Genomic DNA, 56729 nt, shown 5'->3' on the forward strand with positions numbered 1-56729 from the left:
CACTGCTGGACGCGGTGCGGTTGGGCGACGTACGGGCGGCCGACACGCTCGCCCGGCTCGACGTGGGATGTGTGTTCGGCGGGCTCACCCTCGAGTACGCGAAAGCTCTGAATGCAGGGGACCATTCGGCGCTGAACGCCGTCGCCGAGCGTTTCGATGCGGTCGGGATGCGCGGCGCCGCGCGCGATGCCCGACGGCAGGCGGCTGATTCCCGCCCGGCCTAGTCCCGGCCGCCGTCGGAATTTGGTGCACAGGGCGCACACAGCGCCCGCTTAAGCTCGATACACCAGCCGATCCGGGAGGTGTGTCGTGTTCAGTGAGCCGTTGTCCGTGGAAACCGGCGTCCTGCGCGCGTTTTCGCGTACGCACGCCGACGTCGCGTCCGACATCACACAACTGGCCCGGCGCGCCCCCGACGGGGCCGAGGTCGCGTCGACGCACGGCACCATCGGGTTCGGCATGCAGGCCGCGCTGAAGGAACTGCTCGGAGCGCGTCTGGGAAGCCTGCAGACGACGGCGGGCAGCGGCGACGGCATCGCCGAGATGCTTCAGACGGCGGCGCGCCAATACGCCGGCGTGGACGACCACGGGGCGCAGCGCATCGAAGGCGCCTGGGGTGGCGGCATGGACTTCCCGTTCCCCGACATCACCACCACACCCCCGGCCGACGCGCCCGCTCCCCTGCCGATCCCGGGTGGTCGCCCCACCTGACGTCACATCGGTGCGAGGAGCAGCGGCCGCGCGGCTTTAAGATTGCTGCACGTCGCCGTCGAACCGAAAGAGTGGCACATGTCAGGGTCGCTGTCCGTCCAACCCGGGAGCCTGCGGACGTACTCCCAGCAGCATGGGGACGTCGCCAGTGCCGTCACGCAGGTCTCTGCCAACACACCCGACGTCTCCGCGGTCTCCACGACCTACGGGAACATCGCCTCGGGTGTCTCCACGGCACTGGGCGATCTGCTCGGTGCCCGGGGCGGCGCACTGACCTCGACGGCGTCCACGGCCCGGCAGCTGGCGGATGGTCTGATGAATTCGGCGGGCCTGTACGAGCAGAGCGACCAGCAGGGCGCCGAGGCGATCAACGCCGCATCGACCGGTTCCACGGGATCGCCGTCGACCGCGAACAGCGCCTCGTCGGGGGCGGGCCAGATGCTGAGTCAACTCGGACAGCAGGCCGGCCAGCAGGTCGGTCAGCTCGCGCAGACGGCCGGTCAGGCCGTCGCCGGCATCGGCCAGATTCCGGCGCAGGTGCTGCAGGGCGTGCAGGGCATCGTCGAGGCCGCCACGGGCGCAGGCGCGGACACCGCCGCGGCGGCCACCGGCCCGGCCGGCGGCGACACCCCGGCGGCGCCCGCCGATCCGGCCGGCGGTGGCCCGGCCGGTGCGGACGACCGGCAGCCCGGCGACGAGAAGGCCGACGAGAAGGCCGACGCGGACGACCGGCAGCGCGGCGAGCAGGAACCCGCGCCGGAGAAGAAGCCCGAGGACGAGCGGCCTGCGCCCGCGCCGACACGTCCCCCGGTTGCCGGCGCGACACTCACCTAGCCACCAGCACCCCGTCGGCGAGATGCAGTCGGCGCTGCACCGCGATCTCGTCCAGGAAGCGGTCGTCGTGACTCACCACCACGAACGCGCCCTGGTAGGCGTTCAGCGCCGCCTCCAGCTGCCCGATGCTCACCAGGTCGAGGTTGTTGGTCGGCTCGTCGAGCAGAAGCAGCTGCGGCGCCGGCTCGGCGAACAGCACGCACGCCAGGGTGGCGCGCAGTCGCTCGCCGCCGGACAGCGCCCCGACCGGCAGGTGGATGCGGTCACCGCGGAAGAGGAACTGCGCCAGCAGGTGCATCCGGCGGGTGTGCGACAGGCTCGGTGCGAACGCCGCCAGGTTCTCGGCGACCGAGCGCTGCGTGTCGAGCAGGTCCAGTCGCTGCGACAGGTACGCGACCCTGCCCTCGGCCCGTTTCACGCTGCCCGCGTCGGGCGGCAGATCACCGGAGATCAGGCGTAGCAGAGTCGACTTCCCCGCCCCGTTCGGACCGGTCAGCGCGATGCGTTCCGGACCCTGGACGCTCAGCCCGACACCGTTGTCCGCGAACAAATTCCGGTCACCACGAGTGACCTGCAGCCCCTCGGCCGCCAGTACGGTGCGTCCGGCGGGCACGGCGGTGGCGGGCAGGTCGAGCACGATGGCGTCGTCGTCGCGCAGCGCCCGCTCGGCATCGTCGAGTCGTGAGCGTGCGTCGTCGACGCGCTTTTCGTGCACGTCGTCGGCCCGGCCCGCCGACTCCTGCGCCCTGCGTTTCATCGCTCCGGCGATGATCTTCGGCAGGCCGGCGTCCTTGACGTTGCGCGCGGCGGTGCCCGAGCGGCGGGCCGCACGTTCGCGAGCCTGCTGCATCTGCCGCTTCTCCCGTTTGAGCTGCTGCCCGGCGTTTCGCAGGTTGCTCTCGGCGAGTTCCTGGTCCGCCGCGACGGTCTCCTGGTAGGCGGTGAATCCCCCGCCGTAGAAGCGCATCTCGCCGCGGTAGAGCTCGGCGATCTGGTCCATCCGGTCGAGCAGCACCCGGTCGTGACTCACCACCACCAGACACCCCGCGAAGTCGTCCAGAGCGGCGTACAGCGCGTGCCGGGCGTCGGCGTCCAGATTGTTCGTCGGCTCGTCGAGCAGCAACACGTCGGGCCGCTCGAGCAGTTGCGCGGCCAGACCCAGGGTGACCACCTCACCACCGGACAGCGTGCCCAGGGTGCGGCCCAGCGCGACGTGCCCGAGTCCGAGGCGGTCGAGTTGCGCGCGGGTGCGCTCCTCGACATCCCAGTCGTCACCGATTGCGGTGAAGACCTCCTCGCGTGCGTCGCCGGCAGCGAGGGCGGCCAAAGCGTCGAGCGCACCGGTGATTCCGAGCACATCGGCGACGCCGCGCTCGGCGGTGAAGGGCAGCGCCTGCGGCAGGTAGCCCAATACCCCGTCGACGGTGACCGCGCCGGAGGTCGGCTCGTGTTCGCCGGCGATCAGTCTGAGCAGAGTGGTCTTGCCTGCACCGTTGGGCGCGACCAGGCCGGTGCGCCCGGCACCGAGCGCGAAGGACAGGTCGGCGAACTGGAGCGAGCCGTCGGGCCACGCGAAGGACAGATTCGTAGCGATGATCGAAGACATGAGGAGGCTTTCGTGGGGTCGCGGACAGACCCGTGCCGCGACAAGGACGATGGACGACTGCGATCTCTCCGGATCATCCGGAGATGTCGTCGTCTCCCCACATGTCTTCAGCCCACCTCGATCGGGAACATTCGTCCGCGTCCCACTGTAGGAGTGCCGTCAAGCGGATATCCGGGCCGTCAGCCCAGCGAGGCGGCCAGCCCGACGAAACTGACGCACACCGCGACCGCGGCGAACACGACCGCGGCGAAGGCCCCTTCGGCCACCTCGAGCAGTCGGCGACACCGGGGCAGGAGGGACAGCAGGCTGCACAGTCCGGCCAGCATCAGCGGCGCCAGCCAGGCGTACAGCCAGAAGTACAGGAAGATGTTGCTGGACGCCGCCAGGACTCCGAGCCCGAACCCGACGAGCATCAGTGGCGACCCCGGTGACCGGTCGAGCGAAGGACGCTTCGCCGCCTCCGATTCGTAGGACACCGCGCTCAGATCCCACTGACTTGTACGGCAGCCCAGCCGATCACCAGCCAACCGCTGAGCACGGCCACCGCGACACCGACTCCCGCGCTGCGTCGACCGATCGAATCCCCGCGCAGCACCAGCGTCGCGGCCACCGTCAGCGCCAGCACCGTCGCGATGGCCGCCGCGAACCACCACCCGCCGCCGAATTCGCGGTGTCTGCCGGGGCTGTCGGCACCGAACCCGACGAACAGCGTGGTGAGCACACCCCACAGCACTCCGCCCCCCGCGGCGCCGGAGTACAACGCCTGACGCCAGTTCACGCTCCGCATCGGCCCACACCCCCGTCTCCTGCCTCGAGGCTAATCGCGGTACCGGGGTGGGCGTGACGCTGATTTCGGGAGTCGTCAGGCCGTCAGGTACGCCCGCAGAATGTCCGTCGTGTCGGTGATGCGGCCGATCTGCACGCGTTCGTCGGCGCGATGGGCGAGGTTGGGGTCGCCGGGCCCGTAGTTCACCGCCGGGATGCCCAGCGCCGCGAACCGTGCCACGTCGGTCCACCCGTACTTGGCCCGCACCTGCCCGCCTGCGGCCTCGACCAGCTTCGCCGCCGCCGGTTGGGTGAGCCCGGGCAACGCACCCGGCGCGGCGTCGGTCTGGTCGATCCGGACGTCGAGGCCGTCGAGGACCCCGTGCACGTGGGTGAGGGCCTGTTCGACGCTGCGATCCGGCGCGAAGCGGAAGTTCACCGTCACCGACGCGGCGTCCGGGATGACGTTGCCTGCCACCCCGCCGTCGATCCGCACCGCGGACAGCCCCTCGCGGTAGACGCAGCCGTCGATGTCGACACTGCGCGCCTCGTATCCCGACAGCCGGTCGAGGACCGCACCGAGCTTGTGAATCGCATTGTCGCCCAGCCATGATCGCGCGGAATGCGCCCTGGTGCCCGTCGCGCTGACCACCACCCGCAGCGTGCCCTGGCAGCCCGCCTCGATGTAGCCCCCGGACGGCTCCCCGAGAATCGCGACGTCGGCCTGCAGCCAGTCCGGCAGCTCCCGCTCGATGCGGCCGAGGCCGTTGGCCCTGGCCTCGATCTCCTCGCAGTCGTACATCACGAGGGTGAGGTCGTGGCTGGGCTCGGCGATGGTGGCGGCCAGGTGGAGGAAGACCGCATCGCCGGACTTCATGTCCGATGTGCCGCAGCCGTGCAGTTCGTCACCGTCCATCCGGCTCGGCACGTTGTCGACGGCGGGCACGGTGTCGATGTGCCCGGCCAGCAGCACCCGCGACGGCAGGCCGAGGTTGGTGCGCGCCAGCACCGCGTCACCGTTGCGGACGATCTCGAAGCCCCGGGTCTGTGCCCGCAGCGCGGCCTCGATCTCGTCGGCGATGCGCTGCTCGTGCCGCGATTCGCTCGGGATGTCGACCAGCGCGGCGGTCAGCGCGACCGGGTCGGCATGCAGGTCCAGGGCCACAGCACTAGACCCTATTCCAGTAGCCTGGGGCACCGTGACTTCTGCTGTAGGAATCGGCCTGGCGACGCTGGCGGCCGACGGGACGGTGCTCGACACCTGGTTCCCGGCCCCCGAACTGGACATCGACGGCGATCCGGGCACGGTGCGGCTCTCGGTGGCCGAGGTGCCCGAGGAACTGGCGGTGCTGGCCGGGCGTGATGAGGAGCGCGACGTCGAGACCATCGCGGTGCGCACGGTGATCGGTTCGCTGGGCGACAAGCCGGTCGACGGCTACGACGCCTACCTGCGCCTGCATCTGCTGTCCCACCGGTTGATCAAGCCGCACGAGGCGAACATGGACGGTCTGTTCGGCGTGCTGGCCAACGTGGTGTGGACGAACTTCGGCCCGTGCGCGGTCCCCGGCTTCGAGACCGTGCGGGCCCGGTTGCGCCGACGCGGGCCGGTGACGGTCTACGGCATCGACAAGTTCCCGCGGATGGTCGACTATGTCGTCCCGACGGGCGTGCGGATCGCCGATGCCGACCGCGTGCGGTTGGGCGCCCACCTCGCGACGGGCACCACGGTGATGCACGAGGGCTTCGTCAACTTCAACGCCGGGACGCTGGGCAATTCGATGGTCGAGGGCCGGATCTCGGCGGGTGTCGTCGTCGACGACGGATCGGATGTCGGCGGCGGCGCGTCGATCATGGGCACCCTGTCCGGTGGCGGCAAGAACGTGATCTCGGTCGGGAAACGCTGCCTGCTGGGCGCCAACGCCGGGCTGGGCATCTCGCTGGGCGACGACTGTGTGGTGGAGGCGGGCCTGTACGTCACCGCGGGCACCAAGGTGCAGACCGCCGACGGGCAGACGGTCAAGGCGCGCGACCTGTCCGGCTCGAACAACCTGCTGTTCCGCCGCAATTCGCTGTCCGGGGCGGTCGAGGTGGTCAAGCGCGACGGCACCGGCATCACGCTCAACGAGGCGCTGCACGCCAACTGATCGACGGGCCGGTCTAGGAGGCGGCGAGGATGCAGAACTCGTTGCCCTCGGGATCGGCCAGCACCACCCAGCTCCGGTCGCCCTGCCCGATGTCGACGTGGCGCGCCCCGAGGCCGATCAGCCGGTCGACCTCGGCCTGCTGGTCGGCTGGGGTGAAGTCGAAGTGGATCCGGTTCTTGACGATCTTGTCGTCGGGGACCGCCAGGAACAGCCAGTCCGGGCCCGCACCGTCGGGGGCGCGCAGCAGTACGTCGCCGTCGTCGTCCACCTCGTGCGGCCAGCCGAGCACCCGGGCCCACCAGGCGCCGAGAGCGCGGGGGTCGGCCGCGTCGACGCACACCTCGGTGAACCTCAATCCCATTGTGTGAGTTCCTTCTTGAGCACCTTGCCCATCGCGTTGCGGGGAAGCTCGGCGACCACCCGGACCTCCCGCGGCCGCTTGTGCACCGACAACTGGTCGGCGACATAGGCGATCAGCGTGTCGGGATCCGCCGTGCCGACGACGTAGGCGACAATCCGCTGCCCGAGGTCGGTGTCGGGCACGCCGACGACCGCGGCCTCCGCGACGCCGGGATGTCCGAGCAGTGCGGCCTCCACCTCGCCGGCCCCCACCCGGTAGCCGCCCGACTTGATCAGGTCCACCGACTCCCGGCCGACGATGCGGTGCATGCCGTCCCCGTCCACCACCGCGACGTCGCCGGTGCGGAACCAGCCGTCGCCGTCGAACGCCGCGGCCGTCGCGTCGGGCAGGTTCAGATAGCCGTCGAACATCGTGGGGCTCGACACCAGCAGCCGGCCGATGGTCTCGCCGTCGTGCGCGATCTCGGCCCCGGCCTCGTCGACCAGCCGCGTCCGGACACCGGACACCGGGAGCCCGACCCAGCCGGCCCGGCGCTCGCCGTCGACCGTGGTGCTCACGGTGATCAGGGTCTCGGTGCTGCCGTACCGCTCCACCGGCGCCCGGCCGGTGAGCTCGGTGAGCCGCTCGAACACCGGTACCGGCAGCGCCGCGCTGCCCGAGACCAGCAGGCGCGCCGACGACAGTGCGCGTGCGGCGTCGGCGTCGGCGGCGATGCGCGACCACACCGTCGGCACACCGAAGTACAGCGATCCGCGCGCCTCGGCGTAGCCGGCCGGGCTGGGCCGCCCGGTGTGCACGAAGCGGTTCCCGATGCGCAGCGACCCGAGCAGGCCCAGCACCAGGCCGTGCACGTGGAACAGCGGGAGGCCGTGCACCAGGGTGTCGCCGGCGGTCCACTGCCACGCCGAGGCCAGCGCGTCGACGTCGGCGGCGACCGCCCGCCGGCTCAGGATCACGCCCTTGGGTGGGCCGGTGGTGCCGGAGGTGTACATGATCAGCGCCGGCGCCTCGGGCGGCGGTTCGGCGTAGCGGTGCCACGACCGCGCGTGCATCCGCACGGGCACCACCGGCAGCCCGCCGTCGTCGGCGGGCGGTGTGCCGAGCCACGCCTGCGCGCCCGAGTCGGTGAGGATGTGGCGGCGTTCGGCGGCGCCGACGTCCGCGGGCACCGGCACGACGGGGACACCGGCGATCAGGCAGCCGGTGATGGCCAGCACCGTCGTCGCGGTCGGCGTGGCCAGCACCGCGACCCGTTGCGCGCCGCCGACACGTTCGGCCACCGAGGTCGCGGCGCCGACGAGATCGCTGCGGCTGAGCACTGCGCCGTCGATGCGGACCGCGTCGGCGATGTCGGCTCCCCCGGCGACCGCGGCGGGATTCAGCGAGGCCAGCAACACGCCAGCGAGGCTACTCGCCGCGGCTCGGCGATACTGTGCCGGTGAGTTCCATCGAGCGCGTCGGGTCGCGAGAGGTGTACCGCAATCCGTGGTTGACGCTGCGTGAGGACGACATCCGCCGCCCCGACGGCAGCCCCGGCACCTACGCGGTGATCGACAAGCCCACCTACGCGCTGGTGATCCCGCGCGACGGCGACCGGTTCACCCTCGTGGAGCAGTACCGGTATCCGCTCGGCCTGCGGCGGTGGGAGTTCCCGCAGGGCACCGCGCCCGGGATGGCGGCGATGGACGCCGAGCCGCTGGCCGCCCGCGAACTGCGCGAGGAGACCGGGCTGCGCGCGGCGACGCTGACACTGCTGGGCCGGCTCGACGTCGCGCCCGGGATGAGCAGCCAGCGCGGTTGGGTGTTCCTGGCCACCGGCGTCACGCAGGGCGACCACGACCGCGAGCACGAGGAGCAGGACATGCGCAGCGCCTGGTTCTCCCGCGCCGAGGTCGAGACGATGATGCGCGACGGCGACATCACCGATGCCCAGTCCATGGCCGCGTGGACCCTGCTGTCGCTCAGCGAGCACGCCTGACGGCCGATGACTCGGGCGGCCGGGTGAGGTCAGCACTCAGGACGAAAGGAAATCCATGAGTACCGACGACACCGAGATCCGCGACGTCATCACCCGATGGGCCGCCGCCATCCGCGACTGCGACCAGGACGGGGTGCTGGTCGACCACGACCGCGACATCGTCATGTTCGACGTCCCACCGCCGTTCCGCGGCGTGCGCGGCATCGACGAGTACCGGGCGTCGTGGCCGCCGTTCTTCGAATACATCCGCCAGGGAGCGCAATTCGAGATCGAGGAGCTCGACGTCACCGCAGGCGATGATGTCGCCTTCGCGTGGGGCCTGCTGCGGTGCGGGAAGCCTGCGGAGTTCGAGACGAACCCCGACAATCGCCTGCGGATCACGATCGGCCTGCGCAGGGTCGACGGCCGCTGGCGGGTGACCCACGAGCACCATTCCTTCCCGATGCTCGACTGAGCGGAGTAATACAACGGTCATCGGCGCGGAAAAGCCGCGAAACACCGCCACCTCAAGATGGGTGCACCATGGCCACGTTGACCAGAACGCTCATCGACGGCACGGCGAACGGCCGCCCGGTCGACGAGATCCCGCCGCTGCGCCGGCTCGTCCCGTTGGCGTTGCAACACGTGCTCGCGATGTATGCCGGCGCTGTCGCGGTGCCCCTGATCGTCGGTGGGGCAATGGTCGCGGCCGGCCGGCTCGAGCAGTCCGACATCGTGCACCTGATCATGGCCGACCTGTTGGTGGCAGGCATCGCGACGATCGTGCAGGCGGTCGGCTTCTGGCGGTTCGGTGTCCGGCTGCCGCTGATGCAGGGCGTCACCTTCGCCGCCGTCGGGCCGATGATCACCATCGGCACGAACCACGGCATCACGACGATCTACGGGTCCGTCATCGCGTGCGGGCTGTTCATGATGGTGCTCGCGCCGGTGTTCGGGAAGCTGATCCGGTTCTTCCCGCCGCTGGTGACGGGCACGATCATCCTCATCATCGGGGTGTCGCTGATGCGGGTGGCCGCCGGCTGGTTCGGCGGCGGAACGGGCCCCGACTTCGGTGACCCGAAGGCCGTCGGCATGGGTTTCTTCACCCTCGCCGTCATCATCGCCCTCGAACGCTTCGCCCCCGAGAGCGTGCGGCGGGTGTCGATCCTGCTCGGCCTGGTCGTCGGCACTTTGGTGGCGATTCCGCTCGGGATGACCGACTGGAGCCACATGGGCGAGTACGGCTGGGTGGGCGTGGTGACACCGTTCCAGTTCGGGCTGCCGACCTTCGAGATCAGCTCGATCATCGCGCTGCTCATCGTGGCGATCGTGATCATGACCGAGACCACCGGCGACATCGTGGCGGTGGGTGAGATCGTCGACGAGAAGATCACGCCCCGGCGGCTGGCCGACGGGTTGCGTGCCGACGGGCTCGGCACGGTGCTCGGCGGGGTCTTCAACACGTTCCCGTACACGGCGTTCGCGCAGAACGTCGGCCTGGTCGCGATCACCGGCGTGCGCAGCCGCCATGTCGCGACGGCAGCGGGGGTGATCCTGGTGCTGCTGGGCCTGTTGCCGAAGATGGCCGCCGTGGTGGAGGGTATTCCGCTGCCGGTGCTCGGCGGCGCCGGGTTGGCGCTGTTCGGGATGGTCGCCGCGAGCGGGGTGCGCACCCTGGCGAAGGTGCGGTTCGACAACACCAACGTGCTGGTGGTGGCCATCTCGGTGGGTGTCGCGATGCTCACCGAGGCCAAGTTGTACTACACCGACCGCGCCCTTGCGGACAGTCCGGTCAACGTCTCACTCGACCTCTACCACCAGTTCCCGGACTGGTTCCAGACCATCTTCCACTCCGGCATCTCGGCGGGGGCCGTGACGGCGATCGCGCTCAACCTGCTGCTCAACCGCCACCGGGCCGCCCCGGACGAGGACGACAGCCCGGCGGCTTACGACGCGCCGCGCGGCGCGCTGCCGGATCCGCTCGACGCGCTGCGTGCGGCCGACCCGTCGACCTCGCCGCAGCAGTTGCGCGAGCTCGCCAAGGAACGGCCCGAACTGCACACCATCATCGTCACGAACCCGTCCACCGACGTCGCGACCTGCGAATGGATCAGGCAGCAGGGCGACCCCCGGGTCGAGGCGGTGTGCCAGAAGTGGGACGAGGTCACCGACGGCCGGTTCTCCCGGCGCAGCCGCGAGTAGGGCGTGGCGTAACCGGCTGCTCGGCGTTCACCGTCATACGGTGGGTCAATGCACATTCGCCGCCTCGGCACGGTCCTGCTGGCCGCCGTGTCCGTGGCCGCGTTCGTGATCCCCTCGACCGCCCAGGCGGCGGGACAGGTGTGGTCCGGCCGGTACTCGCTGGTGCGCTACGCCGCCGAGAAGACCGGGACGAGTCTGGCCGCCCAGCAGTGGGAGCCCACCTTCAGCGACGTGTACCTCTTCAGCACCGACTGCTCGACGGGACGGTGCATCGCCACGGTGATCGGCGGACCCAAGCCGCAGAACCCGACCCTGCCCCAGCCGCCCCGCTACACCTGGGATGGCGAGAAGTGGGTGCACGTCTACGACTGGCAGTGGGACTGCTATCAGGGCCCGGGCGTGCAGAAGGTGTGGGCGCCGGCCCGATCGGTGGCGTGGTACGCGCCGAGCGCCGACGGCGTCCTGCGGGGCAATTGGCGCACCGACATCCAGGGCGGGCCGTGCAACGGCTCGGTCGAGATGGCCGTCGACGCCTCCCCCGTCTTCTGACGACCGATTTGCGTCGAGACTGCGGACAGATCGAGTTTCCGGGCTGTGCCGCGATCTGTCCGCAGTTTCGACGACCACGAGGCTCTGCCTCCAGGCATTTTCGCTGCTGAATCTGGTTCAGGTAGCGGACTACGCGTGCGCTGTTGTGTTGGTTCACGCGACCATCACGGAGTCACCTGCCCCGCCGATGCCGCGAAGGACTTTCATGACCGATGGGAGCCGAGCGCAACTAGACCAGCGCACAGCGATCGGAGCCGGCACTTCCATCGCGGCGGCCGTCGCCGCCGGCGTCCTCTGCGCACGCGCGCAGATACCCGCCGACATCACGGCAACACTGGTTGCAGGAGCTGGTGGGCTTCCCGCGGCGATCGAATACAGCCTGAGAAGCAGGCGGCGCAACACTGCCGAAGACATTGCGCGGCTTAAGCGCGGAGAACTCCGCCGACCGGTTTGGCTGGTGACCATCATGCTCAGCGCGGCGCTGTTGCTTTCTTATGCCGCGGTGATGCTCTTCCTCCCCATACCCGCCCTTAGGGGCCTGCGGAGCATCGTCATCCTGAGTGGGGCGGAAAGTTCGCTCTTGGCAATGCCGATTGCCTGGTACGCATCTCATTACCTGGGTCAGCATCCGTACCGATGGACTGCGCTGGCGTGCTGCATCACCGTAAGTCCTTTCGTTGCAACATTACTGGTCCCGCCAGATATCGACGGTCTGGTCCATTTCATGCTTCCCCACCTCGGGTTCCTGCTCGGGTCGACCTTCGTTGGAGTCCTCGTCGGTAGATACCGTCATGCGGGGTTCGTTGCTTGGAAGCTCAAACGTGCGGAACGCAGTGCAGCACAGAGTGCGTCGAAGCCCCAGGCTTTGGACGCGAGAACGTCATCATCGTCAGCGGATCTCTTGAGGCAATTGCAGACCCTGGCGGAGCTGCGCGATGCGGGAATTGTCACGGCCGACGAGTTCATGGCCAAGAAGGCCGAGATACTGGCTCGTATCTAGCGGCGTTCGGCGAGTGCGCGCAGGAAGAACGTCAGGTTGGCGGGGCGCTCGGCCAGCCGGCGCACGAAGTAGCCGTACCACTGGGTGCCGAACGGCACGTACACCCGCACCGGGTCACCGCGTTCGGCCAGCCGGATCTGCTCGGGGTCCCGGACGCCGTAGAGCATCTGGTATTCGAATTCGTCGGCGCCGCGGCCGGATTCGCGCACCAGGGCGGGCACCGCGTCGATGATCGCTGGATCGTGGGACGCCACCATCGGGTAGCCCGATCCGTTCATCAGCACCCGCAGACAGCGCAGGTACGAGGCGGTGACGTCGTCGGCGTCGCGGTAGGCCACCGTCGCCGGTTCGTCGTAGGCGCCCTTGCACAACCGGATCCGTGCGCCGGCCGCCGCGAAGTCCTGACAGTCGCCGTGCGTCCGGCGCAGATAGGCCTGCAGCACCGTGCCCAGCCAGTCGAAGTCGGCGCGCAGTTCCCGCACGATCGACAGTGTCGAGTCGGTGGTGGTGTGGTCCTCGGCGTCGACTGTCACCCACGCCCCGAGCTGCTGGGCCCGCCCGCAGATCGTGTGCGCGTTCTCCAGTGCGATCTTCTCGCCGTCGCGCGGCAGCGCCTGCCCCAGCGCCGACAGCTTCAGCGACACCTCCAGTGGCCGCACCGCCGTACCGGTGTCACCGCGCCGGCCCAGCGCGTCCAGCAGACCGAGGTAGGCGTCGACGTTGGCGGTGGCGGCCTCGGCGTCGGCGACGTCCTCGCCGAGGTGGTCGATGCTGACCATCCGGCCCGAGTCGCGCAGCGCCGCAACGGAGGTGAGCGCATCGTCGACCGTCTCCCCCGGGACGAACCGGTGCACCACGCTGCGGGTCAACGGGATTCGCTCGGCGGTGCGTCGCAACCGCTTCGACCGGCCTGCCGCGAGGATCGCCGGCCGGGCCACCCGCTGGAAGGCGCCCATGTCAGGCGCCCATGTGGGGGTAGCGGTGATCGGTGGCCGGGACGAACGTCTCCTTGATCGACCGGGCCGACGTCCAGCGCAGCAGGTTCTGCATCGACCCGGCCTTGTCGTTGGTGCCCGACCCGCGGGAACCGCCGAACGGCTGCTGGCCGACGACGGCCCCGGTCGGCTTGTCGTTGACGTAGAAGTTGCCTGCCGCGTGGCGCAATCGGCGCTGGGCGGCCAGCACCGCCGTGCGGTCGGTGGCGATCACCGCGCCGGTGAGCGCGTAGGCGGCGCCGGTGTCGATGGTCTCGAGGATCTGCTCGTAATCGCCGTCGGGGTAGACGTGCACGCTCAGGATCGGACCGAAGTACTCGGTGCGGAAGGACTCGTCGCCGGGATCGTCGGACAGCAGCACGGTCGGCCGCACGAAATAGCCCTCAGTGTCGTCGTATTCACCGCCGACGGCGATCGTCACGTTCGGCGCGCTCTTGGCCCGCTCGATCGCGGCGACGTTCTTGGCGAATGCGCGGTCGTCGATCAGCGCGCCGCCGAAGTTCTCCAGGTCGGCGACGTCGCCGTAGCGCAGGGTCTCGGTGGCGCCGAGGAAGTCGTCACCCATCCGCTGCCACACCGACCGCGGCACGAATGCCCGCGAGGCCGCCGAACACTTCTGTCCCTGGTAGTCGAACGCGCCACGGATGAGCGCGGTCCGCAGTGCGTCGGGGTCGGCGCTGGCGTGCGCGAGCACGAAGTCCTTGCCACCGGTCTCCCCCACCAGCCGCGGATAGGTGCGGTAGCGGTCGATGTTTCCGCCGACCTCGCGCCACAGATGCTGGAACGTCGCCGTCGAGCCGGTGAAGTGGATGCCCGCCAGCCGCGGATCGGACAGTGCCACCTCGGAGACGGCCTGACCGTCGCCGGCGAGCAGGTTGATCACCCCCGGCGGCAGGCCCGCGGCCTCGAGCAGCTGCATGGTCAGGTAGGCGGCGAACGTCTGGGTCGGTGACGGCTTCCACACCACGGTGTTGCCGAGCAGGGCCGGGGCGGTCGGAAGGTTGCCCGCGATCGCGGTGAAGTTGAACGGGGTGATCGCGTAGACGAACCCCTCGAGCGGTCGGTAGTCGGTGCGGTTCCACACGCCGCGGGTGCTCAGCGGCTGCTGTTCGAGGATCTGCCGGGCGAACGCCACGTTGAACCGCCAGAAGTCGATCAGCTCGCACGCCGCGTCGATCTCGGCCTGGTAGGCGGACTTCGACTGCCCGAGCATCGTTGCCGCACAGAGTTTCTCCCGCCACGGCCCGGCCAGCAGGTCGGCGGCACGCAGGAACGCCGCGGCGCGTTCGTCGAACGGGGTGTCCTCCCAGCCGGCCTTGGCGGCGAGGGCCGCGTCGATGGCGGCGGTGGCGTCGGCGTGTTCGGCGTTGGTCAGCGTGCCGAGCCGCGCGCCGTGGCGGTGCGGCTGCACCACGTCGATGCGCGTCCCGCCACCCATCCGGTGTTCACCGCCGATGACGTGCGGAAGGTCGAGGGGGTCGGCGGCCAGCGCCGCGAGCGCGTCGGTGAGGCGGGTGCGTTCACCCGAGCCGGGGGCGTAGTCGTGCACCGGTTCATTCGCCGGCAACGGCACATCGGTGATGGCGTCCATGGAATGAGGATCCCCGAACCGGGCCTCCAGCAGACTGGCCGATCGGCCAAGAGATAGTGGCGTCGGCTATAGAATCGGACAGTATGGCGTCGGCTCGCGTACCGCTCGGTGAGCTGCTGTTGGCCCTGGACCGCACCATGGTCGGCCTCGAGCACGCCCCGCGCGGCCTCGACGTCCCGGTCGGTTCGGTGGCGCTGGTCGATGCCGACGACGTCCGGCTGGGGCTGGCGCTGGGCGCGGGCAGTGCCGATCTGTTCTTCCTGCTCGGTGTGCCCGACGACGCGGCGGCACGCTGGCTGGCCGGCCAGTCCCGGCCACCGGTCGCGATCTTCGTCAAGGCGCCGGCGCCGCGACTCGTCGAGCACGCCGGCGCGGCGGGTGTGGCCGTGGTGGCGGTGGACCCGCAGGCCAGGTGGGAGCGGCTCTACCGGCTGGTGAACCACATCTTCGACCACCGCAACGACCTCGCGGACACGCAATTGCCCGGCGGCACCGATCTTTTCGCGCTGGCCCAGTCGATCGCCGACCGCACCCGAGGCCTGGTCAGCATCGAGGACGCGAGCTCTCACGTGCTGGCGTACTCCTCGTCCAACGCCGAAGCCGACGAGTTGCGGCGGCTGTCGATCCTCGGTCGCGCCGGGCCGCCCGAGCACCTCGAGTGGATCGGCCAGTGGGGCATCTTCGACTCCCTGCGGGCCGGCGGCGACGTGGTGCGTGTCGCCGAGCGCCCGGAACTGGGCCTGCGGCCCCGGCTCGCCGTCGGCGTCCACCTGCCGTCGGCCGGTGATCGTCGCCCGCCGGGGTTCGCAGGCACGATCTGGCTGCAGCAGGGCGCCGGGCCGCTGGCCGACGACGCCGAGGACGTGCTGCGCGGTGGGGCGGTGCTCGCCGCACGGGTGCTGTCGCGGCTGGCCACCGCGCCGTCGTCGCACAGCCGCCTGGTGCAGCAGTTGCTCGGCCTCGCAGGCGACGATCCCGGGGACGTGCTGACGACCGCGCGCGAACTCGGCATCGACGCCGCCGGCCGTGCCGCGCTGATCGGTTTCCACGGCATCGGGGCAGCTGTGCCGCCGGAGGTCATCGCGTTGAGCGCGGGCGCATTTCGCGGCGACGCGCAGGTGGCCTCGTCGGGCGACCGGGTGTACGTGCTGATCCCGCGGGCAGGCGCCGCGTCGACCATCGGTTCGTGGGCCCGCGGCGTGGTGGCCGCGCTGCGCCGCGAACTCGGTCTGAGCGTGCGCGCGGTGGTCGCCCACTCACCGGAGGGGCTGGCCGGGATCGCCGCCGCGCGCGCCGAGGTGGATCGGGTGCTGGACAGCGCCGCACGCCATCCCGGCGCCATCGCCGAGGTCACCACGGTCGACGAGGCCCGCACCACCGTGTTGCTCGACGAGATCGTGTCCCAGGTCGCCGCCCAGCCCCGGCTGGTGGATCCGCGCGTGCGGGCGCTGCGCGAGAAGGACCCGATGCTGGCCCAGACACTGCGTGCGTATCTCGACGGGTTCGGTGACATCGCCGCGGTGGCGCAGTGGCTGCACGTGCACCCCAACACCGTGCGCTACCGCGTCCGGCGCATCGAGACACTGCTGGCGACGTCGCTCGCCGACCCCGACGACCGGCTGGTGCTGGCGCTCGGCCTGCGTGCGACCGACCCCACCTAGCGCGAGAGAACTAGACGCGCAGCGCGCCGGCGGCCAGCTCGTCGAACCGTTCGATCGCCTCGTCGCCGTCGGCGTCGATCCCCCGCAGCGGGCCGTGGTCGGCGAGGTGTCGCTGCGCATACAGCCGCGCCACCAACGCTTTCCGTTCGCCGCGACCCTCGGCCCGCTCCCAGGCCGCCTGTTCGGTCAACAGGGCGCCGCCATAGACGTCGCCCATGAATTGGGTCAACGGGAACAACCGCGCCTCGGCGACCGCGCCGTCGAGCTTGGTCCACGCGGTGATGGCGGCCTCGAGGTCGCCGATGCGCTGCGCCACGAGCCCCGTCACATCGTCGCCGTCGGACACCGAGACCGCGTCGTGCATGCGGGACAGCAGCGGTTCGTGGGCCTGCGCGCGTTCGATGCCGCGGCGCACGTCGAGGCACAGGATGTTGTCCGGTCCCTCCCAGATCGTGTTCACCTGGGCGTCGCGCAGCAGCCGAGCCACCGGCCAGCTCTCGATGTAGCCGTTGCCGCCGTGGATCTCGATCGCGTCCGAGGCGATGGTGATGCCGAGCCGGCACACCTTGAGCTTGGTGACGGGCACCGCGATGCGCTGCCGGATCCGGCGGGGCTGACGGTGGTTGGCCGCGCCGGTGCCGTCGAACACCATGGCCTGGGCAGCCTCGACGTCGACGATCATCTCGGCGAGTTTGCGCCGCATCAGCGGCTTGTCGATCAGCGCGCCGCCGAACGCCTGCCTGCGCCGGGCGTAGCACAGCGACTCGACCAGACCCCGGCGCGCGTTGCCGAGCGCGAACAGCGCGATGCCCAGCCGTGCGGAGTTGGTCAGCTCCATCATCCGGCCCAGGCCCTTGCCGTCGGACGGGCCCGCATCGTCGCTGGGCTCACCGGAGAGCAGAAAGGCTTCCGCGTCGACGAACTCGATCTCGCCCGAGGCCACCGACTTCGTGCCGAGTTTGTCCTTCAGCCGACGGATCCGCACGCCGTTGCGGGCACCGTCGCGGCGGGTGCGCAGCACAAGGAAGGTGGCCACGCCGCGCGAGGAGTCCGGCGCCCCTTCGGGTTTGGCGAGCACGACGAACGCCTCGCCGTTGCAGTTGGAGGCGAACCACTTGAAGCCGTTGAGCAGCCAGGCGTCGCCGCGGCGGGTGGCCGTGGTCTCCAGGGCGCCCAGATCGGACCCGCCCGTGCGCTCGGTGAGCAGTTGGGCCGTCTCGCCGGCCCACTCACCGGAGCCGAACTTGGCCAGCACGTGCTCCCGCACGTCGGCGGGCGCGTACGCCGCGACGAGCGACTGCACCATGCCGCCGCCGGTGCCCAGCGCGCATCCCATCCCGATGTCCGCCTGGTCGAGGAGATAGTTCGACGCGAACAGCATCAGACCCGAACTGTGCCCGGCCGCACGCGCATCGGCGCGTAGCGACTGCTGGGCGTCGAGCACCGCACGCTTGGCCGCGGTGAACGATGCCGGCATGACGACCCGGCCGACGTCGTGTCCCCAGCGGTCGTAGCGTTCGAGCCGCGGCGGGTTCCGGTCGGTCTCCTCGGCCCAGCGCGCCACCGGGCCGCCCATCAGCTCGCCCATCCGGGTGAGGTGCGGTTCGGCGAACGAGAGTTCGTCGGGCTGCAGGTAGTAGGCCATGGTGGCCTGCAGCGTGGGATCGCATGCGTACCAGTTCAGCCCGACGGCGCCGCCGAAGTCCTCGGTGCGATACCGGTCGGCCTTCTCGTCGGTGCTGAACGGAAGCCGGTCGACGGCCTCGACGTCGTAGTCGCGCATGCGACGACCGTATTACGGCGCGGGCCTCCACCGCGGCAGGTCAGGCCGATCGCCGGGTGAGCACCAGGGCGCCCGCCCCGATCACGGCGCTGCCCGTCATCGCGACCGCCATCGGCACCGCCGTGTGGTCGCCGCCGATCCCGACCAGCGGTGAGACCACCGCGGCGAGACCGAACTGCAGCGCGCCGAGCACCGCCGATCCGGTGCCCGCCGTGGCGCGCACCTCGTCGAGGGCGAGCGACGTCGCGTTGGCCATCACCAGGCCCAGCGAGGTGACCGTGCCCCACAGCAGCACGAGCGTCGCCCACAGCACGGGGCCGAGCACGGCGTCGACGAGCAGCAGCGCGGCGAACACGACCAGCAGCGAGGTGCCCAGCGCGAGCAGCCGGCGCTGACCGAAGCGGCCGACGATCCTGGCATTGAGCGCGTTCATCAGTACCAGGCCGACGGCGTTGGCGGCGAACGCGATCGCATAGGTGATCTCGGAGAGCCCGAGGACGTTCTGCAACACGAACGGCGAGGCCGCGATGTAGGCGAACATCACCGCGAAGCTGAACGCGAAGGCGGCGGTGTATCCGATGTAGTGCCGGTTGGACAGCACCGACCGGGCGTCGCGCAGCATGGCCGTCACCCCGCCGGTCATCCGGCGTTCCCTGGGATGGGTCTCGCCGAGCACCGCGACGACGCCGACGAACATCGCCGCCGCCAGCCCGGTGATTGATCCAGAAGACGCCGCGCCACCCGATGTGACTCATCAGCGATCCGCCGAGCAACGGCGCCACCACTGGGGCGACGCCGTTGATGATCATCATCAGGCTGAACACCCGGGCCGCAGCGGCGCCGTGCGCCCGGTCGGACACCACGGCGCGGCTGAGCACCACGCCGGCCGCCCCGCTGAAACCCTGCAGGAAGCGGAAGGCCGTGAGCAGTTCGATCGTGGGCGCCAGCGCGCATGCCGCGCCGGCCAGCACGCACACCAGCGTTCCCGCCAGCATCAACGGGCGCCGGCCGAACCGGTCGGAGAGCGGGCCGATGACGAGCTGACCGAGGGCGAGCCCGATCATGAAGGTGGTCAGCGTCAGCTGGATCGCCGACGCCGTGGTGCCGAACTCCTCGGCCATCGCCGGGAAGGCCGGCAGGTACATGTCGGTGGCCAGCGGAGCGACGGCGGTCAGCAGCGCGAGCACGCCGAGCCAGTCCAGGGGCAGCGGGCGGGTAGCGGCGTGCGTCGCGGGAGCGTCGACGCCGACGGCGGTCTGGGAACTCATCACACTCGATTCACTATGTATAGATTTATAGCTATTTCTAGAGCTAATATAGCGGCATGGCTCCCGTCCGAGAAGACGTCAGTGCGCGTGATGTTCGCGACATCGCCGTGGCCGTGCGGACCGTGGTGTGGTCGCTGCGCCGGTTCGGCGAGCGCCAGGCCGGGCTGGAACCGCTGCCGCACTCCGAGTTCGAGGTGTTGCGCACCGTCTCCGACCACCCGGACATCAGCGTGTCCGACGTGGCGCGCATGGTGGCCGTCCAGCCGAGCAACGTCAGCACCACAGTCCGCCGGCTGGTCGACCGCGGACTGGTCGAGCGTGCAGTCGACGCCAACGACCGTCGGTCGATCCGGCTCCGGCTGACTTCGAAGGCCGCCGGACACAAGAAGATGATCGACGCGGTCTGGTCGGACGCCGTGCGGGATCAGCTGGCGGAGATGACCGACGAGGAGGCCGACCTGCTGATCAAGGCCGCCCCGGTGTTCCAGCGGCTTGCGGCGATGGGCTGACGCCCGGTCAGCTCAGCCGGTCGACCGCCGCCGCGATGGCGTCGTCGGTGGCGGTCAGCGCGATGCGGACGTGCTCGCCGCCGCGCGGCCCGTAGAACTCCCCGGGCGCGACCAGGATCCCGAGCCGGGCGAACCAGGTGACGGTGTCGCGACACGGCTCGCCGCGCGTGGCCCAGATGTAGAGCCCGGCTTCGGAGTCGTCGACGCGCAGGCCGGCCGCGCGGACCGCGGGCAGCAGGGCGTCCCGCCGGCGGGCGTAGCGCTCCCGCTGCAGGCGTTCGTGCTCGTCGTCGTCGAGCGCGGTGACCATCGCGACCTGCACCGGCGTCGGCACCATCATGCCCGCGTGCTTGCGGACCGCCAGCAGCTCGGCGACCACCGCCGGATCACCCGCGACGAAACCGGCGCGGTATCCCGCCAGCGACGACGTCTTCGACAGCGAGTGGATGGCGAGCAGTCCGCTGTGGTCGCCGTCGCAGACGGTCGGGTGCAGCACAGAGACCGGTCGCTGGTCCCAGCCGAGGCCGAGGTAGCACTCGTCGGAGGCGACGAGTACGCCGCGCTCGCGTGCCCAGCCGACCACCTTGCGCAGGTGGTCCACCCCGAGCACCTTGCCGGTCGGATTGCTGGGCGAGTTGAGGTAGATCAGCGCGGGCGTCTGCGGGCCGAGCTGAGTCAGGGAGTCTGCGCGGACCACCTGGGCGCCTGCCAGTCGCGCACCGACGTCGTAGGTCGGGTACGCCAGCTCCGGTACCACCACCACGTCGTCCGCGCCGATGCCGAGCAGCGTCGGCAGCCACGCGATCAATTCCTTCGTGCCGATCGTCGGCAGCACGGCGTCGGGCGTCAGGCCGGTGACGCCGTAACGGCGACGCAGTGCGTGCTCGGCGGCGGCGCGCAGTTCCGGAGTGCCGGCGGTGGTCGGATATCCGGGCGCGGCACTGCCTGCGACCAGCGCGTCACGGATGACGGGCGCCACCGGGTCGACGGGTGTGCCGACCGAGAGGTCGACCAGGCCCCCGGCGTGCGAGCGCGCCTGGGCGGTCGCCGCCGAAAGGGTGTCCCACGGGAAGGTCGGCAGCTTCTCCGACACCCGATGCCGGGCCCGTTCGCGGGCCGGGTCAGGCGACGTGATCAGCCCTCACCCTGCGGCGGCATCTCCTTGACCGCCGCCGGGTCGTTGTCGGTCTGGCCGACCTTCGAGGCGCCGCCCGGAGAGCCGAGCTCGGTGAAGAAGTCGGAGTTGATCTGGGTGTACTGGCTCCACTGGTCGGGGACGTCGTCCTCGTAGTAGATGGCCTCCACGGGGCAGACCGGCTCGCAGGCGCCGCAGTCGACGCACTCGTCCGGGTGGATGTACAGCATGCGTGCGCCCTCGTAGATGCAGTCGACAGGGCATTCCTCGATGCACGCCTTGTCTTTGATGTCGACGCAGGGTTCGGCAATCGTGTACGTCACCGGGGTTCTCCTCAGTCTTCCTGTCTGAATGTCCAGTTGGGCTGCGGTATGTGGCGGGCCCTGAGAGTTCGCCGCAAGTATGAAGGAGCGATACCTGGACGTTCGTCTCAGTGTGCCCTAACTTCACGCGCCGCCCTTACGGGTGGCGCGTGGTTACTGATACTAGACGTCGCACATACAAGTGCCTAGTCGCCACACCACCTCGATGCCCGACTGCTGGACGATCGCTCAGCAACGCCATGCGCGCATGCCGCACGACATGTCGGCCGGTGCTCAGGCAGCCGCCTACGGATCGGGCGTCGTCACCAACCGATACCGGCATAGCCGGCGGTGCCGCGGCGCCGGTCGGCGTCGGGCAGGCGGACGAGGTCGATGATCACCTGATCGGGCTTGGCCCGGTCGACGGCCTTGACCACCTCGCCGGATCTCGAGCCCGCGATGAGGACTTCGCCGTGTGCGAGCACGGCGTCGACGTCGTCGGTGAGCAGCTCCGCGATGTGCGGCATTCTTCTTTTCAGGTAGGCCATGTCGGCGTCGAGCGGCCGGGACAGCCTGGCGCTCGGCTCGTAGATCTTCACGTCGAAGCCCTTACCGATGAGACGGTCAGCCAGTTCGACCATGGGGTTGTCACACAGGTCGCCCGCGCCCGGCTTCGCGAAGAGTCCGAAGACGCCGATGTTGCGCCGCCCGCGCGCGATCACCATGTCGACGGCGCGGCGCAGGTGCGTCTCGTTCGATGCCAGCAGGTTCGCCAACAGGGGGGTGTCGACGTCGTTGCGGCGGGCGGTGTGGGTGAGCGCGCGGACGTCCTTCGGCAGGCATGACCCGCCGAAGGCGAAGCCGGGTCGCAGATACGCGGCGCTCACGTTGAGCGTGGTGTCGGCGAGGAACACGTCCATCACCGCATGCGAGTCGAGGTCCACGGCGGCACAGATCGCCCCGATCTCGTTCGCGAATCCCACCTTGAGCGCGTGGAAAGAGTTGTCGACGCACTTGGCCATCTCGGCGACCGCTACGGGCACCCGCAGGCGGGGCCCCGGCAGGCCGCGGTAGAGCTCCATGATCATGTCGCCACTGCGGGTGTCGCTCGACCCGACGACGGTCTTCGGAGGGGCCATGAAATCGCGCACCCCGGTCCCGTCGCGGAGGAAGTCCGGGTTGACGCAGACACCGAAATCGATGCCTGCGCGCTTGCCCGACGCCGCCTCCAGCCGTGGCACGAGGTGCTTCTCGCAGGTGCCGGGCACCATCGTGCTGCGGTACACGACGACGTGCCAACCGTCCTTGGCGGCCAGCGCGGAGCCCACCTCGTCGGTGACGGTCTCCAGGTTCGCGGTCGACGGTTCGCCGTCGGTGCCCGACCGCGTCCCCACACAGATCAGCGAGATGTCCGTGGCAGCGACGGCCGATCGGGCGTCCGTGGTGGCGGTGAGCCTGCCGCTGTCGACCACGCTGGCCGCCATCTCAGGGAGCAGTTGCTCGCCGACGGCCGCCGCACCGCTGGCGAGGGTCGCCACCTTGGCCGCGTCGACGTCCACGCCGACCACCCGGTGGCCACGACTGGCGAGGCAGACGGCGCTCACCCAGCCGACGTACCCCAGCCCGAAGACGCTGACCGGCGCTTCGGTGCCACCGTCGGATCGCTCGTAGAGCGACGTCACGATATCTCGGACCAAAGGCCCTTTTGGCGCGCTTTGCGTGGAGGTCGTCGGCATTGGCAAAGCGTAAAGGAGTACGAACCATCTGCCAATGCCTACCTATACAGGCTGTTGAGTGGCGTAGCCGTGTGACCTACTGCACACAGGAATGCAGATCTGGCGAAGTCAGCAAACTCGTCGTAGTTGCCACGATGTGAACGCTGATTCGGCACGATATGCACATGGTTGCTGTGCACTCAGTTGCATATGGCCGTCGGGCGTTCTACCGTGCGCACGTGGCACTTCCCCACGCGATCCTGGTGTCGCTGTGCGAGCAGAGCGGTTCCGGCTACGAGCTGGCCCGCCGCTTCGACCGCTCCATCGGCTACTTCTGGTCCGCGACCCACCAGCAGATCTACCGCACACTGCACACCCTCGAGGACAACGGCTGGGTACAGGTCACCCCCGTCGTGCAGCAGGGCAGGCCGGACAAGAAGGTCTACACCGTGTCCGCGGAGGGCCGCGCCGAACTCGCCCGCTGGATCGCCGCGCCGCTGACCGGGCGCGGCGGCTCGGTCGCCGACAACCGCACCCGCGACCTCGCCGTGAAAGTTCGCGCAGCGACCTACGGCGACGTGGCGGCGCTGCGGGCCCAGGTCGCCGCGCTGCGCACTGAACGCGCGGCACTGCTGGACACCTTCCGCGTCTTCGAGAAGCGGCAGTTCCCCGACCCCACCCGACTCACCGGCAGTGCACTGCACCAGTACCTCGTGCTGCGCGGCGGCATCCGCGCCGAGGAGAGCGCCGTCGACTGGCTCGACGAGGTGGGCGCAGCCCTGGCGCGCGGAACCGAGGAGACGCGATGAACCCGTATCCGACACTGTTGTCGCCGCTGGACCTCGGCTTCACCACATTGCGCAACCGCGTGGTGATGGGGTCGATGCACACCGGCCTCGAGGACCGGGCCCGCGACACCGACAGACTCGCCGGCTACTTCGCCGAACGTGCCCGCGGCGGCGTCGGCCTGATCATCACCGGCGGATACGCGCCCAACCGCACCGGGTGGCTACTGCCGTTCGCGTCGCAGCTGACCTCCTCGTCCGAGGCACGCAGGCACCGCACCGTCACCGGGGCGGTGCACGATCACGGCGGCAAGATACTGCTGCAGATCCTGCACGCGGGACGCTATGCGTATCACCCGTTCTCGGTGAGCGCATCGGCCGTCAAGGCGCCGATCAATCCGTTCCGCCCGCGGGCGCTGCGCGACGTGGACGGCACGATCGACGACTTCGTCCGCTGTGCGCTGCGCGCAAGGGAAGCCGGCTACGACGGTGTCGAGATCATGGGCAGCGAGGGATACCTGCTCAACCAGTTCCTGGCGCCTCGCACCAACAGGCGCTCCGACGCCTGGGGCGGCAGCCCGGAGAAGCGTCGCCGATTCCCGGTGGAGATCGTCCGGCGCACCCGGCGCGCGGTCGGCGACGACTTCATCATCTGTTATCGGATGTCGATGGCCGACTACGTCGAGAACGGTCAGAGCTGGGACGAGATCGTCGCGCTCGCCACCGAGGTGCAGACCGCGGGCGCCACCATCATCAACTCTGGATTCGGCTGGCACGAGGCGCGGGTGCCCACCATCGTCACCTCGGTGCCCAGCGGTGCCTTCGTCGACATCAGCAGCGCACTGGCCGACCACGTGCGCATCCCGGTCGTCGCGTCGAACCGGATCAACATGCCGCAGGCCGCCGAGCAGATTCTCGCCGACACCCACGTCCAGTTGGTGTCCATGGCGCGCCCGCTGCTGTCGGACCCCGACTGGGTGAACAAGGCCGCCGGGGACGCCGCCGCCGAGATCAACACCTGCATCGCCTGCAACCAGGCGTGCCTGGACCACGCGTTCGTGCACAAGAAGGTGTCCTGCCTGCTCAACCCCGTGGCCGGCCGAGAGACCGAACTGGTGCTGAGCCCGACGCGGCGCGCAAGGCGGGTGGCCGTGGTCGGCGCCGGACCGGCGGGCATGGCCACCGCCGTGGCGGCCGCCCAACGCGGCCACCGGGTCACGCTGTTGGAGGCGGGCGACGCAGTCGGCGGCCAGTTCGACCTGGCCCGGCGGATCCCGGGCAAGGAGGAGTTCACCGAGACGCTGCGCTACTACGCCACGATGCTCGCCAAGCACGGCGTCGACGTGCGGCTGCGCACCCGGGCAGGCGTCGACGATCTCGCGTCGTTCGACGACGTCGTGCTGGCCACCGGCGTGACGCCGCGCATTCCCGCGATCCCGGGCATCGACCACCCGAAGGTGCTGTCCTACGTCGAGGCGATCACCGGCGCCCGGCCGATCGGCAGGTCGGTCGCGGTGATCGGCGCAGGCGGCATCGGGTTCGACGTGAGCGAGTTCCTGGTGACCGACGAGTCGGCCACGCTCAACCTCAAGGAATGGAAGGCCGAGTGGGGCGCGGCCGACCCGCAAGAGGCCCGCGGTGCGCTGGTGACACCGATCCCCGCACCCGCGGTGCGCGAGGTGTACCTACTGCAACGCACCGCGGGCGCCCAGGGCCGCCGGCTCGGCAAGACCAGCGGCTGGGTGCATCGCGCATCGCTGAAAGCCAAAGGGGTGCAGCAGTTGTCGGGAGTCAACTACGAGCGGATCGACGACGAGGGGCTGCACATCACCTTCGGACCCAAGCGACTCGACGCCCGGCTGCTCGCCGTCGAGACCGTGGTGATCTGCGCGGGTCAGGAGTCGGTGCGCGATCTCGAGGACGGCCTGCGCGGCCGCGGCGTCGAACCACACGTGATCGGTGGCGCCGCACTCGCCGCAGAACTGGACGCCAAGCGGGCGATCCGTCAGGGCACCGAACTGGCCGCCCGCCTCTAGCCGACGAGCGGACAACTTAAGCGAAAAGTGTAAATCGCCCGAATGCCGCGGCCCGCCTGCCAAACTGGCGGGGGTTCCACTTCGGCACCGCTGGTCGGCGTGTGGAACCCGCAGGGAAAGGCGGGATCTCGTGTCAGTCAGCACCGAGGACGGCGTCCGGGACGGGGCCCCGTCGGACATCCACTACGACCCGTACGATGTGGCGCTCAACCTCGATCCGTACCCGATGTTCGCCCGGATCCGCGAGGAGATGCCGCTCTACCGCAACGACCGGCACGACTTCTACGCGCTCAGCCGCTTCGACGACGTCGACGCCGCACTGATCGATCACGACACCTTCAGCTCGGCCCGCGGCGCGGTGCTCGAGATCATCCAGTCCGGGATGGAGATCCCGCCCGGCACCCTGATCTTCGAGGACCCGCCGATCCACAACGTCCACCGCAAGCTGCTGTCGCGGATCTTCACCCCCCGCAAGGTCAGCGCGCTGGAGCCGAAGATCCGTGAGTTCACCGCAGGCTGCCTCGACCCGCTGGTCGGCACGGGCCGCTTCGACTTCGTCAAGGACCTCGGCGCGCAGATGCCGATGCGGGTGATCGGCATGCTGCTGGGCATCCCGGAGGCCGACCAGCAGCACGTCGTCGACCACGGCGACTCCACGCTGCGGACCGAACGCGGCGGCAAGATGACCGAGAACCCGGACGGCGCCATCGCCACCGGCGAGGTGTTCGCCTCCTTCATCGACTGGCGCGCCGAGCACCCGTCCGACGACATCATGACCGAACTGCTCACCGCCGAGTTCGCCGACGAGACCGGTGCCACCCGGAGGCTCCGGCGCGACGAACTCCTGCTCTACCTCCAGGTGATCGCCACCGCGGGTGCCGAGACCACCACCCGGTTGCTCGGCTGGGCCGGCAAGGTGCTCGCCGAACATCCCGACCAGCGCCGCACCCTGGTCGCCAACCGGACACTGCTGCCCGCCGCCGTCGAGGAGCTGGTGCGCTTCGAACCGCCCGCCCCGCACATCAGCCGCTATGTCACCCGTGACGTCGAGTACCACGGGCACACCGTTCCGGCAGGCAGCGCGATGATGATGCTGCTCGGCGCCGCCAACCGCGACCCACGCCGGTTCGGGCCCGACAGCGAATCGTTCAACATCCACCGCGCGCCGCACCAGCACGTCGGGTTCGGCGTCGGCACGCACTTCTGCCTCGGCAACGCGCTGGCCCGGCTCGAGGGGCGGATCGCGCTCGACGAGATCCTCGACCGCTTCCCGGAATGGGAGGTCGACCTCGCCGACGCCGAACTCAGCCCGACGTCGACGGTGCGCGGGTGGGAATCGATGCCGGCGCTGCTGCCATGACGGGACGCGTCGAGGGCAGAGTCGCGTTCATCACCGGCGCGGCGCGCGGGCAGGGCCGCAGCCACGCCGTGCGGCTGGCGCAGGAGGGCGCCGACATCATCGCGATCGACATCTGCAGGGCCATCGACGACGTCGTCTATCCCGCGTCCACGCCCGCCGACCTCGCCGAGACCGTGGCCCTGGTCGAGGCCCAGAACCGGCGCATCGTCGCCGCGCAGGTCGACGTCCGCGATTACGACGCGCTGCAGGCGGCGCTCGCCGCCGGTGTCGACGAGCTCGGCCGCCTCGACATCGTCGTGGCCAACGCGGGCATCGGCAATGCGGGCAACAAACTGCACAAGCTGCGGGAGCACGTCTGGCAGGACATGATCGACATCAACCTCACCGGCGTCTGGCACACCGTCAAAGCCGCAGTGCCGCATCTGCTCTCCGGCGCCAGGGGCGGATCGATCATCCTGACCAGCTCCGTGGGCGGCATGAAGGCCCACCCGCACACCGGCCACTACATCGCCGCCAAACACGGCGTCGTCGGCCTGATGCGGACCTTCGCCGTCGAGCTCGGCCCGCAGTCGATCCGTGTCAACTCGATACACCCGACACAGGTCAACACGCCGATGGCGATCAACGACGCCACCTTCCGGCTGTTCGCACCGCACAAGGAGCACCCGGGGCCGGAGGACTTCGCGCCGATCTCCCAGATGATGCACACGCTGCCGATCCCGTGGGTGGAACCCGAGGACGTCAGCAACGCCGTGTTGTTCCTCGCTTCCGACGAATCCCGATACGTCACAGGCGTTCAGCTGCCCGTCGATGCGGGCTGCTTACTCAAGTAACCGATTGAACCGAAAAGAGCGGAGACACCCATGCCCGAGCACGATTACGAAGAGATGAAGAAGGAAGCCGAGCAGTACATCAAGTTCGAGAAGGACACCAAGAACCGCATCGCCTACATCACCTTCGACCGCCCCGATGCGCAGAACTCGACGACGCTGGGGATGCGGCAGAACTATGCCGACCTGATCCACAAGTGCAACGTCGACGACGACGTCAAGGTCGTCGTGATCCGCGGCGAGGGCGAGGATTTCGGCAGCGGCGGCGACCTGCCCGAGCAGCGCGGCATGCTGGAGAACCCGGGGATGCCGCTGCTGCACGAGCTGGCCATCAACGACGACAGCGTCAAGTACCCGCCCGGCGGGTCCTACCGGTATCTCTCGACGGTCACCGACTTCTACGCCAAAGCGCCCGCAGGCAACCGCCCGCTGCAGGAGCTGCGCAAGGTCAGCATCATCGAGGCGAAGGGGTACTGCTACGGCTGGCACTTCTACCAGGCCGGTGACGCCGACCTGGTGATCTCCTCCGACGACGCGCTGTTCGGCCACCCGGCGTTCCGCTACGTCGGCTGGGGTCCGCGGCTGTGGTGGTGGGCCGAGACCATGGGCCTGCGCAAGTTCTCCGAGATGCTGTTCACCGGAAGACCGTTCAGCGCCAAGGAGATGTACGACTGCGGTTTCGTCAACAGCGTGGTGCCGCGCGAGGATCTCGAGGCGGAGACCCTCAAGTACGCGATGGCGTGCTCGCGGTCGCGCCCCACCGACACCGTGGCCGTGCAGAAGACGTTCCTCGAGCTGTACAAGCAGCACAAGGGCGAGTACTTCGGCAGCCTGCTGACCGGCATGGTCGAGGGCATGCTGCCGCTGATCCAGAACGACCAGCAGAACGACGTCGACCTGACGGCGGGCACGTTCGAGAAGGGGCTCAACAACGTCGTCAAGGACAACGACATGAACTTCCCGCCGGAGTGGCGGCTGAGCCGCTCGGGCCGCGCCAAGCCCTGATCTGCCATGTCGGCACTGACGGGCATGCGGATCGTCGAGCTCACCGAGTCGGTGGCCGGCGAGTACTGCGGCAAGCTGCTCGCCGACTTCGGCGCCGACGTGGTGAAGGTCGAACGGCCCGGGTGGGGCAGTCCCACCCGGGCCACGGCACCCGTGATCGACGGTGAGAGTGTGGTGTTCGCCTATCTGAACACCAACAAGCGATCCGTCGCACTCGATCGCGTCGACGACGCCGACGCCGTGGACGCCCTCGTCGCCTCGGCCGACGCCGTGATCGACGACCAGGATCCCGAGTGGGCCGCCGAGGCGCACCGGCGCCATCCGGCCGTGGTGTTCTGCTCGGTGACGGCCCACGGCCGCGGCGCGCCACCCGCCCGGCAGAACGCGCGCGGCATCAACGTGTTCCACAGCAGCGGCTGGGGCTACCACACACCCAGCCACGCCGATCCGACCATGCCACCGCTTCAGGCGCCGGGCCGGCTGCTCACCGACTACGAGGCCGGGCTGGACGCGGCGATGTGCGTCGCCGCATGCCTGTACTCCCGATCACTTTGCGGGGCAGGCGAGTTCGTCGACATCTCGCAGCAGGCCGTGCTGGTCTCGCGCGCCGACTGCATCCTCGGCAGGTTCGTCGCCGGTGAGATCGCACCGGAGAACACCCGCGACGATTTCGACCAGCAAGGCCCGGCGTCGTTCTTCACCTGCGCCGACGGCCACGTCTACCTGTACATGACCAGCGGCACCCACTGGGCGAACCTCAAAGTGCTGATGGGCCACCCGGCGTGGCTGGACGCCTTCGAGGACGACTGGCTGGAGTTCTCCGTCACTCCCGAGAAGGTCGCCACCTTCCACCGCGGCTTCGCCCGCTGGATCCGGGACCGCCGCCGGGAGACCGTCGCCGAGCAGGCTCAGCGCGCCGGCGTGCCGCTGGTGCCCGTCAACGACGCCGAGGACCTGCACCGCTCGCCGCAGTACCGCCACCGCGGTTTCTTCCGCGACGTCGTTCATCCGACCCTCGGCATCGGCCACTACCCCACCGTCCCCTACGTGATGAGCGCGTCACCGGCACAGGTCCACTGCGCCGCACCGGCTCTCGGCCGCCACAGTGCCGACACACCGTGGCTCCCGCGACCCGACCGGCCCGGCCCTACGCAGCCGCCGGCGACGACGCAGCGCGGCGGACCGCTGGCAGGAGTGCGCGTCGTCGAACTGACGAAGGTGTGGGCCGGGCCGTATGCCGGCAAGCTGCTGGCTTTCCTCGGCGCCGAGGTGATCAAGGTCGAGAACGACGCGCGGCCGGAGGAGATGCGGGCCTACGGCGGCACCGACGTCAACCACGCCCCCTACTTCCTCAGCATCAACCCCGAGATCCTCAGCGTCGACCTCGACATCAAGACCTCCGACGGGATGAACCGGCTGCGCGAGCTGATCGCCCGCAGCGACATCGTCCTCAACAACCTGCGGCCCGGCGCGATGGAACGTCAGGGCCTCGGCTACGCGGACCTCACGGCCATCAGACCGGACCTCATCTCGGTGTCGATCAAGATGTGGGGCAACGACGGACCGCTGGGCTACCAGACCGGTTACGCGCCGTGCTTCGCCGCACTGGCCGGCCTCGCCTCGCTGGTCGGTTACGAGGGTGGCCCACCGCTCGGCGCCAGCATGCGCTACGGCGATTCCACGGTCGGCGCCGCCGCCGCCTTCGCCGCCGTTGCGGCACTGCTGCACCGGGAACGCACCGGCGAAGGACAATTCGTCGACGTGTCCGCGGTCGAGGTGCTGTCGTCGATGATCGGCGACAGCCTGCTCGCCCACGACCTGACCGGACGCGTTCCCTTACCCGCCGGGAACCGGCACCCCGACATGGCGCCGCACGGCTGCTACCCGTGCACGGGCGGGGACTGGATCAGCATCGCCGTCGACGGTGACGCCGAGTGGTCCGCACTGTGCGCCGCGCTCGGCGCCGACGACCTCAGCGGCGACGAGCGGTACCGGACCAAGCCGGACCGGCTGCGCCATGCCGCCGCGCTGGACGCCGCCCTGGCCGGTCTCACCGCCGGCCTGGACGCCGGGCCGCTGGCGATCCGCCTGCAGGACGCCGGGGTTGCGGCCGCCAAGAGCGCCACGGCGCTCGACGTGATCGGCGACGAACTCCTGTGGGAGCGCGGCCTGTACCGATTCGTGTCCGACCACCGGGAAGGGGTACGGCCGGTGCTGGGACCGTCGTGGCGGATGGCACGCAACCCTGCCCGCATCGAACGCGGGGCACCCGACCTCGGCGAGCACAATGACTACGTGTTCGGTGACACCCTCGGCGCGCAGGAGATGCGATGACAGCAGCACTGACCGGCACCGTGGCCCTGGTGACCGGCGCGAGCAGCGGCATCGGCGCGGCGACGGCGCGGATGCTTGCGGCACAGGGAGCGAACGTGGCCCTGCTTGCCCGCCGCGCCGACCGCCTCGCCGAGGTGGCCGCGGCCATCGAGGCCGACGGCGGCGCCGCGCTGGCCGTGCCCGCCGATGTCAGCGACAGGGAGCAGGTCACCGCAGCCGTCGCCGCCGCGGTGTCCCGGTGGGGCAGGCTGGACATCCTGGTGAACAACGCCGGGCTGATCCGCACGGGCGAGGCGGTCGGCGCCTCCCTCGACGACTGGGACGACCTGGTCACCGTCAATGTGCAGGGAGTGTTGTACGCGACGCGCGCCGCACTGCCGCATCTGGTCGACGCGGCCGCCGACTCGCCGCGCGGTGTCGCCGACGTGGTCACCGTGAGCTCCACCGCGGGCTGGGTGGCCCGGCCCGGCACCGCGGTGTACTCGCTGACGAAGTTCGGCGTCAACGCGTTCAGCGAGGGACTGCGGCAGGAACTCGTCGGCAGCCGGGTCCGCGTCGGCGTCGTCGGCCCCGGCACGGTCGACACGGAGATCAACGACCACCTGCCCCCCGACTCCCGCGCGGCGATCGAACAGCGCACCGCCGGGATGGTGAAACTGCGGTCGGAGGACGTCGCCGACGCGGTGACCTACATGATCACCCGGGATCGGCGGGTGGCCGTCAACCACATGCTGGTGCGTGCCGCCGAGCAGACGTGGTGACCGGCGCCTGGCCCACCGGCGACCACCTCGGGATCGCATTCCCCGCACACATCGCCGCCCTGCGCGACGGCGGCGCCGCGTTCCTCACCGAGGCGTTCCGGGCGGCAGGGGCGCTGGACGCCGACAACCGGATCGTGCGGGTCGTCGGCTGCGACGAGGTGCCCGGCGGCAGCACGGGGCGCAAGGCGTCGCTGGACGTGGAGTATCAGCGCGCAGACCCACCCACGGCGCTGTTCGTGAAGTTCTCCCGCGACTTCGACGATCCGGTGCGCGACCACGGCAGGACGCAGATGGCAGCCGAGGTCACGTTCGCGATGCTCGCCCAGGCGCCCGGATTCCCGATCGCGGTGCCGCGCACCATGTTCGCCGACTACCACGGCGAAAGCGGCACCGGGGTGCTGATCACCGAGCGGATACCGTTCGGCCGCAACGGCATCGAGCCGCAGCATCAGAAGTGCCGCGACGACGAGATGGCGTCGCCCGAGGAGCACTACCGGGCGCTGCTCACCGCCCTGGCCCGGCTGGTGGGGGCGCACAGGTCCGGGGCGCTGCCCGCCCACCTCACCGGGTCCTTTCCCGTCGACCTGCAGGCCGCCGCCGTCGGCGAGCCCGCGCCGTTGACCGCCGACGGCCTCGACCGCCGGCTGGCCAGGCTCGGCGAGTTCGCGCGCGCCCACCCCGCGCTGCTGCCCGCCGGTACCGGTGCGCCGGGCTTCCTCGACCGGCTCGGCGAACAGGCTCACGAGGTGATGCGCCGCGAACCGGACATCTGGCGCAGCCTGGCCGACGCATCGGATCACCTCGCGCTGTGCCACTGGAACGCCAACGTCGACAACGCCTGGTTCTGGCGCGACGCCGACGGCACCATGCACTGCGGACTGCTGGACTGGGGCTGTGTGAGCCGGATGAACGTCGCGATGGCGATCTGGGGATCACTCAGCGGCGCCGAAACCGCGCTGTGGGACGAGAGTTTCGACGAGCTGACCCAGGTGTTCTGCGCCGAGGTGGTCGCCTCCGGCGGCCCAGCCCTCGATCCGGCGGAGCTGCGCCGGCACGTGCTGCGCTACACCGCACTGATGGGCATCACCTGGCTGCTCGGTGTGCCCGCGCTGGTGGCGGCCCGGGTGCCCGACGCCGGCCCCGACACCACCCGCTTCGACCCGCGCATCCGTGACGACGAGAGCGTGCGGGCACCGCTGCAGATGTTGAGCAACGTCCTCAACCTCTGGCGTACCCGGGACCTGGCCGCGGCCCTGACCGATCTCGGGTAGCGCGCTCAGGAGTGACGTCCTCAGCCCGCTTTGCTATCGTCACGATCGGTGCCTAGCAAACACACGGTGTCATCGTCCAGTCGTTCTGTGACAACTGACGCGGTCGGGAAGGGTATGGAGCAAATCTTGTCCGCTGGAAATGAGAGTGCGCCGGAGGTCGCGGACCCTCGGCGTGCCGGCGGGCGCGACCGTCGCAGGCAGCTTCGCGGACCGCCGACTCCACGCTCGTCAGACATCGAGAGCATCGTGCGCGATGCGCTGAACGATGTCGATGTTCTCCAGGCGGTTCTCGACAGTTCACCGGACATGGTCACCATCTCGGAAGCTTCCGGACACGTCCTCTACATCAACTCGTCCGGCCTGGCCATGGTGGGAATGACGGCTTTGTCACCGGTCCGGCCGCTGACAATGGACGAATTCTTCGTTCGATCCGGAACCACGGCCGAGACGGTGATGCCCTTCGACTTCTCGAGGGAGGGGCACGGATTCTCGGAACTGAAGAACTTCTCCTTCGCCAGCGACGGGCCCATACCGGTCGAGATCACGACTTTCGTCGTCGACCGATCCCGTGACCGGGGCGATGTCGTCGTGTCCGTCATCCGCGATCGCAGAAGCGCCCAGAGTCACGACAAATGGCATGCTGCCGCCCGGGAATCGACCTACCTTGCCGCTGAGCAGAGGGCGGTCGCGAAATTGAGCAGGCTGGCCCTCGACGGCGACCTCGACCAGCTGCTCGACTCGGCCACCACCGCGGCCTCGACGCTCATGGGCGTCAATCGATCCATGGTCACCTGCCCGGTCGAGGGCGACGACGAATCGATTGCCGTGGTGGGGTTCTCCGGTCAACCGCCGAGACCGCTGCTCCTGCCCGCAGGACACCGGTCGCTGATGGGATACACACTGGCCGTCAACGACGTGGTGGTGTGCGAAGACCGCGACCAGGAATCACGATTCTCCACAGAAGGAATGGCAAGTTACGGCTTTCGCAGCGGCGCCTGCGTACCCATACCCGGAACCGACGGCCCGTGGGGAGCGCTGTCGGTGCACAGCAACGACAATCGCGTGTACAGCGAACGCGACCTGGCCTTCCTGCAGACCGTGGCGGATGTGCTCTCGGCAGCGATCCGGCGTGTCGAACTCGATCGGCAACTGCGCGAGCGCAGTATGCATGATTCGCTGACCGGACTGCCCAATCGGACACTGGCCTACGAACGCATCGAACACACGCTTGCCCGCGCCCAACAGGACGGGACGACGATGGCGGTGCTCGTGCTCGACATCGACGACTTCAAGATCATCAACGACAGCCTCGGGCACGAAGCCGGCGATCGCGCACTCGTCCGTCTCGCCGGCCGTCTCGCCACGGCCGTCCGGCCGGAGGACACGGTGGCCCGCGTCGGCGGCGACGAATTCCTCGTCATCGCCGAGGACATCCGGGGAATCGACCAGGCATGCGAGTTGGCAAGCGCGCTGACGACCGCGGTCAACAGTCCACCACCGACGGGCGTCGACCCGACACCGCTCAGCGTCAGCATCGGCATCGCGGTCTCGGAAGCCGACTCCACGCGGCAGCAGCTGATTCACCACGCCGATCTGGCGATGTATCGGGCCAAAGATTCCGGAAACGGTGGCAGCGCCGTCTTCGACCACGGCGACCTCTACGACGCCGAACGGACGCGACGCCTCTCGGTCGACCTGCGCACCGCGCTCGGTGATGGCGAGCTGAATCTGTTCTATCAACCGATCTTCTCCATCGCCACCGGCGAGCTCGTGGCCATGGAAGCTCTGGCTCGATGGTCGCACCCGGACCTCGGCGTGATCGACCCGACCGAATTCGTCGCGGTTGCCGAGCGCACCGGCGTGGTCGGCGATCTCGGCGAATGGGCGCTCTACACGGCTTGTGCGCAGGCGACCTCGTGGCGCACGTTCTGTGATGTCGGTGTCCGCGTCAACGTGAGCGCTCTGCAGCTGCGCGACGCCGCATTCGTGAACAAGGTGGTCGCCGTCTTGGTGTCCACCGGACTCGATCCCGCCGCTCTGGGGCTCGAGATCACCGAGACGGTGTGGGTTTCGGACACCGCGCGGGTAGCGGGCACGCTGACGGCGTTGCACGACATGGGCATCGGGATCTCGCTCGACGACCTCGGCAGCGGGTACAGCTCCATCGCCTACCTGACTCGCTACCCCGTGTTCGAATGCTTCAAGATCGACAAGTCGTACATCCAGGACCTTCCCGCCGCTCGCCCGAGTGCAATCGTCGCCGCGGTGGTGATGCTCGCTCGCGCTTTCGATCTCACCGTCGTCGGCGAAGGCGTCGAAACGGTGCAGCAACTGGAGATCCTGCGGGCGTGCGGATGTGACCTCGCTCAGGGCTTCCTCCTCGGCAAGCCGATGACCGCCGACCAGGCGACCGCCGAACTGAGTCGAGCGGCGAAGGGGTAGCGGTCAGCGCGACGAGACCTCCGGGTCCGACGAGCGGATGAGCGACCGGACCTGCTCGCGGGCGAAGAACTCCTGGTCCTCGCCCCAGCCCTGCATCCCGTCCCACCGCCAGTCGGTCAACGTCCAGAACGTCATGCGGCCCGGCCAGCCGAGCCAGCGCAGCGCGGTGCGGACCTCGCCCTCGGCGTGCAGGCTGCGGCCCAGGTGGTCCTCGGCGTCGAGGACCACCTGCGCGGGCGCACCGGCACGTCGGCTCAGCACGCGACGGGAGCCCTTGACCAGCTCACCGAGTTCACCGTCGCGCATCAGGTAGCCACCGATGACGACGTCGCGGCCCGGTTCACGGCCGGCGATCGTGATGGTGTGCCAGTGCGCTTCGGGTGAGGCGATGGCCCACAGGTAGTCACCCGGCCTCCTGGCGCCGGGGTGGTGCGGACCCCACGTGCGGTCGCGCATCGAGTAGCAGTCCACCTCGGTTCGCTCGCCGTCGAGCACGAGCGATCCCGTCATCCGGCCCGGCTGGTCGAAGTGGTGCGGCGCACCGCCGGTGCCGTCGCCCAGCGTGTGCGGCGCCATCAGCGACGACCATTCCAGGTCGAGTTCGAGTCCGAGCGCGTCGTACGACAACCGGTAGCGGTGCGTGGGTTCGACGACCCGGTGGCGCAGGGAGTTCGGCAGGGTGAAGTCGCCGAAGTCCAGGGCGCCGGTCGGTGGTTGCTGCCACCGCCAGTCGTAGAACAGGCAGTCGTAGACCTCCTCACCCGTCGGGTCCCACAGTGCCGGTCCTCCGCCGGAGATCCCGGTGCGTGCGTCATGGAAGTAGTAGACGAACCCGTTGATGTCACGCTCGGGCACGGCGAAGCCGAACCAGCCGCTCTCGTTCCAGTCCGGGTCGTCACCCGGCGGGTGGAACATCTCGTCACCCGCCATAGCTGACCCCGGTGAGCCGCTCGGAGAGGGCCCACAGTTCGCGGCAGTCGTTCTCGCTGTGGGCCTGTCGCGGCACCTTGGCGAATGTGACTCCGCCGCCGGCAGTCTCGTAGAATCCGCGCGGCCCGTAGTAGGCGGCGCCGTCGGCGGCCGGTGACACCGCGGCGTACAGCGTCGGTTTGATCGCCTCGTCGACCTCGAGCCACATGAACGGCAGCAGCCGCCACGTCAGCTGGGTGAGCCGGGCCTGCAGCGTAGGGGCGTCGCGACCGTAGGAGGCGCCGCTGAGCAGGTTGGTCTTGGCCAGGCCCGGGTGCGCGGCGTTGGAGCTGACGGTCCAGCCGTTGCGGCGGCTGCGCCGGTCGAGTTCCATCGCGAACATCAACTGCGCCAGCTTGGCGATGCCGTAGCTCTGCATCGATTTGTAACCGCGCTCGGCGTTCGGGTCGGTGAAGTCGAGGTGGCGCTGGGTGGCGGCGATGCTGCTGACGGTGACCACCCGCGCGGACGGCGCCGCCCGCAGCAGCGGCAGCAGATGACCGGTCAGGGCGAAGTGCCCGAGGTGGTTCGCGCCGAACTGCAGCTCGAATCCGTCGCCGGTCTGCTGGCGGTGCGGTGGCGTCATCACCCCGGCGTTGTTGATCAGTATGTCGATCGGCCGGCCCTCGGATCCGAGGGACTCCCCCAGCGCAGCAACGCTTTCCAGAGAGGCGAGGTCAAGCGGCGCGATGGACAATTTCGCGGCGGGCATGGCGGCACGGATGTCGGCGGCGGCCGCCTCGCCTTTGGCGCGGTTGCGGACGGCGAGCACCACGTCGGCGCCGGCCGCTGCCAGCGCTCTCGCCAGCCCGAGGCCAAGCCCACTGTTGGCGCCGGTGACGACGGCGAGTCTGCCGGTGAGCTCGGGAACGTGGAGGGTCAGGCCGTCCTTCACCAGGTGACCGGCAGCTCGTAGAGGCCGTAGGCGAGGGCGTCGTGTTTGAACGGCAGTTCGTCGAGCGGCACGGCGAGCCGAATCGTGGGGATGCGGCGCAGCAGCGACGGCAACACGATCTGCAGTTCCATGCGGGCCAGCTGCTGACCGACACACTGGTGGCGGCCGTACCCGAAACCGACGTGAGGACCGTTCTGGCGCAACAGGTCCAACCGGTCCGGGTCAGGGAACTGGCGGGGGTCCCAATTGGCCGGGGCGACGTCGAGGATGATGCCCTCGCCGGCCCGGATGGTTTCGCCGTCCACCTCGATGTCCTCGACCGCGATGCGGCGCTGGCCGGTCTGGATGATGCTGCAGTACCGCATGAGTTCCTCGACGGCGGCGGCGATCACCTTCGGGTCGTCGGTGTCGCGCAACAGCGCCTGCTGTTCGGGATGCTCGAGGAGCGCGACGACGCTGACGCTGAGTTGACCGGCGGTGGTCTCGTGGCCGGCGATGAGCACGCCGGTGGCGAGTTGCGCCGCCTCCTTGACGCTGATCTCCTCGGCCTTGACCCGCTCGGCGAGGTCGGACACCAGGTCCTCGGCGGGATCGGTCATCTTCGTGGTGATGAGGTTCATCAGGTACTTGAACAGCGCGCCTGCGCCTTTCGCGGAGTCCTCGGCGCTCGCGTAGCGGCTCATGCCCCGGTTGGCCTGCTCCTGGAAGAATTCGGCGTCCTCGTACGGCACGCCGAGCATCTCGCTGATCACCAATGACGGGATCGGCAGCGTCAGCTTGTCGACGAGGTCGGCCGGTTGCGGGCCGGCCAGGATCGCGTCGATGTGGTCGTCGGTGATCTTCTGCACCGCGGGCCGCAGCGCCTCGACGCGCTTGAAGGTGAACGGCCGCGACAGCATCCGGCGATACCGGGTGTGCTCCTCGGCATCGGAGGTGAACACCGAGCGGGGCCGGCGGTCGACCGTGGCCAGCATGCCCTCGTTCCAGTGCGGGTAGCCGGGTTTGCGGTCGTCGACACTGGCGCGCGCGTCGGCGAACAGCGAGCGGATCGCCTCGTAGCCGGTGATCAGCCACGGGGTGCTGCCGTCCCAGATGCGGACGCGGCTGAGCTGACGGACGGCGTTGGCCTGCAGCGCTTCCGGCGGCGGCGCGAACGGACAGCCCGGCGCGCGGGTCATCGGGAAGTCGGGGACGGTGTCGGCGTCGTGCAGCACGTCGGTCATGGGCGCTCCTTTGATCGGACGGTTCGGACGGGCGCCTGCCACAGCCCGGCGATGGCGTCGACGAGGCCCTCCGCCGCGACCGGCCACGGCGATCGCGCCCGGGAACCGTAATCGGCCAGCGCACTCTCGTGTTCGGCGCAGGTGTGCATCAACAGGTTGCGGGCCATGACGATGCGTTCGAAGCGGACCCTTCGGGGCAGGTCCGGCAGGCAGCGGGTGATGCCGTCGATCGCCTGCACCAAAAGCGGCGAGCCGAGCGCATCCCTCGTGACCAGTTGGCGGCACTGCGGGTCGGCCATCGCCTGGGCGGCGAAGCGGGCGTACCAACTGGGGCTGCCGAGCGTGTCGAGGTGGTCGGTCAGCGGTGTGACCAGGGCGCTGACCCAGTCGCTGAGTTCGGCGGATCCGGCGATCTCGGCGAGCCTGCGGGCGCGCAGCGACTCGATCGGGCCGCGGTGTTTGGCCTCGATGGCGCGCAACAGGTCGGTGCGGGTGCCGAAGTGGTAGCAGACCGCGGCGTTGTTGCCCTGGCCTGCGGCCTCACTGATCTGCCGGTTGGACACGGCGTGCATCCCGCGCTCGGCGAACAGGCGCTCGGCGGCGGTGAGGATCAGCTGGCGGGTGCCCGACGAACGATCGCTGCTGAGCACTCGCGCGGCGGTCACGATTCCGAGTGAACTACGTCACCCGACTTAAATCAAGCAGTTTATTTAGTTTTGATTCGCGGGGCCCCTCCGAGCCGGAGGCACCACCCACCCGCGAGCGTGCGTGTCTGCCCCTCGACACGCCGCGGATCGGCAGCATTCTGCGCACGCTCGCGGACGACGAGTGGCGGGTAACGATCATGACGGGCACGCCGATGATCCCCTCGGCGGCAACGAGCCGCCTGCTCGATTCCTGGGGGAAGAATGTTGAAGATTGCAATCGGTATGGGCTGCGCGGCGCTGGCGGTTCCGGCCTTCGCGCTGGTCACCGCGCCGTCGGCGGGGGCATATGGCAGCTGCGCGGAAGCCAGGGCGGCCGGCGCCGCGCCGCTGTTAGCGGGCCAGCCCGGCTACAGCCGCAAACTCGATCGAGATGGCGACGGGGTGGCGTGCGAGTCGGGCGGCGGCGGTGGCGCACCGGTCTACGCGCCGGCGCCGTTCGCACCGGTTGCGCCGTCGCCGACGCCCGATGCCCCGCCTTCGGCTGCGCCCGCTGCCCTCGGCGCGAATGTCGTCGTCGACTGGACGGGCACCGACTGCATCGACATCACCATCCCGACGCCGGACGGCGCCTCGACGCAGACCGTCAACCGCTGCGGCGGTCACGCCGACTTCTCGCAGCCCGAGGGCGACCCGACCGCCGCCATCGGCGCCGATCCCGCGATCGGCGGGGCACAGACGCTTTCGTGCGAGATCCTCGATGACCGCCTGCTCGACAGCGGCGTCGCCGCCGACGGCCAAGACGTCAACTGCCTGACGACGGTGGGTCAGCTGCCGTAGCGGCGAAAGCGCGCCGTCACTCCGCCGCGAGCGTGCGCAGACTGCGGCACGTCACCGGCGTGTCGAACAGCAGACACGCACGCTCGCGGAGAAGGACGGAGGGGCCTAGGCCTGCTTGAGGGCCTCGATCTCCAGGGTGATGGTGATCTTGTCGCCGACGACGGCGCCGCCGGTCTCGAGCGGCATGTCGAGGTCGATGCCGAAGTCCTTGCGGTTCAACACCACCGACGCCTCGAAGCCGGCGACCTCGCCGTGGCCCATGCCCGGGCTGACGCCGTTGAACTCCAGGTCGAGGCTCACCGGCTTGGTGACGCCCTTGAGCGTGAAGTCGCCGTCGAGGACGTAGCGGTCGCCGTCGGCGCGCACACCGGTCGAGGTGAAGGTCGCGGTCGGATAAGTGGCGGCGTCGAAGTAATCGGCCGACTTCAGGTGTGCGTCGCGCTGCTCGTTGCGGGTGTTGATCGAGTCGACGGCGATCTCGGCGGTGACCGACGGGGTGCCGTCCTCGGCCACGGTGATCGCGCCGCTGAATGTGTCGAACGTGCCGCGCACCTTGCTGACCATGAGGTGGCGTACCGAGAAAGCGATGGTCGAGTGCACCGGGTCGATGGCCCAGGTGCCGGTGGCGAGTGCAGTGGTTGCGGTGGTCATGTCAGTCTCCTGATCCGAGCGCCGGTACTTCCGACGTCTTCTCCCGTATCAAGCGGACTGCGGTCCGATTAATTCCCCGAGCGGCGCCGCCGCCGTTCACATCGACACGAGCGTGCGCGTTTGTACGCCCGACGCGGCGCGTCGACGTACAAACCCGCACGCTCGCGGAGCTACCGCCCGGAGCTACCGCTGCGGAGCGCGCTCAGGCGGCCAGCGGGGTGTAGGTGGTGGTGCGCTGACGGGCCGGTCGGCCGATGCCCTCGGCGATCGCGACGAGTTCCTCGACCGACTTCGCCGACCCGTTCTCCGACCCGGCCATCCGCGAGATGGTCTCCTCCATCAGCGTCCCGCCCAGGTCGTTGGCGCCGCCCTGCAGCATCACCTGGGTGCGCTCGACCCCCAGCTTCACCCAGCTGGTCTGGATGTGAGAGATCCGCCCGTGCAGCATGATCCGCGCCAGCGCATGGACGGCGCGGTTGTCGCGGTGCGTCGGCCCGGGCCGGGACCCGCCGGCCAGATACAGCGGCGAACTCTGGTGGACGAACGGCAGCGGCACGAACTCGGTGAAACCACCGGTGCGGTCCTGGATCTCGCGCAGCACCCGCAGATGCCCCACCCAGTGCCGCGGCTGGTCGACGTGGCCGTACATCATCGTCGAGCTCGACTGCAGGCCCACCTCGTGGGCGGTGGAGACGACCTCGACCCACATCGACGTCGGCAGCTTGCCCTTGGTGAGGATCCAGCGCACCTCGTCGTCGAGGATCTCCGCGGCGGTGCCGGGGATCGATCCGAGACCCGCTTCGCGCAGGGCGATCAGCCACTCGCGGATGGACAGCCCGCTCTTGGTGACGCCGTTCGCGATCTCCATGGGGCTGAACGCGTGCACGTGCATCGACGGCACCCGCGCCTTGACCGCGCGAACCAGGTCGGCGTAGCCCGTCACCGGAAGTTCGGGGTCGATGCCACCCTGCATGCACACCTCGGTGGCGCCGGCGACATGGGCTTCCCATGCCCGGTCGGCGACCTCGTCGGTGGACAGCGAGAACGCGTCGGCGTCACCCTTGCGCTGGGCGAACGCGCAGAACCGGCAGCCGGTGTAGCAGATGTTGGTGAAATTGATGTTGCGGTTGACGACGAAGGTGACGTCGTCGCCCACCACGTCGCGGCGCAACGAATCCGCAAGCGCAGCAACGGCGTCCAATGCCGGTCCGTCGGCCGTCGCCAGCGCCAGATAGGCGTCGTCGGACAGGCCGCCCGGGTCGCGCTCGGCGGCGCGCAGGGCCACCAGCACGTCGGTGTCGATGCGCTCGGGTGCTCGCGCCGCCAAATCCTGCACCTTCTCGCGGATCGACTCCCAGTCGCCGAAGGCGCTGCCGAGGTCGCTGCGCGTCTCGGTGCGGCGGCCCTCGCTGTCGATCGTCTCGTTCAGGTCGATCCGGCCGAGGGACTGCAGCGCTTCGTCGGGTTCCTGCCACGGCCGTCCGACCGGATTGACGTCGAGCGCGAGACCGGTGTCGGGGTCGGCGAGTGCGTCGACGTGTCCGCGGACCCGCGGGTCGATCCATGCGGCGCCGCCCTGCACGTACTGCGGTTGCGCGGTCAGGCGCTGCGTCAGGTCGTAACCGGCCTCGGCGGTGACCTCGGCGAGGTCGTCCAGCGCCGGCCACGGCCGCTCCGGGTTGACGTGGTCGGGTGTCAGCGGTGACACGCCGCCCCAGTCGTCGACGCCGGCGCCGATGAGCGCGAGGCATTCCTCACGCGACACCAGATTCGGCGGCGCCTGAATGCGCATCTTGGGGCCGAGGACCAGTCGCGTGACCGCGATCGTCGCGAGGAAGTCGTCGATCCCGGCGTCGGGCGTCGCGGCCATCGCGGTGTGGTCCTTGGCCCGGAAGTTCTGCACGATCACTTCCTGGACGTGCCCGAACTCCTTGTGCGAACGGCGGATCGCGTGCATCGTCTCGGCGCGTTCGGTCAGCGTCTCGCCGATGCCGACCAGCAGTCCGGTGGTGAACGGGATGGACAACCGGCCCGCGTCGTCCAGGGTGCGCAGCCGGACGGTGGGGTCCTTGTCCGGGCTGCCGTAGTGAGCGAGGCCCTTGGTCTCGAAGAGCCGACGCGACGTGGTCTCGAGCATCATGCCCATCGACGGCGCGACGGGCTTGAGCCGCGACAGTTCCGACCAGCTCATCACACCGGGATTGAGGTGTGGGAGCAGGCCGGTCTCCTCGAGGACCCGGATCGCCATCGCGCGCACGTAGTCCAGGGTCGAGTCGTAGCCACGCTCGTCGAGCCACTGCCGGGCCTCGTCCCATCGCGCCTCCGGCCGATCGCCGAGAGTGAAAAGCGCTTCCTTGCAACCGAGTTCGGCGCCACGACGGGCCACCTCGAGGATCTCGTCGGGCTCCATGTACATGCCGTGGCCCTCTTGGCGCAGCTTGCCGGGCACGGTGACGAAGGTGCAGTAGTGGCAGGTGTCCCGGCACAGGTGGGTGACCGGGATGAACACCTTGCGTGAGTACGTGACGGGCAGCCGGCCGTGTGAACCGTGCCGTCCGGCGGCCTCCAGGCCGGCGTCGCGGACACGTGCCGCGCTGGCACACAGATCGTCGAGGTCCTCGCCACGGGCCGTCATCGCGATCGCGGCTTCGTCGACGTTGAGGGCGACGCCGTCGCGGGCGCGCCTCAGCACGCGTTTCAATGCTGCGGGAGTGGGCGCTGCGGCCGTAGGGGGAACTACCGGGCTGGGCAGATCGGCGCCACGCTGGGGGTTCAGAGCCACTCCGGTGTAACCCCGCCGGTGTCGGAAATCATCCGCCCGTCTCACATCGTGAAACCACTGCTCCTGGCATACCGGCCACAGTAGTCCGAGCGACCTGCGATGTGACGGCCCGCCGGAGCAAAGTGCCGCACCTGGCCCGGCAGTCGCGTATTTTAAGAGCTTCGACCGCGAGGAGCAGCCATGTCCGTCTCCGTCCGCTCATATCTCATGGCGGGCGTGGCAGCTGTCGGCGCTGTGACGATTGCGATCCCGTCCCTGCACGTGGCGCCCCCCGACATCGCCGTCGACTCCACCCACGCTCCCCAGGCCCCGACGGCGCTGACCGAACTGCTGGAGTCGGCGCAGCGGCAGATGGAGCCGTTCCTCCCGGAGCCGCGGCGATCGGGTATGCCCGCGTTGCGGCCCGACGGTGTGGTCATTCCCGGCGCGCTGAGCGCGGTTCCCCCGCCGCCCGCGCCACCGGCATTGCCGGGTGCCGGCCCCGCCCCGCTCAACGCGGCCAGTGATCTGCTGATCTCGTCCTACCAATTCATCCAGGAGTGGATCGACTGGGGCGTCGACGTCGCCATCTACGCGACCCAGTTCTTCGGGTGGGTCCCGTTCGTTCCGCTGGCCGGCGCCCAGATCAACCTGTTCTACTACGAGCTGATCAGACCCATCGCCGACAACGTCGTCTACGACTTCCTGGCTCCGGTGCTCAACGATCCGCTCAACCTCGGTGTGTGGGTCGACGGCGCCGCGAACGCCATCGGCGACAGCGTCATCGATGCGATCAACTTCGGCATCCAGGAATTCAATTACTTCTTCGGCTGGGCCATCCCGCCGGTGCCGCCGATCGGGCCGTTCACCGCGGAAGAGGGTCTGCTCAGGACAGTCGCGCTGGAGGACGGCCTGGCGGAGGTCACGACGGAAGCCCTGCCGCCGGTCGTCGACCAGCCGACCGGAGCCGTCGTGGACGAGGCCCCGCCGCTCGACGAGAAGCCGCTGCAGGTCGAGGTCGAACCACAGCCCGTGACCGGCGACGCCGGCGTGCTGCCGGAAGCAGGGCTCGTGGTCGAGCCCGCGCCGGAACTCGTCGTTCCCGTGGAGGACGAACCCGTCGACCCCGCGAGCACGCCGGAGATCGTCGAGGACACCGAGGAAACTGCGGGCGCCGAGCCGCCGCGTACGACCAAGCGGGTGAACGAGCGCCTGCGCAAGGCCGCCGACGACGTCCGCACCGGGGTGCGGGGAGCCGTGCGTGAGGCGACGAAGGCCGCCGACCGCATCCGCAGCTCACTCACACCGAAGCGGCGGACCTCCGAGACGACGAGCGAGCGGTCCGACAGCGCCGATCCCGGCAACAGTGACAGCGGCGACGTCGGATAGCGCGGCTCAGGAGCGCTGGTTGTGGCGCCAGAGCACCCACACCGGCGCGGCGGTGCCGACGGCGAGGTACAGCAGAACGGCGTAGGCCATCACGCCGGGACCGCCGAACACGATGTCGCCGCCTGGTCCTCCGAGGGTCAGCGCGGCAACGGTCAGCAGCCACGTCCACAGCGGCGTCGCCGCCATCCGTGTCGATTCGGTCCAATAGGTGGCTGCCCACACCAACCCCGCGTTGACGGCGCCCGCCGCGATCGCGCTGATCGGGAACGGCACCGCGCCGAAGCGCAGGGGTAGGAACAGCGCGCCGAGCGCGGCGCAGACGACGCCGTCCACTGCGAGGACTGCCAGCACCAACGCCCGCACCACGGGGTCCGTCAAGGTGCTGTCCGCGGCAGGAAGCGCGCGGGTCTGTTGAGCGGTCAGGTCGGGATGCTGTCGAGCAATCCGGCCAGCGAACCGACCACCCACTGGAAGTTGTCCAGGCGGTCCTGCCAGTGCTGCAGGTTCGGGTCAAGGTCGGGATCCATGGCTGTCCCTTCGGCTGTCGCTGGTTGACGTGGAGCTTACTCCGTCGGAGTTCGGCTGAGCCAGGGCGAGGCCGGCGAGTAGGTCGGTTTCCCAACCGCGGGCGTCGCGGTCGCCGGGTTCGCCCGAGACGAGTATGTAGTGCTCCTGCGCCAGGACCGGCATGGCGAGTGTGTTGGACAGCGCGAAGGACTGTCCGTTCGGTGCGACGGTGACCTGGGTGGCGTGCGCGCGAAGGGCCGCGATCTTCGCCGGGAGGACGTCGGTGGCGTCGACCGCGGCGTCGATCCTGTCGTCCGGATAGCCGAACGGCACCTGGTCGATGCGGGTCCAATCGGCAGGGACGTCGCTCATCGATGCGAGACCCTGCTCGGCGGCGCTGGTGGCGATGACCGTCCAGTAGAACTTGGGCACCCGCCAGGCCGCCGCCTCGATCGCGGCGGTCGTGATGCGGTGTGTCTGGACGTGGTCGGGGTGGCCGTAGCCGCCGTCGGGGTCGTAGGTGACGACGACGTGTGGGCGAAGGTCGTCGATGATCGCGGCGAGTGCGCCGACGGCCTCCGCCGGATCGGCGTCGACGAAGCGTTGGTGGCGCCGCGGCGGGGTGCCTGCCATGCCCGAGTCCCGCCAGTGTCCGGGCCCGCCCAGGTAGTGCGGTGAATCCAGGCCGAGCGCGCGCAGCGCGGCGGTCAGTTCGGCGATCCGGTAGCCGCCGAGTTGGTCGGCCCGGTCCACGGCCAGCTGGCTGTATTGCTCGCCGATGACCTCGCCCTCTTCGCCGAGGGTGCAGGTGACGACGTGCACCTGCGCGCCGCGGGCGACGTAGTGGGCGATCGTCCCGCCGGTGGTGATCGTCTCGTCGTCGGGGTGGGCGTGTACGAACAGCAGTCGCGGCGTCTCAGGCATCGTCGGTGACCCTAGTCGCCGGCCGGTCCACCCGAGGCGGCAACCGGCCGCTTCGACGTCTTTCGGCCGGGCGGTGACGTAGGTTCACCAGGTGAGTCGGCGGAGCCTCGAGTTCGGTTGCGCAGTAATACTCGTCGGCCTCCTCGCCGGCGTCGCGGGGATGGCGACCACGCTGCTGCTGCACGCCGTCGAGCACCTCACCTACCACTACTCGTTCGGAACACTGCTCGAAGGCGTGGACAGCAGCAGCCCGGTGCGCCGGGCGCTCGGCCCGATGGTCGGTGGCGCGCTCGCCGGATTCGGCTGGTGTCTGCTGCGCAGGCGCACCGAGGTGCCCAGCCTGGCGGGCACCATCTCCGAGCACCGGCCCATCCCCCGCGTCTCGATGTCGATCGATGCCGCACTGCAGGTTCTGGTCGTGGGGTCGGGCGCGTCGCTCGGCCGCGAGGGGGCGCCCCGCCAGTTCGCGGCCGCACTGGGCGACGCGGGCACCTCGCGCTGGGCGCTCACGCCGCACGACCGGGAGATCCTGCTGTTCTGTGCCGCGGGGGCGGGACTGGCCGCGGTCTACAGCGTTCCCCTCGGCGGGGCGTTGTTCGCCACCCAGATCTTGATGCGGACCTGGCATCCGCGCGCACTCGGCACCGCGCTCATCACGTCGAGCCTGGCCGTCGCGGTGGCCTCACCGGTCACGCACGAATCGCCACCGCTGGACTGGCCGGACCCCTCACTGTCCTATCTGCTCATCGCCGTCGCGCTGGTCATCGCGCCACTCGCGCTCGGCATCGGCCTGCTGTTCAACCGGCTGATGAGCGCGGCACGGCCCGCGGCAGCGGTGACGTCCTGGCTCCTGGTGCCCGCGATCGCGGCGGTGGGCCTGCTCGTCGGGATCTGCTCGCTGTGGTGGCCCGAGCTGCCGGGCAACGGCAAGAGCATCCTGACCGTCAGCCTCGACAGCGGCACGACGCTGGGCGCCGCCGCGGCGATCCTGTTCCTCAAGCCGCTGCTGACCGCCTCATACCTGCGCGCAGGGGCGGTCGGCGGCCTGCTCACACCGGCGCTTGCCACCGGTGCGGCCATGGGCTCCGTTGTCGCGCTTGCTGTTTCGGCATGGACGGACTTCGCTCTCAGCGTGCCGGCCGTGTCACTCGCCTGCGCCGCAGGCGTTCTGGCGATCACGCAGCGGGCTCCGATGTGGGCGGCGCTGTTCGTCTGGGAACTGGCCAGGCCGCCGTGGTGGCTGCTCGTCGTCTTCCTGGTGGCCGCGCTCGCCGCACACGGGCTGCGCGTCCTGACCGAACGGACGCGGACTACGGGGTCTTCGTCCACGCCCCCGCATCGCCGACGATTCCCACCGGCACCGCACCGCTCAGGCTGACGTTCTCCACACTCGGGCCGGCGGCCACGATCGTGGTGTCCTGCAGGATGGGCAGCACCGTCGACATGTTCCACAGTCGTGGTTCGACGGCGTCGATCACCTCGGCGATCGGCTCGGTGCCGTCGAGCGCCGCATCGATCTTCGGTTGCAGGCTGCGGTCACAGATGCCGGTGATGTTGCTCGGCGCCTGCACGAGTTCGCCCGACTCGGGATCGGGCGGGGGCGCCGACGGCGTCCCGGTGGCGCTCGGCGGGGGCGGCGGGGGCGGGTCATCGGTTCGGGGCGGCTGCGTTCCCGCGGGCGAGGCGGTCGGAACCGGTGTGGCCTCGAGCGCCCGGCAGCCGTAGCGCGAGGCCAGTGATGTCGCGAGGTCTCCCCCGGCTGCATGCCATCCGACCACCGCGTCCACCCTGTTGTTGGCCAGCGCCTCCCCGTAGAGCGTGACCGGGTCGAGCGCCAGCACGGAGGCCTCGATGCCGACATTGCGCAACTGGTCGGCGGCCGTGTTGGCCACCGCCACGGACGTCGGATCGTTCGCCGCCACTCCCAGAACCAGGGTCAGCGGCACGCCGTCCTTGGTGATCCGGCCGCGATCAGTGTCGGGCGCAGGCGTTCCGGGCGTCGGGGGCTGGGGGTTGTCCACCGGCGCCACCTCGTAGCCCGCGTCGGCGAGGAGACCGAGTGCAGCCTCGGTACCCAGTGCGGGTGGCGCGGTCGGCACGTATCCCGGGTCCGACGGCGACCGGACCTGAGCCTGTGCGAGCGTCACGGTGTTGTCGTCACCGGCGCCGACCGAGGCCAGCAGATCGACGTCGAACAGACCCAGGATGGCCTTGCGCACCTGCGCTTCGGCCAGCTTCGGTTGGCCCGCGCGCAGCGTCACCTGCATCACCCGGGGGGTCACGATCCGTGCGGTCCTGACGTCGGGTATCGCGCTGAGTTGCGCGAACGTCGCTGCACCGCCGTGGATCTGGGCGACCTGCGTGTCACCGTTGCGGATCGAGTCGGCGAGCGCGGCCGGCGTCCCGCCGCGGCGGAACAGCACCTGGTCGGGCTTGGCCGGGCCGCTCCAGAACCTGTCGTTGCGGGCGAGCAGGATCTCGTCACGCTGCGGGTCGATGTCGTCGACCCGGAACTTGCCCGCCGTGACGGGCATGGCCCGCGCCAGCCCGGCGCCGAACCCGCCCGGCACGTCCTTGACGATGTGCGCCGGGAGGATGTTGTTGAACAGTTCCCGCCACGCCGGGTAGGGCTGAGAGAACGTGACGACGGCCTGTTTGCCGCCCTCGACCGATTGGACTCCGGTGATCAGGTCATAACCGGCCGGGTCCACGACACCTGGCTGGCTGACCATCTGCTGCCACAGGTACCAGTAGTCGTCGGCCGCCACCGGCGCGTTGTCGGTCCACTGCGCCTCGGGCTTGATCGTGTAGGTGACGGTGAACGGATTCCGGTTGGTCACCTCGGCCGACTCGAGCAGGGCGGTGTCGAGTTCCCATCGCGAACCGGTTGGTGACGCCGGGTCCGGCACGGGCCGGAACGAGCTCGGCAGGACGAGCGCGGCGATCGCCGCGTTGACCGGGGACTGGTCGGACAGCAGGTGTGGGTTGAATCCCGGGCCGATCGAGTCGATGGCCATGATGATCTGCGTCGCCTTGGGCGGCGGCGGTGTCACGGACTCGGTGGTCTCGGTGCTCTGCGGCGCGGGCGGCGGGCTCACCGTGCAGCCGCCGAGCAGCAACGCCGGCACCGAAACCAGTGCGCCGAGCCTCGCGCAGGATTGGCGAGTTCGGTTCGGCACGCCACTCAGGGTATCGGCCGCCCGCCGCGCCACCGCACACACTCATTTCGTCGGCTCCATAAGTCTGATCATGGTGCGGACGAGCCTCTTTACCGGGCCGATGCGTGCACTTACAAAAACCTGAGAAATACCTGAGACAAACCTGAGATTTTTGGCATACTGGCCGTCGTGCCGCTCGGCACGTGGGGGTTCACATCGTGCCGATCGGCACATTCTCTTGGGGAGTTTCATGAAAGAACGTGTTCAGGGCTGCGTCACCGCGGGTGTGGCGCTGGTGGGCGCAGGCGTGATGGCCGTTTCGCCGGTCACGCCGCAGGCGCCCGAGGTCCTGAAAGCTCAGGTTGCGTTGGCCGCTGAGGCGGACAGGTACACACAGAGCGTTCCGGAGCTGTTCGCCCTGTCGGCCCAGCGCACCGCGTCCGGCCTGGCGGGGACGCCCCTCGGCGCGGTCGCGGCTGTGATCGCGCTGGCGCAGGGACAGGACGCCGCCGCGCTGGCGATCCTCGACGAGATCGTCGACGGTCCGCTGTGGGCGGCCGATCCGGCGATCTACGCCTTCGACGATCTACTTCCCGAGCCGATCGGTGGCGACGATCTCAACGACCCCACCACACCGGACGCTGACAGCGCGATCTCACAGTTCCGCGCGAACGTCCTCTACCAGGCACGCGAAGACATCAAAGAGGCCCTGGCCGACACGCTCGGCGTGGGCACGGCGACGCAGCCGACCGGCAACCAGGTCAGCGCCGTCTACGCCGCGGCCCGCCTGGCCGGCGGGTTCGCCGACTCCGCGGTTCGCACCGCGGGCAGCGCCGCGCTCGCACCGCTGGGCCTCATCGCGGTCGCCGAGGGACTGCAGAAGAGCCTCGACAGCGGCGACAACACGGACCTGTACCGGGCCCTGCAGGCCTACATCGACGGACCGAACTACGCGCTCGACCCGATCGTCTTCGCCGTCGACGACGTACTGCCACAGCCCACGGGCGGCGATCCGGCGACCGACCCCACCAAGATGGACGGCAGCGCGGTGTCGGACTTCCGCGCCGATGTGCTGCTGGCGCCGAGGGATGTCATCCGTGAGGCAGTCGCGGCGCCGCTGGGCGTCGACCCCGTCACCGGCGCGGAGGTCCAGAGCACCCAGACCGACGCGACCCTGAGGTCGGCGCAGAAGACGTCTGACGTCGAGGAGTCGCAGGCACCCGAGCAGGAGCGTCCCGCCAAGCGCTTCTTCAGCTCGCTGAAGGAGAACGCCGAGGAGGCTTCCGATCGGGCAGAGGAGCGCAGGGCCGAGCGGTCCGAGACCCGCGCCAAGCATCGCGCCGAGACGAAGAAGGCCTTCAGCGGCCTGCGTGACGCGGTGCGCGACGCGGTCACCCCGTCGAAGAAGAAGCCGGCGGCGGACAACGGCGGCGGTGAAACCGGGTAAGTCGGCGAGAGGAACCGGCCACGGCACCTGCCGTGGCCGGTTTTTCGTCGGCTAGTTGTGGGCCTTGGCCCGCGCCTTCGCGCGCGCACGCAGGCTGGCGGTCAGCTCCACCTTGCGCACCCGGACGATCTCCGGTGTGACCTCTACGCACTCGTCCTCGGCACAGAACTCCATGGCCTGTTCGAGGCCGAGTTCCAGCGGGCGGGCCAGCGTCTCCATGACGTCGGCCGTGGAGGACCGCATGTTGGTCAGCTTCTTCTCCCGGGTCACATTGATGTCGAGGTCCTCGGCGCGCGGATTGATGCCGACGACCTGACCCTCGTAGGTGTCATCGCCCGGTTCGACGAAGAACTGCCCACGGTCGGAGAGTTGGATCATCGCGAACGGCGTCACCGATCCCGTGCGGTCCGACACCAGCGACCCGGTGTGCCGGGCGCGGATCTCCCCCGCCCACGGCCGGTAGCCGTCGAACACCGCGTTGGCGATACCGGTGCCGCGGGTGAGCGTCAGGAAGTCGGTCCGGAAGCCGATCAGCCCGCGGCTGGGCACGATGAAGTCCATCCGGACCCAGCCCGCCGCGTGGTTGGCCATCTCCTCCATGCGGCCCTTGCGGGCGGCCATCAACTGCGTGATGGCCCCGACGAACTCCTCGGGGCAGTCGATCGTCATCGCCTCGAACGGCTCGTGCAGCTTGCCGTCGATCGTGCGCGTGACCACCTGCGGCTTGCCGACCGTCAGCTCGAAGCCCTCGCGGCGCATCTGCTCGACGAGCACGGCCAGCGCGAGCTCGCCTCGGCCCTGCACCTCCCAGGCGTCGGGGCGGCCGATGTCGACGACCTTGATCGACACGTTGCCGATGAGTTCGCGGTCCAGCCGGTCGCGCACCATCCGGGCGGTGAGCTTGTGCCCCTTCACCTTTCCGGCCAGCGGCGAGGTGTTGGTGCCGATCGTCACCGAGATCGCCGGCTCGTCGACGGTGATCCGCGGCAGCGCGTGGGCGTGCTCGGGATCGGCCAGCGTGTCGCCGATCATGATCTCGGGCAGGCCGGCGACCGCCACGATGTCACCGGCGATGGCCTCGTCCGTCGGATTGCGTTCGACGCCGACAGTGGCCAGCAACTCGGTGATCTTGGCGTTGGTGACCACCGGCACGCCGTCGACCTCACGCATCCACGCCACCTGCTGACCCTTGCGCAGCTTGCCCTTGTAGATGCGGATCAGTGCGAGCCTGCCGAGGAAGGCCGACGCGTCGAGGTTGGTCACCAGCGCCTGCAGCGGTGCCTCGGGATCGCCCTGCGGCGGCGGAATGTGTTGCAGCAGAACGTCGAAAAGCGGGTCGAGATTCTCACCCTCGGGGTTCCCGCCGTTGGCCGGCTCGACGGTGCTCGCGATGCCCGCCCGGCCCGAGGCGTACAGCGTCGGCAGGCCGAGTGCGAACTCCGCCGCCTTCTGCGCCTCCTCGTCGAGGTCCGACGCGACGTCGAGCAGCAGGTCGTGACTCTCGGAGACGACCTCCGCGATGCGCGCGTCCGGACGGTCGGTCTTGTTCACCACCACGATCACCGGCAGGTGCGCACCGAGCGCCTTGCGCAGCACGAAGCGGGTCTGCGGCAGCGGCCCCTCCGAGGCGTCGACGAGCAGCAGCACACCGTCGACCATGGACAGGCCGCGTTCGACCTCACCACCGAAGTCGGCGTGGCCGGGCGTGTCGATCACGTTGATGACCGTCATCCCGCCGTCGGCGTGGTGGCGGTGCACCGCGGTGTTCTTGGCCAGGATGGTGATGCCCTTTTCCTTCTCCAGGTCACCGGAGTCCATCAGCCGTTCGATCGCGTCGTCACCGCGGTGCGTCAACGCACCGGACTGCCGCAGCATCGCGTCCACGAGGGTCGTCTTGCCGTGGTCGACGTGGGCGACGATGGCGACGTTCCGAAAATCCACGTCGCTCAGTGTGGCAGCGCTTGACAGCGATCGCGAAATGCAGCAAGGCAGGTCACACCGCCCGCGCAGGCCGTGGCACAGTGGGTAACCGCATTACCACCACGATCGCGACCGGCAGGGATCCCCAATACGTGACGACGTCCAAGTACGCCGACCTCAGGCCGAAGAAGAAATGCTGCCGCAGCAAGCCGCGCTGCAAGCGCTGCCCGCTGGTCCTGCATCGCGTCCACAAGGCCGAACTCAACGGCATCCGCGGCAAGGAACTGGAGAAGGTGTTCAAGCGCGCCCGTAAGCACTGACCTGCGAGTATCGTCGATGACAGCCGTCGAAAGGCGTCATTCCGGCGGCCGGAGGTACACCATGTCGGTCTACGAGGTGCTCACCGTCACCCTGATCGTCGTGCTGGCAAGCGCCACCGTCATCGCGCTCTACGTCGGGATGATGAACTGGTTCCGTGCGGCCTACGTCGTGCGGTGCGCCGCTTGTCACCACCTGACGGTCTCGTCGGCGAACGAGCCGCAACAGTCCTGCCCACACTGCCGCCACCCGGTGCTGCTGCACCCGGTGCACGCGGTGCACCACCCGCGCAGCGTGCGCCAGTTGCGGGTGGTCGGCGACCGCCTGCGCTACTGAGGCGGGGCATCAGGAGCAGTGCGGCCGGCAGGAAGCAGACCGCACCGCTGAACGTGCCTGCGCCCGGCGAAGAAAGCACGTCACCGATCGGGCATCGGCTCCAGCGGCCCGGGTGACCCCAGCGCGACGGCCAGGTCGGGCAGCCATGCCCGATCGGCGGGCACCCACGACAGGTCGTCGAGCTGTGCGGCGCCGACCCACCGCAACGCGCGGTGGTCGTTGGGCGCCAGCACGCCGCCCGCCTGGGTGACGAGGTACGCCCGCAACAGCATCGAGTCGGTCAGCGCGACGTCGGCGCCGAGCCTGGCGCCCACCGTCACCTCGATGCCGAGTTCCTCACGGAGCTCACGGATCAGCGCCGCGGCATCGCTCTCCCCCGGCGCCGCCTTGCCACCCGGCAGCTCCCACAGCCCGGCCAGTTCGGGCGGCCTGGCGCGCTGCGCGACCAGCAGGGACGTGCCCGAGATCAGTGCACCCGCAACGACGATCTGCCCGCTCATCGCCGCCGACGGTATACCGTCGATCGCATGGCTGTGTTAACGGACGAGCAAGTCGACGCCGCACTGCCCGACCTCAACGGCTGGCAGCGCGCCGACGGAGCACTTCGGCGGTCGGTCGAGTTCCCCGCATTCCTCGACGGCATCGACGCCGTGCGGCGGGTGGGCGAGCACGCCGAGGCGAAAGACCATCACCCCGACATCGACATCCGTTGGCGGACAGTCACTTTCGCCTTGGTCACCCACTCCGAGGGTGGCATCACGGAGAAGGACGTGGAGATGGCTCGCGATATCGACGGGATCGTCGACCAGTCGTAGCGATCCAGGCCAGGGTCGCCAGGGTCGCGACGATGTAGATCAGGCCCGCCCAGGCCAGGTACCAGGGCCTGCCGATCTCCCAGATGGTCGGCTGGGCGAAGCTGAGCAACCACGGCACGCCGATCAGGGTGAGCGCGAGCCAGCCCCAGCCCAGGATCCGCGCACCCGGCAGGTCGCTGCGCGGGCCGTGCAGCAGCCAGATCATCAGCGGCAGCACCCACACCCAGTGATGCGTCCACGAGATCGGTGACAGCAGTAGGCCGAACAGTTCCACCACCACGATCGCGCCGAGGCGGTCGGCACTGCCGCCGATCGCCCGCCACGCCAGCACCGCCAGTACCGCGGTCAGCACAATTCCGGCCACCACAGCCGGTCCGTAGCCGGCGTCGTGTCCGAGGATTCGTGAGATCCCGCCGCGCCAGGACTGATTGAACGACGTCCCGATCGGCCCCACCCGATCGGCGTCACCGAGCAGTTCGGTGAAGTAGCGCCGGGTCTGATCGCCGACGACGAGCGCCGCGACCCCGATGGTGCCGGCGAAGACGACCGCGGAGAACACCACGGCGCCCCACCGGCGGGCGCCGACGAGGTACAGGCCTGCGACCGCGGGCGTGAGCTTCACCCCGGCGGCCAGTCCGACGAGCAGACCCGAGAGCCACCACCGGGTGGAGAGCACCGCGTAGAGCACCGCGAGCACCAGCAGGACGTTGACCTGTCCGTAGTCGAAGGTGCTGCGCAGCGGTTCGAGCCAGATGCCCACCGCCGTCCACAACATCGCGATCCGCCGGTCGCCTGGAGCGCCGCCCGAGAGCAGGCGCTGACTGACCCGCACCACGCCGTAGAGCGCGGCGATGATGCCGACCTGCCACGCGAATGCCACCAGGCCGAACGGCAGCAGGTGCATCGGGTAGAAGACGATCGCGGCGAACGGCGGATAGGTGAACGGCAGCGGGAAGTCCGGCGTCTGATCGGCGTAGACGTAGTCGTAGAGCGTGCCGGGTCGGTCGAGCGCGCCGGCGCCGCCGACATAGACGTGCAGGTCGACGAAGTTCGCGCCGTTGGCCGCCAGGTAGGTCCAGGCGAAGCGGGCGGCGACGCTCAGCACCAGCAACACGGGTGCCGCAACCGCGAGTCGCGTGGCGAGCGGGCGGTGCTTCGGCCCCGGACGGGCAGCGGGTGAGGCGTCTATGCCGACGACTTTAGACATCGGCCCCCGAGTAACCGATTACCTACACCTCAGTCACGGTTGCATAAATGCCACACGTGTCACTTGAGTAACACCAGTAACTCCGTAGCTTCGGGTGCAGGCCTGCTGACAACCGATTGGGAGAATCATGAAGTTCACCAGAAAAGCGTTCGCCACCAGCGTTATTGCCGCCGCGGGCGCCCTTCCGCTCGCGCTGGCGTTCAGTGCAGTCGCCACGGCGCAGCCGGCCGCCCCGGCGCCCGTCCCGGCGGTGCCGGGCCTCGAGCAACTCGCCAACGCGCCGCAGATGCTGCAGGGCTTCGCCTCGGCTCTGACGGGCACCCCGGCCGCGCCGGTCACCCCGCCGCCCACCGCCAGCGCGCAGCTGACGCTGCCGCAGACGCCCACCGCGCCCGCCGCGACGGCACCCGCGGCGACGTCCCCGCTTCCGGGGATGCCCGCCACCAGGCCCGCAGCGGCGGCGCAGCCCGCAAGCGGACCTGCCGGGGCACTGCCGTCGGCGGACATCAACATCCCGCAGGTGCCGGGCATGCCGGTGCCGCTGCCGCAGAAGATCTCGCTGCCCGGTGACCTCGGCGGGCTGGCGTCCCTGATGCCCGGCGGCTCGCCGCTGGCCAACCTCGCGCCGAAGGCCGCCCCGGCCGTGCCCGCAATCGCGGCCGCGCCCGCAATCGCGGCCGCGCCGGTGGCAGCGGCCGCACCTGCGGCGCCGGTCCTGCCCGCAGGTCCCGCGGCTGCGGCGGCGATGTTCCCCGTCTCCGCCCTGCCCTGATCACGCCCCACCACACCGTCTAGGAGTGCCATGTCACGGAT

53 protein-coding genes and 2 pseudogenes (2 of these 55 running past the window's edge) are annotated in these 56729 nt (G+C 69.7%); 30 read left to right on the forward strand and 25 right to left on the reverse strand.

All coding sequences use genetic code 11. From position 1 onward, the window contains the following. From AB0K11_RS07425 to AB0K11_RS07435, 3 genes are all read left to right on the forward strand, one after another. Positions 1-224, forward strand: partial view of an AAA family ATPase gene (locus AB0K11_RS07425; RefSeq protein ID WP_364974201.1) — the end only. It extends 1846 nt beyond the left edge of the window; 224 of the gene's 2070 nt are visible here — the last part of the coding sequence; the start codon falls outside the window, past its left edge; it ends in the stop codon at positions 222-224. Positions 225-330: 106 nt separating this feature from the next. Next, positions 331-711, forward strand: a complete 381-nt coding sequence (locus AB0K11_RS07430; RefSeq protein WP_364976661.1) for a type VII secretion target — start codon at positions 331-333, stop codon at positions 709-711. A gap of 78 nt (positions 712-789) precedes the next feature. Beyond that, positions 790-1545 carry a type VII secretion target gene (locus tag AB0K11_RS07435; protein ID WP_364974203.1) on the forward strand — a complete coding sequence of 252 codons (756 nt, stop codon included), beginning with the start codon at positions 790-792 and terminating at the stop codon, positions 1543-1545. Here the strand turns inward: AB0K11_RS07435 and AB0K11_RS07440 are convergent. From AB0K11_RS07440 to dapE, 4 genes are all read right to left on the reverse strand, one after another. Then, complete coding sequence (locus tag AB0K11_RS07440; RefSeq protein WP_364974206.1) at positions 1538-3151, reverse strand: ABC-F family ATP-binding cassette domain-containing protein; 1614 nt, start codon at positions 3149-3151, stop codon at positions 1538-1540. The genes AB0K11_RS07435 and AB0K11_RS07440 overlap by 8 nt on opposite strands. A gap of 179 nt (positions 3152-3330) precedes the next feature. After that, positions 3331-3627, reverse strand: coding sequence for a hypothetical protein (locus AB0K11_RS07445; RefSeq protein WP_364974209.1), 297 nt, complete (start codon positions 3625-3627; stop codon positions 3331-3333). A 5-nt stretch (positions 3628-3632) separates the two neighbouring features. Then, on the reverse strand, positions 3633-3938 hold the full coding sequence (locus AB0K11_RS07450) for a hypothetical protein (RefSeq protein WP_364974212.1): 306 nt from the start codon (positions 3936-3938) through the stop codon (positions 3633-3635). Positions 3939-4013: 75 nt separating this feature from the next. Continuing rightward, on the reverse strand, positions 4014-5081 hold the full coding sequence (gene dapE / locus AB0K11_RS07455) for a succinyl-diaminopimelate desuccinylase (RefSeq protein ID WP_364974215.1): 1068 nt from the start codon (positions 5079-5081) through the stop codon (positions 4014-4016). Between the two features lie 13 nt (positions 5082-5094). Here dapE and dapD point away from each other — a divergent pair, with 13 nt between their 5' ends. Then, positions 5095-6060 carry a 2,3,4,5-tetrahydropyridine-2,6-dicarboxylate N-succinyltransferase gene (gene dapD / locus AB0K11_RS07460; protein WP_364976663.1) on the forward strand — a complete coding sequence of 322 codons (966 nt, stop codon included), beginning with the start codon at positions 5095-5097 and terminating at the stop codon, positions 6058-6060. Positions 6061-6073: 13 nt separating this feature from the next. Here the strand turns inward: dapD and AB0K11_RS07465 are convergent, their stop codons facing one another. Both AB0K11_RS07465 and AB0K11_RS07470 read right to left on the reverse strand, forming a co-directional pair. After that, on the reverse strand, positions 6074-6421 hold the full coding sequence (locus AB0K11_RS07465; RefSeq protein ID WP_364974218.1) for a VOC family protein: 348 nt from the start codon (positions 6419-6421) through the stop codon (positions 6074-6076). Beyond that, complete coding sequence (locus tag AB0K11_RS07470; protein WP_364974220.1) at positions 6412-7818, reverse strand: acyl-CoA synthetase; 1407 nt, start codon at positions 7816-7818, stop codon at positions 6412-6414. The genes AB0K11_RS07465 and AB0K11_RS07470 overlap by 10 nt, the downstream gene beginning before the upstream one ends. Positions 7819-7859: 41 nt before the next feature. Here AB0K11_RS07470 and AB0K11_RS07475 point away from each other — a divergent pair, with 41 nt between their 5' ends. The 5 genes from AB0K11_RS07475 to AB0K11_RS07495 all read left to right on the forward strand — a co-directional run bounded on the left by AB0K11_RS07475 (position 7860) and on the right by AB0K11_RS07495 (position 12129). Next, entirely contained in the window at positions 7860-8399 is a 540-nt protein-coding gene (locus tag AB0K11_RS07475) for an NUDIX hydrolase (protein ID WP_364974223.1), read from the forward strand. A gap of 55 nt (positions 8400-8454) precedes the next feature. Continuing rightward, positions 8455-8853: an SgcJ/EcaC family oxidoreductase gene (locus tag AB0K11_RS07480; protein ID WP_364974225.1), complete on the forward strand. Its 399-nt coding sequence runs from the start codon at positions 8455-8457 to the stop codon at positions 8851-8853. Between the two features lie 68 nt (positions 8854-8921). Next, a complete protein-coding gene (locus AB0K11_RS07485) occupies positions 8922-10580 on the forward strand; it encodes a nucleobase:cation symporter-2 family protein (RefSeq protein ID WP_364974228.1) in 1659 nt (552 codons plus the stop codon). A gap of 48 nt (positions 10581-10628) precedes the next feature. Next, entirely contained in the window at positions 10629-11129 is a 501-nt protein-coding gene (locus AB0K11_RS07490; protein ID WP_364974231.1) for a hypothetical protein, read from the forward strand. Between the two features lie 205 nt (positions 11130-11334). After that, a complete protein-coding gene (locus AB0K11_RS07495) occupies positions 11335-12129 on the forward strand; it encodes an SHOCT domain-containing protein (RefSeq protein ID WP_364974233.1) in 795 nt (264 codons plus the stop codon). Here the strand turns inward: AB0K11_RS07495 and AB0K11_RS07500 are convergent. Next, positions 12126-13085 (reverse strand): proline dehydrogenase, encoded by a 960-nt coding sequence (locus tag AB0K11_RS07500; protein ID WP_364974236.1) that lies wholly within the window; start codon positions 13083-13085, stop codon positions 12126-12128. The genes AB0K11_RS07495 and AB0K11_RS07500 overlap by 4 nt on opposite strands. A gap of 1 nt (position 13086) precedes the next feature. Further along, positions 13087-14715 carry an L-glutamate gamma-semialdehyde dehydrogenase gene (pruA, locus tag AB0K11_RS07505; protein WP_364974239.1) on the reverse strand — a complete coding sequence of 543 codons (1629 nt, stop codon included), beginning with the start codon at positions 14713-14715 and terminating at the stop codon, positions 13087-13089. Between the two features lie 83 nt (positions 14716-14798). On the opposite strand from pruA, the gene AB0K11_RS07510 reads away from it, so the two are divergent. Further along, a complete protein-coding gene (locus tag AB0K11_RS07510; protein ID WP_364974241.1) occupies positions 14799-16376 on the forward strand; it encodes a helix-turn-helix domain-containing protein in 1578 nt (525 codons plus the stop codon). A gap of 10 nt (positions 16377-16386) precedes the next feature. Here the strand turns inward: AB0K11_RS07510 and AB0K11_RS07515 are convergent, their stop codons facing one another. Together AB0K11_RS07515 and AB0K11_RS07520 are read right to left on the reverse strand one after the other, a co-directional pair. Further along, the gene (locus AB0K11_RS07515; protein ID WP_364974244.1) at positions 16387-18159 is read right to left on the reverse strand and encodes an acyl-CoA dehydrogenase family protein; all 1773 of its coding nucleotides are present in this window, start codon (positions 18157-18159) and stop codon (positions 16387-16389) included. A 40-nt stretch (positions 18160-18199) separates the two neighbouring features. Next, a pseudogene (locus AB0K11_RS07520) lies at positions 18200-19304 on the reverse strand (multidrug effflux MFS transporter). Here AB0K11_RS07520 and AB0K11_RS07525 point away from each other — a divergent pair. Further along, positions 19222-19458 carry a hypothetical protein gene (locus AB0K11_RS07525; RefSeq protein ID WP_364976802.1) on the forward strand — a complete coding sequence of 79 codons (237 nt, stop codon included), beginning with the start codon at positions 19222-19224 and terminating at the stop codon, positions 19456-19458. The pseudogene AB0K11_RS07520 and the gene AB0K11_RS07525 overlap by 83 nt on opposite strands. Before the next feature lie 25 nt (positions 19459-19483). Continuing rightward, the gene (locus AB0K11_RS07530; RefSeq protein WP_364974245.1) at positions 19484-19936 is read left to right on the forward strand and encodes a MarR family transcriptional regulator; all 453 of its coding nucleotides are present in this window, start codon (positions 19484-19486) and stop codon (positions 19934-19936) included. A 7-nt stretch (positions 19937-19943) separates the two neighbouring features. On the opposite strand, the gene dapC is transcribed toward AB0K11_RS07530, so the two are convergent. From dapC to AB0K11_RS07545, 3 genes are all read right to left on the reverse strand, one after another. Next, on the reverse strand, positions 19944-21029 hold the full coding sequence (gene dapC, locus AB0K11_RS07535; RefSeq protein WP_364974247.1) for a succinyldiaminopimelate transaminase: 1086 nt from the start codon (positions 21027-21029) through the stop codon (positions 19944-19946). Between the two features lie 41 nt (positions 21030-21070). Next, entirely contained in the window at positions 21071-21394 is a 324-nt protein-coding gene (gene fdxA, locus AB0K11_RS07540) for a ferredoxin (protein WP_264013218.1), read from the reverse strand. A gap of 302 nt (positions 21395-21696) precedes the next feature. Next, positions 21697-23055 carry a nucleotide sugar dehydrogenase gene (locus tag AB0K11_RS07545; RefSeq protein WP_364974251.1) on the reverse strand — a complete coding sequence of 453 codons (1359 nt, stop codon included), beginning with the start codon at positions 23053-23055 and terminating at the stop codon, positions 21697-21699. A 272-nt stretch (positions 23056-23327) separates the two neighbouring features. Between AB0K11_RS07545 and AB0K11_RS07550 the strand changes: the two genes are divergently transcribed. The 9 genes from AB0K11_RS07550 to AB0K11_RS07590 all read left to right on the forward strand — a co-directional run bounded on the left by AB0K11_RS07550 (position 23328) and on the right by AB0K11_RS07590 (position 35912). Then, positions 23328-23897 (forward strand): PadR family transcriptional regulator, encoded by a 570-nt coding sequence (locus AB0K11_RS07550; protein ID WP_364974254.1) that lies wholly within the window; start codon positions 23328-23330, stop codon positions 23895-23897. After that, positions 23894-25909 carry an NADPH-dependent 2,4-dienoyl-CoA reductase gene (locus AB0K11_RS07555; RefSeq protein WP_364974257.1) on the forward strand — a complete coding sequence of 672 codons (2016 nt, stop codon included), beginning with the start codon at positions 23894-23896 and terminating at the stop codon, positions 25907-25909. The genes AB0K11_RS07550 and AB0K11_RS07555 overlap by 4 nt, the downstream gene beginning before the upstream one ends. A 130-nt stretch (positions 25910-26039) precedes the next feature. Next, positions 26040-27269 (forward strand): cytochrome P450, encoded by a 1230-nt coding sequence (locus AB0K11_RS07560; RefSeq protein ID WP_364974259.1) that lies wholly within the window; start codon positions 26040-26042, stop codon positions 27267-27269. Further along, positions 27266-28102 carry a mycofactocin-coupled SDR family oxidoreductase gene (locus tag AB0K11_RS07565; RefSeq protein ID WP_364974261.1) on the forward strand — a complete coding sequence of 279 codons (837 nt, stop codon included), beginning with the start codon at positions 27266-27268 and terminating at the stop codon, positions 28100-28102. The genes AB0K11_RS07560 and AB0K11_RS07565 overlap by 4 nt, the downstream gene beginning before the upstream one ends. A gap of 30 nt (positions 28103-28132) precedes the next feature. Next, a complete protein-coding gene (locus tag AB0K11_RS07570; RefSeq protein ID WP_364974264.1) occupies positions 28133-29104 on the forward strand; it encodes an enoyl-CoA hydratase/isomerase family protein in 972 nt (323 codons plus the stop codon). A 6-nt stretch (positions 29105-29110) separates the two neighbouring features. Next, the gene (locus AB0K11_RS07575) at positions 29111-31438 is read left to right on the forward strand and encodes a CoA transferase (protein ID WP_364974267.1); all 2328 of its coding nucleotides are present in this window, start codon (positions 29111-29113) and stop codon (positions 31436-31438) included. Continuing rightward, the gene (locus AB0K11_RS07580; RefSeq protein WP_364974269.1) at positions 31435-32199 is read left to right on the forward strand and encodes an SDR family NAD(P)-dependent oxidoreductase; all 765 of its coding nucleotides are present in this window, start codon (positions 31435-31437) and stop codon (positions 32197-32199) included. The genes AB0K11_RS07575 and AB0K11_RS07580 overlap by 4 nt, the downstream gene beginning before the upstream one ends. After that, positions 32196-33470 (forward strand): hypothetical protein, encoded by a 1275-nt coding sequence (locus AB0K11_RS07585; protein WP_364974271.1) that lies wholly within the window; start codon positions 32196-32198, stop codon positions 33468-33470. Before AB0K11_RS07580 ends, AB0K11_RS07585 begins: the two co-directional genes overlap by 4 nt. Before the next feature lie 246 nt (positions 33471-33716). Then, the gene (locus AB0K11_RS07590) at positions 33717-35912 is read left to right on the forward strand and encodes a GGDEF domain-containing protein (RefSeq protein WP_364974273.1); all 2196 of its coding nucleotides are present in this window, start codon (positions 33717-33719) and stop codon (positions 35910-35912) included. 3 nt (positions 35913-35915) lie between these two features. Here the strand turns inward: AB0K11_RS07590 and AB0K11_RS07595 are convergent, their stop codons facing one another. From AB0K11_RS07595 to AB0K11_RS07610, 4 genes are read right to left on the reverse strand one after another with little or no spacing between them, the layout of a single operon-like run. Beyond that, complete coding sequence (locus AB0K11_RS07595) at positions 35916-36842, reverse strand: hypothetical protein (protein ID WP_364974275.1); 927 nt, start codon at positions 36840-36842, stop codon at positions 35916-35918. Then, complete coding sequence (locus tag AB0K11_RS07600; RefSeq protein ID WP_364976665.1) at positions 36832-37779, reverse strand: SDR family oxidoreductase; 948 nt, start codon at positions 37777-37779, stop codon at positions 36832-36834. Before AB0K11_RS07600 ends, AB0K11_RS07595 begins: the two co-directional genes overlap by 11 nt. Next, complete coding sequence (locus AB0K11_RS07605; protein ID WP_364974278.1) at positions 37773-38999, reverse strand: cytochrome P450; 1227 nt, start codon at positions 38997-38999, stop codon at positions 37773-37775. Before AB0K11_RS07605 ends, AB0K11_RS07600 begins: the two co-directional genes overlap by 7 nt. Further along, entirely contained in the window at positions 38996-39664 is a 669-nt protein-coding gene (locus AB0K11_RS07610; RefSeq protein WP_364974280.1) for a TetR family transcriptional regulator, read from the reverse strand. Before AB0K11_RS07610 ends, AB0K11_RS07605 begins: the two co-directional genes overlap by 4 nt. Positions 39665-39907: 243 nt before the next feature. Here AB0K11_RS07610 and AB0K11_RS07615 point away from each other — a divergent pair, with 243 nt between their 5' ends. Further along, a complete protein-coding gene (locus AB0K11_RS07615) occupies positions 39908-40483 on the forward strand; it encodes an excalibur calcium-binding domain-containing protein (protein ID WP_364974283.1) in 576 nt (191 codons plus the stop codon). Positions 40484-40588: 105 nt separating this feature from the next. On the opposite strand, the gene AB0K11_RS07620 is transcribed toward AB0K11_RS07615, so the two are convergent. Together AB0K11_RS07620 and AB0K11_RS07625 are read right to left on the reverse strand one after the other, a co-directional pair. After that, on the reverse strand, positions 40589-41134 hold the full coding sequence (locus AB0K11_RS07620) for a YceI family protein (protein ID WP_364974285.1): 546 nt from the start codon (positions 41132-41134) through the stop codon (positions 40589-40591). 202 nt (positions 41135-41336) lie between these two features. Next, positions 41337-43916: a bifunctional FO biosynthesis protein CofGH gene (locus AB0K11_RS07625; protein ID WP_364974287.1), complete on the reverse strand. Its 2580-nt coding sequence runs from the start codon at positions 43914-43916 to the stop codon at positions 41337-41339. Positions 43917-44096: 180 nt separating this feature from the next. Between AB0K11_RS07625 and AB0K11_RS07630 the strand changes: the two genes are divergently transcribed. Continuing rightward, entirely contained in the window at positions 44097-45284 is a 1188-nt protein-coding gene (locus AB0K11_RS07630; protein ID WP_364974290.1) for a hypothetical protein, read from the forward strand. 6 nt (positions 45285-45290) lie between these two features. Here the strand turns inward: AB0K11_RS07630 and AB0K11_RS07635 are convergent, their stop codons facing one another. Together AB0K11_RS07635 and mshB are read right to left on the reverse strand one after the other, a co-directional pair. After that, complete coding sequence (locus AB0K11_RS07635; RefSeq protein WP_364976667.1) at positions 45291-45707, reverse strand: hypothetical protein; 417 nt, start codon at positions 45705-45707, stop codon at positions 45291-45293. A 171-nt stretch (positions 45708-45878) separates the two neighbouring features. Further along, positions 45879-46715 (reverse strand): annotated as a pseudogene (gene mshB / locus AB0K11_RS07640) (N-acetyl-1-D-myo-inositol-2-amino-2-deoxy-alpha-D-glucopyranoside deacetylase); the annotation flags it as partial. Between the two features lie 91 nt (positions 46716-46806). On the opposite strand from mshB, the gene AB0K11_RS07645 reads away from it, so the two are divergent. Next, positions 46807-48093 carry a chloride channel protein gene (locus AB0K11_RS07645; protein WP_364974293.1) on the forward strand — a complete coding sequence of 429 codons (1287 nt, stop codon included), beginning with the start codon at positions 46807-46809 and terminating at the stop codon, positions 48091-48093. On the opposite strand, the gene AB0K11_RS07650 is transcribed toward AB0K11_RS07645, so the two are convergent. Beyond that, positions 48026-49894 carry an ABC transporter family substrate-binding protein gene (locus tag AB0K11_RS07650; protein WP_364974296.1) on the reverse strand — a complete coding sequence of 623 codons (1869 nt, stop codon included), beginning with the start codon at positions 49892-49894 and terminating at the stop codon, positions 48026-48028. The genes AB0K11_RS07645 and AB0K11_RS07650 overlap by 68 nt on opposite strands. A gap of 229 nt (positions 49895-50123) precedes the next feature. Here AB0K11_RS07650 and AB0K11_RS07655 point away from each other — a divergent pair, with 229 nt between their 5' ends. Further along, positions 50124-51320: a hypothetical protein gene (locus tag AB0K11_RS07655; RefSeq protein ID WP_364974298.1), complete on the forward strand. Its 1197-nt coding sequence runs from the start codon at positions 50124-50126 to the stop codon at positions 51318-51320. 51 nt (positions 51321-51371) lie between these two features. On the opposite strand, the gene typA is transcribed toward AB0K11_RS07655, so the two are convergent. Further along, a complete protein-coding gene (gene typA, locus AB0K11_RS07660; protein ID WP_364974301.1) occupies positions 51372-53261 on the reverse strand; it encodes a translational GTPase TypA in 1890 nt (629 codons plus the stop codon). A gap of 131 nt (positions 53262-53392) precedes the next feature. On the opposite strand from typA, the gene AB0K11_RS07665 reads away from it, so the two are divergent. Together AB0K11_RS07665 and AB0K11_RS07670 are read left to right on the forward strand one after the other, a co-directional pair. Further along, positions 53393-53560: a hypothetical protein gene (locus AB0K11_RS07665; protein ID WP_264014649.1), complete on the forward strand. Its 168-nt coding sequence runs from the start codon at positions 53393-53395 to the stop codon at positions 53558-53560. A 61-nt stretch (positions 53561-53621) separates the two neighbouring features. Then, positions 53622-53894, forward strand: a complete 273-nt coding sequence (locus tag AB0K11_RS07670) for a hypothetical protein (protein WP_364976669.1) — start codon at positions 53622-53624, stop codon at positions 53892-53894. Between the two features lie 80 nt (positions 53895-53974). Here the strand turns inward: AB0K11_RS07670 and AB0K11_RS07675 are convergent, their stop codons facing one another. Beyond that, entirely contained in the window at positions 53975-54394 is a 420-nt protein-coding gene (locus AB0K11_RS07675) for an NUDIX domain-containing protein (RefSeq protein WP_364974303.1), read from the reverse strand. Between the two features lie 27 nt (positions 54395-54421). On the opposite strand from AB0K11_RS07675, the gene AB0K11_RS07680 reads away from it, so the two are divergent. After that, complete coding sequence (locus tag AB0K11_RS07680; RefSeq protein WP_364974305.1) at positions 54422-54709, forward strand: 4a-hydroxytetrahydrobiopterin dehydratase; 288 nt, start codon at positions 54422-54424, stop codon at positions 54707-54709. On the opposite strand, the gene AB0K11_RS07685 is transcribed toward AB0K11_RS07680, so the two are convergent. Then, positions 54651-55916, reverse strand: coding sequence for a mannosyltransferase (locus AB0K11_RS07685; protein WP_364974307.1), 1266 nt, complete (start codon positions 55914-55916; stop codon positions 54651-54653). The two genes, AB0K11_RS07680 and AB0K11_RS07685, sit on opposite strands and share 59 nt — an antisense overlap. Before the next feature lie 127 nt (positions 55917-56043). On the opposite strand from AB0K11_RS07685, the gene AB0K11_RS07690 reads away from it, so the two are divergent. Then, complete coding sequence (locus AB0K11_RS07690; RefSeq protein ID WP_364974309.1) at positions 56044-56688, forward strand: hypothetical protein; 645 nt, start codon at positions 56044-56046, stop codon at positions 56686-56688. Positions 56689-56718: 30 nt separating this feature from the next. Further along, positions 56719-56729, forward strand: partial view of a hypothetical protein gene (locus tag AB0K11_RS07695; RefSeq protein ID WP_364974312.1) — the beginning only. Its footprint extends 982 nt past the window's final position; 11 of the gene's 993 nt are visible here — the first part of the coding sequence; it begins with the start codon at positions 56719-56721; its stop codon lies off the right edge, out of view.

Source organism: Mycobacterium sp. NPDC050551, from assembly GCF_040674075.1.
GTDB lineage: Bacteria > Actinomycetota > Actinomycetes > Mycobacteriales > Mycobacteriaceae > Mycobacterium.

Excerpts from the sequence above, each read along its gene's own strand:
- AB0K11_RS07435 (WP_364974203.1), top strand. The coding sequence starts at position 790 with ATGTCAGGGTCGCTGTCCGTCCAACCCGGGAGCCTGCGGACGTACTCC.
- AB0K11_RS07440 (WP_364974206.1), bottom strand. The coding sequence starts at position 3,151 with ATGTCTTCGATCATCGCTACGAATCTGTCCTTCGCGTGGCCCGACGGC.
- AB0K11_RS07450 (WP_364974212.1), bottom strand. The coding sequence starts at position 3,938 with ATGCGGAGCGTGAACTGGCGTCAGGCGTTGTACTCCGGCGCCGCGGGG.
- AB0K11_RS07465 (WP_364974218.1), bottom strand. The coding sequence starts at position 6,421 with ATGGGATTGAGGTTCACCGAGGTGTGCGTCGACGCGGCCGACCCCCGC.
- AB0K11_RS07480 (WP_364974225.1), top strand. The coding sequence starts at position 8,455 with ATGAGTACCGACGACACCGAGATCCGCGACGTCATCACCCGATGGGCC.
- AB0K11_RS07485 (WP_364974228.1), top strand. The coding sequence starts at position 8,922 with ATGGCCACGTTGACCAGAACGCTCATCGACGGCACGGCGAACGGCCGC.
- AB0K11_RS07490 (WP_364974231.1), top strand. The coding sequence starts at position 10,629 with ATGCACATTCGCCGCCTCGGCACGGTCCTGCTGGCCGCCGTGTCCGTG.
- AB0K11_RS07495 (WP_364974233.1), top strand. The coding sequence starts at position 11,335 with ATGACCGATGGGAGCCGAGCGCAACTAGACCAGCGCACAGCGATCGGA.
- AB0K11_RS07500 (WP_364974236.1), bottom strand. The coding sequence starts at position 13,085 with ATGGGCGCCTTCCAGCGGGTGGCCCGGCCGGCGATCCTCGCGGCAGGC.
- pruA (WP_364974239.1), bottom strand. The coding sequence starts at position 14,715 with ATGGACGCCATCACCGATGTGCCGTTGCCGGCGAATGAACCGGTGCAC.
- AB0K11_RS07510 (WP_364974241.1), top strand. The coding sequence starts at position 14,799 with ATGGCGTCGGCTCGCGTACCGCTCGGTGAGCTGCTGTTGGCCCTGGAC.
- AB0K11_RS07515 (WP_364974244.1), bottom strand. The coding sequence starts at position 18,159 with ATGCGCGACTACGACGTCGAGGCCGTCGACCGGCTTCCGTTCAGCACC.
- AB0K11_RS07525 (WP_364976802.1), top strand. The coding sequence starts at position 19,222 with ATGAAGGTGGTCAGCGTCAGCTGGATCGCCGACGCCGTGGTGCCGAAC.
- AB0K11_RS07530 (WP_364974245.1), top strand. The coding sequence starts at position 19,484 with ATGGCTCCCGTCCGAGAAGACGTCAGTGCGCGTGATGTTCGCGACATC.
- AB0K11_RS07555 (WP_364974257.1), top strand. The coding sequence starts at position 23,894 with ATGAACCCGTATCCGACACTGTTGTCGCCGCTGGACCTCGGCTTCACC.
- AB0K11_RS07565 (WP_364974261.1), top strand. The coding sequence starts at position 27,266 with ATGACGGGACGCGTCGAGGGCAGAGTCGCGTTCATCACCGGCGCGGCG.
- AB0K11_RS07570 (WP_364974264.1), top strand. The coding sequence starts at position 28,133 with ATGCCCGAGCACGATTACGAAGAGATGAAGAAGGAAGCCGAGCAGTAC.
- AB0K11_RS07575 (WP_364974267.1), top strand. The coding sequence starts at position 29,111 with ATGTCGGCACTGACGGGCATGCGGATCGTCGAGCTCACCGAGTCGGTG.
- AB0K11_RS07580 (WP_364974269.1), top strand. The coding sequence starts at position 31,435 with ATGACAGCAGCACTGACCGGCACCGTGGCCCTGGTGACCGGCGCGAGC.
- AB0K11_RS07595 (WP_364974275.1), bottom strand. The coding sequence starts at position 36,842 with ATGGCGGGTGACGAGATGTTCCACCCGCCGGGTGACGACCCGGACTGG.
- AB0K11_RS07605 (WP_364974278.1), bottom strand. The coding sequence starts at position 38,999 with ATGACCGACGTGCTGCACGACGCCGACACCGTCCCCGACTTCCCGATG.
- AB0K11_RS07615 (WP_364974283.1), top strand. The coding sequence starts at position 39,908 with ATGTTGAAGATTGCAATCGGTATGGGCTGCGCGGCGCTGGCGGTTCCG.
- AB0K11_RS07620 (WP_364974285.1), bottom strand. The coding sequence starts at position 41,134 with ATGACCACCGCAACCACTGCACTCGCCACCGGCACCTGGGCCATCGAC.
- AB0K11_RS07630 (WP_364974290.1), top strand. The coding sequence starts at position 44,097 with ATGTCCGTCTCCGTCCGCTCATATCTCATGGCGGGCGTGGCAGCTGTC.
- AB0K11_RS07655 (WP_364974298.1), top strand. The coding sequence starts at position 50,124 with ATGAAAGAACGTGTTCAGGGCTGCGTCACCGCGGGTGTGGCGCTGGTG.
- AB0K11_RS07670 (WP_364976669.1), top strand. The coding sequence starts at position 53,622 with ATGTCGGTCTACGAGGTGCTCACCGTCACCCTGATCGTCGTGCTGGCA.
- AB0K11_RS07675 (WP_364974303.1), bottom strand. The coding sequence starts at position 54,394 with ATGAGCGGGCAGATCGTCGTTGCGGGTGCACTGATCTCGGGCACGTCC.
- AB0K11_RS07680 (WP_364974305.1), top strand. The coding sequence starts at position 54,422 with ATGGCTGTGTTAACGGACGAGCAAGTCGACGCCGCACTGCCCGACCTC.
- AB0K11_RS07685 (WP_364974307.1), bottom strand. The coding sequence starts at position 55,916 with ATGTCTAAAGTCGTCGGCATAGACGCCTCACCCGCTGCCCGTCCGGGG.
- AB0K11_RS07690 (WP_364974309.1), top strand. The coding sequence starts at position 56,044 with ATGAAGTTCACCAGAAAAGCGTTCGCCACCAGCGTTATTGCCGCCGCG.